General features: G+C 56.6%; 50 protein-coding genes (2 of these 50 running past the window's edge). 46 read left to right on the forward strand and 4 right to left on the reverse strand.

Annotation, left to right across the window (positions count from 1 at the left end; all coding sequences use genetic code 11):
* The 3 genes from C4S74_RS00820 to C4S74_RS00830 all read left to right on the forward strand — a co-directional run.
* On the forward strand, window positions 1-111 hold the 3' end of the coding sequence (locus C4S74_RS00820) for a carbohydrate ABC transporter permease (protein WP_103993481.1). 795 nt of this gene lie to the left of the window's left edge; 111 of the gene's 906 nt are visible here — the last part of the coding sequence; its start codon lies beyond the left edge, outside the window; it ends in the stop codon at window positions 109-111.
* 180 nt (window positions 112-291) lie between these two features.
* Entirely contained in the window at window positions 292-582 is a 291-nt protein-coding gene (locus C4S74_RS00825) for a hypothetical protein (protein ID WP_103993482.1), read from the forward strand.
* Between the two features lie 201 nt (window positions 583-783).
* Window positions 784-1,770, forward strand: coding sequence for a cation diffusion facilitator family transporter (locus tag C4S74_RS00830; protein WP_103993483.1), 987 nt, complete (start codon window positions 784-786; stop codon window positions 1,768-1,770).
* Between the two features lie 82 nt (window positions 1,771-1,852).
* On the opposite strand, the gene C4S74_RS00835 is transcribed toward C4S74_RS00830, so the two are convergent.
* Window positions 1,853-7,564: a carboxypeptidase regulatory-like domain-containing protein gene (locus tag C4S74_RS00835; RefSeq protein WP_103993484.1), complete on the reverse strand. Its 5,712-nt coding sequence runs from the start codon at window positions 7,562-7,564 to the stop codon at window positions 1,853-1,855.
* A 413-nt stretch (window positions 7,565-7,977) separates the two neighbouring features.
* On the opposite strand from C4S74_RS00835, the gene C4S74_RS00840 reads away from it, so the two are divergent.
* The 4 genes from C4S74_RS00840 to spoVAE are packed head-to-tail and all read left to right on the forward strand — an operon-like array spanning window position 7,978 to window position 10,716.
* Window positions 7,978-8,853 (forward strand): DUF421 domain-containing protein, encoded by an 876-nt coding sequence (locus C4S74_RS00840; RefSeq protein ID WP_103993485.1) that lies wholly within the window; start codon window positions 7,978-7,980, stop codon window positions 8,851-8,853.
* 17 nt (window positions 8,854-8,870) lie between these two features.
* Window positions 8,871-9,347, forward strand: a complete 477-nt coding sequence (gene spoVAC, locus C4S74_RS00845) for a stage V sporulation protein AC (RefSeq protein ID WP_103993486.1) — start codon at window positions 8,871-8,873, stop codon at window positions 9,345-9,347.
* Window positions 9,347-10,363: a stage V sporulation protein AD gene (gene spoVAD, locus C4S74_RS00850; RefSeq protein WP_181024303.1), complete on the forward strand. Its 1,017-nt coding sequence runs from the start codon at window positions 9,347-9,349 to the stop codon at window positions 10,361-10,363. The genes spoVAC and spoVAD overlap by 1 nt, the downstream gene beginning before the upstream one ends.
* Before the next feature lie 2 nt (window positions 10,364-10,365).
* On the forward strand, window positions 10,366-10,716 hold the full coding sequence (spoVAE, locus tag C4S74_RS00855; RefSeq protein ID WP_103993488.1) for a stage V sporulation protein AE: 351 nt from the start codon (window positions 10,366-10,368) through the stop codon (window positions 10,714-10,716).
* Between the two features lie 80 nt (window positions 10,717-10,796).
* Here the strand turns inward: spoVAE and C4S74_RS26190 are convergent, their stop codons facing one another.
* The gene (locus tag C4S74_RS26190) at window positions 10,797-11,033 is read right to left on the reverse strand and encodes a hypothetical protein (RefSeq protein ID WP_146065470.1); all 237 of its coding nucleotides are present in this window, start codon (window positions 11,031-11,033) and stop codon (window positions 10,797-10,799) included.
* Window positions 11,034-11,065: 32 nt separating this feature from the next.
* Here C4S74_RS26190 and C4S74_RS00860 point away from each other — a divergent pair, with 32 nt between their 5' ends.
* From C4S74_RS00860 to leuS, 13 genes are all read left to right on the forward strand, one after another.
* Window positions 11,066-12,031 carry a MoxR family ATPase gene (locus C4S74_RS00860; RefSeq protein ID WP_103993489.1) on the forward strand — a complete coding sequence of 322 codons (966 nt, stop codon included), beginning with the start codon at window positions 11,066-11,068 and terminating at the stop codon, window positions 12,029-12,031.
* Window positions 12,028-13,275 carry a DUF58 domain-containing protein gene (locus C4S74_RS00865; RefSeq protein ID WP_103993490.1) on the forward strand — a complete coding sequence of 416 codons (1,248 nt, stop codon included), beginning with the start codon at window positions 12,028-12,030 and terminating at the stop codon, window positions 13,273-13,275. Before C4S74_RS00860 ends, C4S74_RS00865 begins: the two co-directional genes overlap by 4 nt.
* Window positions 13,268-15,535, forward strand: a complete 2,268-nt coding sequence (locus C4S74_RS00870) for a transglutaminase domain-containing protein (protein ID WP_103993491.1) — start codon at window positions 13,268-13,270, stop codon at window positions 15,533-15,535. Before C4S74_RS00865 ends, C4S74_RS00870 begins: the two co-directional genes overlap by 8 nt.
* Before the next feature lie 265 nt (window positions 15,536-15,800).
* On the forward strand, window positions 15,801-16,301 hold the full coding sequence (locus C4S74_RS00875) for a YqeG family HAD IIIA-type phosphatase (protein WP_103994247.1): 501 nt from the start codon (window positions 15,801-15,803) through the stop codon (window positions 16,299-16,301).
* Between the two features lie 88 nt (window positions 16,302-16,389).
* Window positions 16,390-17,505: a ribosome biogenesis GTPase YqeH gene (gene yqeH / locus C4S74_RS00880; protein ID WP_103993492.1), complete on the forward strand. Its 1,116-nt coding sequence runs from the start codon at window positions 16,390-16,392 to the stop codon at window positions 17,503-17,505.
* A gap of 77 nt (window positions 17,506-17,582) precedes the next feature.
* A complete protein-coding gene (gene aroE, locus C4S74_RS00885; protein WP_103993493.1) occupies window positions 17,583-18,452 on the forward strand; it encodes a shikimate dehydrogenase in 870 nt (289 codons plus the stop codon).
* A 14-nt stretch (window positions 18,453-18,466) separates the two neighbouring features.
* Window positions 18,467-18,763, forward strand: a complete 297-nt coding sequence (gene yhbY, locus C4S74_RS00890; RefSeq protein ID WP_103993494.1) for a ribosome assembly RNA-binding protein YhbY — start codon at window positions 18,467-18,469, stop codon at window positions 18,761-18,763.
* A gap of 125 nt (window positions 18,764-18,888) precedes the next feature.
* Window positions 18,889-19,476, forward strand: a complete 588-nt coding sequence (gene nadD / locus C4S74_RS00895; RefSeq protein WP_103993495.1) for a nicotinate-nucleotide adenylyltransferase — start codon at window positions 18,889-18,891, stop codon at window positions 19,474-19,476.
* Complete coding sequence (gene yqeK / locus C4S74_RS00900; protein WP_103993496.1) at window positions 19,466-20,032, forward strand: bis(5'-nucleosyl)-tetraphosphatase (symmetrical) YqeK; 567 nt, start codon at window positions 19,466-19,468, stop codon at window positions 20,030-20,032. Before nadD ends, yqeK begins: the two co-directional genes overlap by 11 nt.
* Before the next feature lie 134 nt (window positions 20,033-20,166).
* Window positions 20,167-20,514, forward strand: coding sequence for a ribosome silencing factor (rsfS, locus tag C4S74_RS00905; RefSeq protein WP_103993497.1), 348 nt, complete (start codon window positions 20,167-20,169; stop codon window positions 20,512-20,514).
* On the forward strand, window positions 20,511-21,395 hold the full coding sequence (locus C4S74_RS00910; RefSeq protein WP_103993498.1) for a S1 RNA-binding domain-containing protein: 885 nt from the start codon (window positions 20,511-20,513) through the stop codon (window positions 21,393-21,395). The genes rsfS and C4S74_RS00910 overlap by 4 nt, the downstream gene beginning before the upstream one ends.
* A gap of 1 nt (window position 21,396) precedes the next feature.
* On the forward strand, window positions 21,397-22,185 hold the full coding sequence (locus C4S74_RS00915) for a class I SAM-dependent methyltransferase (protein ID WP_103993499.1): 789 nt from the start codon (window positions 21,397-21,399) through the stop codon (window positions 22,183-22,185).
* A 425-nt stretch (window positions 22,186-22,610) separates the two neighbouring features.
* Window positions 22,611-25,058, forward strand: a complete 2,448-nt coding sequence (leuS, locus tag C4S74_RS00920; protein ID WP_103993500.1) for a leucine--tRNA ligase — start codon at window positions 22,611-22,613, stop codon at window positions 25,056-25,058.
* A gap of 335 nt (window positions 25,059-25,393) precedes the next feature.
* Here leuS and comER read toward each other — a convergent pair whose 3' ends face one another.
* Window positions 25,394-26,224, reverse strand: a complete 831-nt coding sequence (comER, locus tag C4S74_RS00925) for a late competence protein ComER (protein ID WP_103993501.1) — start codon at window positions 26,222-26,224, stop codon at window positions 25,394-25,396.
* A 240-nt stretch (window positions 26,225-26,464) separates the two neighbouring features.
* On the opposite strand from comER, the gene C4S74_RS00930 reads away from it, so the two are divergent.
* The 7 genes from C4S74_RS00930 to holA all read left to right on the forward strand — a co-directional run bounded on the left by C4S74_RS00930 (window position 26,465) and on the right by holA (window position 35,680).
* On the forward strand, window positions 26,465-27,175 hold the full coding sequence (locus tag C4S74_RS00930; RefSeq protein ID WP_103993502.1) for a helix-hairpin-helix domain-containing protein: 711 nt from the start codon (window positions 26,465-26,467) through the stop codon (window positions 27,173-27,175).
* 164 nt (window positions 27,176-27,339) lie between these two features.
* Window positions 27,340-28,632 carry a homocysteine synthase gene (locus C4S74_RS00935; protein WP_103993503.1) on the forward strand — a complete coding sequence of 431 codons (1,293 nt, stop codon included), beginning with the start codon at window positions 27,340-27,342 and terminating at the stop codon, window positions 28,630-28,632.
* A gap of 8 nt (window positions 28,633-28,640) precedes the next feature.
* Window positions 28,641-29,153, forward strand: coding sequence for a deaminase (locus C4S74_RS00940; protein ID WP_103993504.1), 513 nt, complete (start codon window positions 28,641-28,643; stop codon window positions 29,151-29,153).
* A 197-nt stretch (window positions 29,154-29,350) separates the two neighbouring features.
* A complete protein-coding gene (locus C4S74_RS00945) occupies window positions 29,351-32,221 on the forward strand; it encodes a ComEC/Rec2 family competence protein (protein WP_103993505.1) in 2,871 nt (956 codons plus the stop codon).
* Between the two features lie 382 nt (window positions 32,222-32,603).
* The gene (locus C4S74_RS00950; protein WP_254634720.1) at window positions 32,604-33,137 is read left to right on the forward strand and encodes an RNA polymerase sigma factor; all 534 of its coding nucleotides are present in this window, start codon (window positions 32,604-32,606) and stop codon (window positions 33,135-33,137) included.
* A complete protein-coding gene (locus C4S74_RS00955; RefSeq protein ID WP_103993506.1) occupies window positions 33,134-34,336 on the forward strand; it encodes an anti-sigma factor in 1,203 nt (400 codons plus the stop codon). Before C4S74_RS00950 ends, C4S74_RS00955 begins: the two co-directional genes overlap by 4 nt.
* Before the next feature lie 324 nt (window positions 34,337-34,660).
* Window positions 34,661-35,680 carry a DNA polymerase III subunit delta gene (gene holA / locus C4S74_RS00960; protein WP_103993507.1) on the forward strand — a complete coding sequence of 340 codons (1,020 nt, stop codon included), beginning with the start codon at window positions 34,661-34,663 and terminating at the stop codon, window positions 35,678-35,680.
* Between the two features lie 385 nt (window positions 35,681-36,065).
* Here the strand turns inward: holA and rpsT are convergent, their stop codons facing one another.
* On the reverse strand, window positions 36,066-36,338 hold the full coding sequence (gene rpsT, locus C4S74_RS00965; RefSeq protein ID WP_009675361.1) for a 30S ribosomal protein S20: 273 nt from the start codon (window positions 36,336-36,338) through the stop codon (window positions 36,066-36,068).
* A 214-nt stretch (window positions 36,339-36,552) separates the two neighbouring features.
* Between rpsT and gpr the strand changes: the two genes are divergently transcribed.
* From gpr to C4S74_RS01060, 19 genes are all read left to right on the forward strand, one after another.
* Window positions 36,553-37,554, forward strand: coding sequence for a GPR endopeptidase (gene gpr, locus C4S74_RS00970; protein WP_103993508.1), 1,002 nt, complete (start codon window positions 36,553-36,555; stop codon window positions 37,552-37,554).
* A 258-nt stretch (window positions 37,555-37,812) separates the two neighbouring features.
* Complete coding sequence (gene spoIIP / locus C4S74_RS00975) at window positions 37,813-39,024, forward strand: stage II sporulation protein P (RefSeq protein ID WP_103993509.1); 1,212 nt, start codon at window positions 37,813-37,815, stop codon at window positions 39,022-39,024.
* Window positions 39,025-39,103: 79 nt separating this feature from the next.
* Window positions 39,104-39,604 (forward strand): hypothetical protein, encoded by a 501-nt coding sequence (locus tag C4S74_RS00980; protein WP_103993510.1) that lies wholly within the window; start codon window positions 39,104-39,106, stop codon window positions 39,602-39,604.
* A gap of 91 nt (window positions 39,605-39,695) precedes the next feature.
* Complete coding sequence (lepA, locus tag C4S74_RS00985; RefSeq protein WP_103993511.1) at window positions 39,696-41,513, forward strand: translation elongation factor 4; 1,818 nt, start codon at window positions 39,696-39,698, stop codon at window positions 41,511-41,513.
* Between the two features lie 130 nt (window positions 41,514-41,643).
* The gene (hemW, locus tag C4S74_RS00990) at window positions 41,644-42,795 is read left to right on the forward strand and encodes a radical SAM family heme chaperone HemW (RefSeq protein ID WP_103993512.1); all 1,152 of its coding nucleotides are present in this window, start codon (window positions 41,644-41,646) and stop codon (window positions 42,793-42,795) included.
* Window positions 42,796-43,069: 274 nt separating this feature from the next.
* Window positions 43,070-43,531: an N-acetyltransferase gene (locus tag C4S74_RS00995; RefSeq protein WP_103993513.1), complete on the forward strand. Its 462-nt coding sequence runs from the start codon at window positions 43,070-43,072 to the stop codon at window positions 43,529-43,531.
* Between the two features lie 136 nt (window positions 43,532-43,667).
* Window positions 43,668-44,693, forward strand: coding sequence for a heat-inducible transcriptional repressor HrcA (gene hrcA / locus C4S74_RS01000; RefSeq protein WP_103993514.1), 1,026 nt, complete (start codon window positions 43,668-43,670; stop codon window positions 44,691-44,693).
* A gap of 117 nt (window positions 44,694-44,810) precedes the next feature.
* The gene (grpE, locus tag C4S74_RS01005) at window positions 44,811-45,395 is read left to right on the forward strand and encodes a nucleotide exchange factor GrpE (protein WP_103993515.1); all 585 of its coding nucleotides are present in this window, start codon (window positions 44,811-44,813) and stop codon (window positions 45,393-45,395) included.
* Window positions 45,396-45,463: 68 nt separating this feature from the next.
* Entirely contained in the window at window positions 45,464-47,308 is a 1,845-nt protein-coding gene (dnaK, locus tag C4S74_RS01010) for a molecular chaperone DnaK (protein WP_103993516.1), read from the forward strand.
* 128 nt (window positions 47,309-47,436) lie between these two features.
* Complete coding sequence (gene dnaJ / locus C4S74_RS01015; RefSeq protein WP_009675385.1) at window positions 47,437-48,561, forward strand: molecular chaperone DnaJ; 1,125 nt, start codon at window positions 47,437-47,439, stop codon at window positions 48,559-48,561.
* Window positions 48,562-48,764: 203 nt separating this feature from the next.
* A complete protein-coding gene (locus tag C4S74_RS01020; RefSeq protein WP_103993517.1) occupies window positions 48,765-50,108 on the forward strand; it encodes an APC family permease in 1,344 nt (447 codons plus the stop codon).
* A 298-nt stretch (window positions 50,109-50,406) separates the two neighbouring features.
* The gene (locus C4S74_RS01025; RefSeq protein WP_103993518.1) at window positions 50,407-50,580 is read left to right on the forward strand and encodes a YfhD family protein; all 174 of its coding nucleotides are present in this window, start codon (window positions 50,407-50,409) and stop codon (window positions 50,578-50,580) included.
* A complete protein-coding gene (locus C4S74_RS01030) occupies window positions 50,577-50,948 on the forward strand; it encodes a hypothetical protein (protein ID WP_103993519.1) in 372 nt (123 codons plus the stop codon). The genes C4S74_RS01025 and C4S74_RS01030 overlap by 4 nt, the downstream gene beginning before the upstream one ends.
* Before the next feature lie 447 nt (window positions 50,949-51,395).
* The gene (prmA, locus tag C4S74_RS01035; protein ID WP_103993520.1) at window positions 51,396-52,370 is read left to right on the forward strand and encodes a 50S ribosomal protein L11 methyltransferase; all 975 of its coding nucleotides are present in this window, start codon (window positions 51,396-51,398) and stop codon (window positions 52,368-52,370) included.
* 8 nt (window positions 52,371-52,378) lie between these two features.
* Complete coding sequence (locus C4S74_RS01040; protein WP_103993521.1) at window positions 52,379-53,083, forward strand: site-2 protease family protein; 705 nt, start codon at window positions 52,379-52,381, stop codon at window positions 53,081-53,083.
* 179 nt (window positions 53,084-53,262) lie between these two features.
* The gene (locus C4S74_RS01045; RefSeq protein ID WP_103993522.1) at window positions 53,263-54,081 is read left to right on the forward strand and encodes a 16S rRNA (uracil(1498)-N(3))-methyltransferase; all 819 of its coding nucleotides are present in this window, start codon (window positions 53,263-53,265) and stop codon (window positions 54,079-54,081) included.
* A gap of 5 nt (window positions 54,082-54,086) precedes the next feature.
* The gene (mtaB, locus tag C4S74_RS01050) at window positions 54,087-55,448 is read left to right on the forward strand and encodes a tRNA (N(6)-L-threonylcarbamoyladenosine(37)-C(2))-methylthiotransferase MtaB (protein ID WP_103993523.1); all 1,362 of its coding nucleotides are present in this window, start codon (window positions 54,087-54,089) and stop codon (window positions 55,446-55,448) included.
* A 287-nt stretch (window positions 55,449-55,735) separates the two neighbouring features.
* Window positions 55,736-56,953 (forward strand): LLM class flavin-dependent oxidoreductase, encoded by a 1,218-nt coding sequence (locus C4S74_RS01055; RefSeq protein WP_103993524.1) that lies wholly within the window; start codon window positions 55,736-55,738, stop codon window positions 56,951-56,953.
* 49 nt (window positions 56,954-57,002) lie between these two features.
* A protein-coding gene (locus tag C4S74_RS01060; protein WP_103993525.1) for an aliphatic sulfonate ABC transporter substrate-binding protein crosses the window boundary here: on the forward strand, window positions 57,003-57,671 show its 5' portion. The gene runs 402 nt beyond the window's last position; only the first 669 of its 1,071 coding nucleotides appear in the window; its start codon is at window positions 57,003-57,005; its stop codon lies beyond the right edge, outside the window.

Consider the following 57,671-nt stretch of genomic DNA (forward strand, 5'->3'; position numbering starts at 1 on the left):
TGGACGCTAATCATGGCCGGAGCGGCTGTTTCGATTCTGCCTCTCCTTGCGGTATTTCTGCTGTTTCAGAAGCAGATTATCCGCGGCATCGCCATGACCGGTTTCAAATAAGCCGGGTAAGGGAAAGGGCGTGCGAAGCGGGCAGCCGGCGGCGTATGACCGCCGTCGTATGAAGCCGGGAACACACGCCGGGAGCTTCGACCGGGAGTAGCATTTTCCGCAGCCGGGAACCCTATCTCCGGGAACCTTTTCCGCGGGGACAGCGACGACGATGACAAGGAGGAATGCGCATTGAACAGGCAGACCGAAAGTAACGGGCAGGCGGACACGGCGGCAAAATCCGGGCCGGGAGCCGAAGGCTTGACGGACACCCGGGGCGGCGAAATCCGGCAGTCCGCTTTTGAAGATGTGACGACAGGCGGCAAGTCCGCCGACGACACGATACCGCTGAAAATTTTCGAGGATGTCAGCGCCCACGACCGGTTCGGGCTGCGGGCCGACGATTCGGCGGCCGACGACGAAGTGGATCTGGACCCGTCGGGAGCGATCCAGTCCAAGGAAAGACAGAACGTCTGGAGCTGACCGGCCGGACGCAGGTTATCCCCTTTCTGCTGCACGGCTGCCGGCAAGGTCCACTTGCCCGCAGCCTGCCAAACGAAAGGGGATTTTTTTCGTTTGGCAATGAAACCGCTATTAGCCGTCCCGCGTAAGGGTGATTTGGCGGAATGGTTTCGTGGTAACCTATCCCTAACTATCTTTTTACTTAGGAGGATTCATTTTCTTATGAGCCCGGATGCTGAACGCACGAATTGGTTGGACCTGATCAAGAAAGGAAATATGTCTTCGGCTACGGCGGCCCTCGGGAATACGATTATTGCGATCGTAAAAGGAGTTGCGGCCTCGCTGACGGGGAGCGGCGCTATGTTCGCGTCTACGATGCACTCCATTGCGGACGCCGTTAACCAGATGTTCGTGTTTACGGGCAGCGTGCTAGCGGAGAAAAAGGCGACCCGTCGCTTTCCGACGGGCTTCGGCCGCGTCATCAACATCTTCTGCATGATCGCGGTACTCGTCGTCACTTTCATGGCCTATGAAACGATAAGAGAAGGGCTGCACCTGCTGCAGCATCCGGCCGAATCCCACGGATTTTGGCTGAATGTTTCGGTTCTCGTCCTGTCCATCGTGATTGACGGCTACGTGCTGTACAAAGCAATGAAGGAAGTTATCAAAGAATCCAGGGCGGAAGCGTCCGGCTTCGGAATCGTCAAAGCCTCCTTCAAGCACGTGAAACGTGCGGCGCCTCCAACGCGGCTCGTCTTCTACGAAGATCTCGTTGCGACAACGGGAGCTCTGCTCGCCCTCATTGCGGTGGTCGTTACCTCGCTTACGAATTTCAGCGCCCTTGACGGGTTGATGACGATTTTGATCGGTTTGCTGATGATATTCGTCGCGTTCCGCGTCGGTTACGACAATATGGTCGGCCTCATCGGCGTATCCGCGCCTCCGGACGTGGAGGACAAGGTATCCGGAATTATTTTTTCCGAGACGCTTGTGACGGACATTTATCAGCTGCGTGTTCTTCAGGAAGGCCGCTACTACCATGTGGAAGGCTTGATCGAGCTGAAACCGGGTCTCACGCTCGCCGAAGCGGATGATGTCAAATTCCGCGTGCGGGACAAGCTGCTTGGAGATCCCGATATCGCGGACGTGACGCTCGGGATTCTCGAAGACAACGGGGTGAAGGACTGGGTGCCCGCGGCCAACAGATAACGCCTTCCAACTCCTTAACTTTTTATGCCGTGAAAAAGAACGCAAAAAATCCCGCCGGATCAACCGGCGGGATTTTTTGCGTTTATTCTTCCGAATCGTCGTCCAGGACGAGCTTGAGAAAGGTCGTTTCATTTGCGGCAATGATTAACGTGCGCACGGCCGGCTGTTTATCTTCAAGCGTGAAGCGGGCGGTGTAGAAGCCGGGAGCCAGGTTGGTGACCGTATAGACGCCGCGGCTGCTTGTCGTCACGCTTCTCAGGAAGAGTCCGGAAGGATCGAAGATCTGGACGAACACGCCGGATAAGAGCCGTCCGTTCCGGTCCGTCACGGTGCCCGTCAAGGTGCCGAATACCGGGTTCAGCGCCACGGTTACCGGGGAAGCCGGGGTCCCGGCAGCCAGGGAAGCCGCGGCCGATTTTGAGCCGAAGAGCTCACTGGACACCGTAATCGTGTAGCTTCCGGGGCGCAGGCTGTTCAGCAGGAACACGCCTGTTCCGTCGGTAAGCGTCCGCTTAACGGGCGTCAAGTTCTCGTTGAGGATCTGGACCGAAGCGCCGGGAACCGGATTGCCGGTCGATTCGTCCGTCACGGTGCCCGTAACGGTCAGTGCGGGGATTCCCGGAGTGAGGACGATATTCGGCGTGAAGCCGGGAACCACCGTTACAACCTGCTGACTGTATGAGAGGCCGGGCTTCTGCACGACAACCGTATAGTCGCCGGCCGCTATCCCGTCAGCCGTGAATTGCCCGGACGGGTCCGTCGGAACCGTCACGACCGGCGTGTTCCGGTCGTCGTATACGTCCGCCACCGGGGGAGGCGGAAACACGGGGACGGTTGGCGGAGTCACGACCGTCCCGTTCAAATCGTTTGACGTCGGGGACAACTCGGCATCCACTACCGTATTTTGCCCCGGTGCGGCGCTAAAGGCGTCCGTCTGCTGGCCGAAGCCGGAGAGGCTGAACACGGCCGTGTAATTGCCCGCCGGGAGGCCGGTCAGCGTATAACGGCCGGCCGTATCGGTCGTCGTGTCCGTCAGGACGGTGCCGTACGTGTTGAGCTGCCGGACCTCGACGAGCACACCGGCAAGCGGCCTGGCCCCGGCGGCGCTGGTTACCGTGCCGGACAGAGAAGCGGACAACGGGCTCAAGGCGAAGCTGTAGTCGGTATTCCGGCCGGGCGCTACGGGAGCTCCACCGTTTTGCGAACTGAAACCGGCCGCTTCGGCGGTCACTTTATAATCTCCGGAACTGAGATTATTGAAGAGATAGAAGCCGCTGCTGTCGGTTTGAACCGTATTGACCGGCACCCCGGCCGCATCTTCGATCCGGATGTCCGCTCCGGCCAGGGGCGCCGAAGTGGTGCGGTCGATGACGAAGCCGCTGACGCTGCCGGGTGACGGATCCAGCGGAACGGTAACGGCAGTCGTTTGCCCCGGCTGGAGTGTGACACCGAGGGACGTGCTGCCGAAACCGTCGCTGGTGACAGTCAGCGTATAGACTCCTGCGGTTACGTTCTCGATCGCAAAATTCCCGCTTAAATCGGTAACCGATTGATCCACGGTTTGACCGGCCGCGTTAAGAAGCGTGACAATGCTTCCGGGCACCGGAGCAGAGCCGCTCCGGCTGATGACATTGCCGGTCAGGAGCGCATTTTGCGGGATCAATACGAGTGTGACCGTGCCTGCCGTACCGGCCGCAACCGTAACGAGCTCGGAAGCGGAAGCGAAGCCGGGGGCGGATGCCGTAAGGACGTACCTGCCGGGAGGCAGCTCGGGCGTTGTGAAACGTCCGTCCGCATCGGCCAGGTAAGCGAACAGGAGCAATCCCGCTTCGTTGAAGATTTTGATCTGGGTTTCCGAGCCGGGCAGGATTGCGCCCGAGCGGTCCGTGATCGTACCCGTCACAGTGCCGCTCAGCGGCCGTAGAGCGAGACTGGCGGCGGTCTCCTGGTCGCTGATTACGATGGCACCGGAAGTTCCCGCAGCGTACCCTTCCGCTTCGGCCACTACCGTATAAGCGCCGGGAGCCAGCCCGCTTACAAAGAAGTTGCCGAACAGGGAAGTAGTGGCCGTCGCGATCAGTACATTGCTGACGTCCGCGCTGCGGATCAGGACGGTGGCGGAAGGCAGGGGACTTCCGTCCGAAGCGTTCGTTATTTGCCCGCTGACGGCGCCGGGATTGGGAACGAGGCGGATATCGATTCCCGCCGAATCTTCACCCGGAAGCGTTGCGACACCGACAATAACGGTCGAGAAGCCGGGCGCCGTTACAACCAGAAAATGATTGCCTGCGGGAATGTTATCGACGACATATACGCCGTTTGCGTCGGAATGACCGGTTCCCAGCAAGGTTTCATTGCCGTCCAGGACCCGGATAACGGCCGTGTTTACCGGGCTGCCCGCAGTATCCGTGACACGGCCCGAGAGGACCGACAACAGCGGGGAGAGAGTGAGCGTCACGCTCGATTCCAGGCCGGCTTCCACGACAGTTCCCGCTTTCGCAACGGCGTAACCCGGCGGCGTTGCCGTCACGATATAGGCGCCGGGCGCGAGCGAATCGAACCGGAAGGTCCCGTTCCCCGTATTGACCAGCTCTTCGTTGATCAGGAGGTTGTTCCGGTCGTAAATCTGGATAACGGTCCCGTCCACGAGGGGGGAGATCACGCCGCTTACCGAGCCGGGAAGCGGAAGGAGGCTGAGGGCGGTCGTCGCCGTTTGACCGGCGCTTACGATCGCCCCGACGCTGCCCTGCTGGAAGCCCGTCTGGGAAGCCGTAACGATGTACGTGTCGGGAGCGAGACCTTCCGCCCGGAAATAACCGCTGCTGTCGGCAAGCACGGTAGCGATCAGCGTTCCCGTATAGTTGCTGATACGGATGGAAGCGCCGGAAATTCCCGTGCCCGAGTCGGCTGCGGTTACCGTCCCGCTGATTTGTCCGGGGTTCGGAATCAGGCTGGCGCTGACGGATGTCGTCTGCCCCGCCGTAATCAGGAAGCTGACGAGGTCCGTCTGAAAGCCGGTGGAGGACAGTATCGCCGTATAGCTGCCCGGTGCCAGGTTTGGCGCCGTAAATGCGCCGAACTGGTCCGTAAACAAACTCTGGATTACCAGTCCGTTCGTGTCCACAATGCGTACCGCGACGGGAATGTCCGCGAGGATCAGTCCGGTGGAGGCGTTGAGCACAACTCCCGACAGAATTCCGGGCAAGGGCACCAGGTTGTAGGAGACGGTTGTCGTCTGGCCGGGGGTAATGCTGAATCCTTTGATCTGCGTCTGCAGCCCGTCGGCAAAAACGGCGGCCGTATAAGTTCCCGGCGCAAGCTCCTCCAATACGAAGGTGCCGTCGGAGGAAGTAATCGTCCGTCCGATCACGCTGTTGTCCGTCTGGCGCACCACGAGGACCGCCCCCTGTACGGGTGCCCCTCCGGCTGTAACGGTTCCCGTTAGAGCGCCGGGCAGAGGAGCCAGGGCGAAACCGACTTCGACAGTTTTCCCGGGCTCGATGAAGGCGCCGATCAGCTGGCGCTGGTAACCCGGTGTTTCGGCACGGACCATATAGGAACCGGGAGCAAGCCCGTGGATGTCAAAGCGTCCGTTCTGATCGGCATTCAGTGTGGCGACGACAAAACTGTTCATGAAAATGCGTACGACCGCATTTTCCAGAGGATTCCCGTTCAGGTCCGTCACAAGGCCCGTAATGGAACCCGCTAACTGGTTCAGCGCGATATTCAGCACGCTTTGGGTGCCGGGCGCAATCGAGACGCCGGTCGTCTGGCTGGCATACGCCGTTTCGCTGAACGTGACTGTATAATTGACCGGCTGCAAGCTGTTGATGACATAAGCTCCGGAAGCATCGGTAACCGCGGTTGCCGCGGTGATCCCTTCAACCGTCACGACACGGACGACGGTGCCGCCCAGCGGTTGACCCGAGGAGGCGTCCGTCACCTGGCCGGTGAGCGTGCCCGGAGCGGGATTCAGGCCGATGTTGACGGTCGTCGTCTGCCCCGCAAGAACCGATGCACCGGCTATTTCCGTCGTGAATGCGGCTTCGCTGGCGCGGATACGGTAATTCCCCGGCGCAAGACTGTTTATCGTGTACGAACCGTCATTGGCGCTGACGGCGGTAGCGATCTGCTGGCCCCGTTCGTTCAAGGCTTCCACGAGAGCTCCCGGAAGCGGTGTCCCGGTGCCGGCGACGGTGATCACGCCGCTTACGGTTCCGGGCAGAGCCGCGAGACTAAACGACGCGGACACACTCTGGGCCGGCTGAAGCTGCAAGGTGCGGACTTCGGACTGGAAGCCGTTCGCGGCCGCGATCACCGTATACGTTCCCGCGGGAACCGAAAGCTGGTATTGGCCCGCCGCGTTTGCAGTCGTTTCGGCGATGATGGCGCCGAATGGGGATTTCACGCGGACGACGGCTCCGGGAAGAACGTTTCCCGCCTGATCGGCGACAGTGCCGCTGAGTGAAGCGGGCTGTGGCCGCAGGGTAACGTCCAGCGGAGTAACGGTTCCGGCGCTAATCGTAACCGGTACGGTTTGGGACACGAAGCTGTCAAAAGAAACCGTAAGATTGTATGTTCCCGGCACCAGATTGGAGAAACCGTACGCCCCGCCGGTTCCGCTTGTTTGGGTGACCGGAACCTGAGTCTGGGCGTTTGTAAGCTGCACGGCGGCGCCGGCAAGTGGCAGTCCGGTCATCCCGTTGAAGATGGTGCCTGTTACGCCGCCGGCCGTAACGACGGCTATAGAAGCCGTTGCCGGTCCGGCTGTAATGACCTGCCCGGTCAGACTGTCGAATCCGGTTCCCGTAGCCGTATTCAGGACGCGGCTGCCGCTTCCGGCAGTCAGGAAAGCACCCTGCACGGTAAAGGTAAGCGTCACGGTCTGGCCGGGCGCAAGATTCCCCGCGTTCCAGCTGATGGATCTGCCCAGCAGATTAACCGTCGAAAGCCCCTGGGTTACGGCGGAGACGGTCAGCGAGGACACCGTATCGAGTCCGAACGCATCCGTGACCAGCACGGCGTTGGCCTGGCTTTTTCCCGTATTCGATATGGACAGGGTTCCCGTATAGGAGGCCACCTGCCCGGCCAGGACGCTTGCTCCCGGGGCAGAGGTCAAGGCTTTCACCAGAACAAGTTTTGCCTGGGCATTAAAGTCCTGCGGCGGATCGGGATCGCTGAAACCTCCCGTGAATGTGCTGCCTGCCGTAATCAGAATGTCTTTATTGAAGTTATTGCTGTTCGTAGAGGTGAAAAAAATAAACTGCAAGGGCGTCTGATTCGTGATCCCGAGCGTTCCGAACAGAACGGAAGCCGGAATGAAAAAATCAAGGAAATAATCTTCATTTCCGCCAAAACGGGAACCGTCACCGGTCGGTTTAACTCGCGCGATGTCAAAGTTAATGATGGGCCGCGTATAATTAGGGGCTCCTTTTCCGTCGATGCCTTCGGCGGGATCGTTGAACGTGTTCGGCACTTTTATTCTGTTTTCGATAAGCTCCAGGGTGGAGTTCAGGCCGTTGACGGCAAGCACCCATTCGTAGGTGGACGGGTTACCGTCCGTGTTAAAAAGAACCCCCCAGGCAAAATTGTCAAACCCGGTTTTAGCCCGGGGATCTCCGTTCAGTCTCAGACGGAAATAGACAAAATTCGTATCGTACGATACAAAGGCGGCCGGGAACTGGGCGCTTCCGACGATGTCCGTGCTGGCGGGATTCTCATCCCCGGCCGGATCTCCAACGGGAACGCCGTTTATAGTGACGGGAAAAAACTGACTGTCGCTGGGAAAAGACAAGAGGAGCCTCCTCCTTCTGATTTTGGATATTCGCCCTTTATCCTATGTGCGTTTGTGTGTTTGTGCCGGGGCCAATATTCCATTTTTATAAAATAGGCGGAACGGCCATCACCTTACGAACAATCATCTGCCGCGCTGGACGCATATAATGGGGTATTCCTGGATGTTCCATGTTTCAATTCCCGCTTAAGGAGAAACGGCTGTGAACCTGAATATACTGATTATACTCGTCTTGTTTCTGCTGCTCGTGGCGATCTTGTACCTTTTCTGATAACCGGCACAACGGAAAACAGCTTCCGGCGAAGCTGTTTTTTTGTTTTTCCATCGTCTTCCTTTCATACCTGTTCCCGCTGCGGACATGCTATGGAGAATCATGCAATTCAACTGCTCTGGTTAAGTGAGGAGGTTAAGCCATGGAAGGTATTGGAGTCATCATGCTGCGGTCGCTCGGCGCGGTCGCCATTCTTTTCGCCATCACCCGTTTTTTGGGAAAAAAACAAATTTCCCAGCTTTCTTTTTTCGAATACGTAACAGGCATTACGCTGGGAGAACTCGCGGGTTTTCTGTCAACCGATATCGAAGCCCACTATCTGCACGGCATCGCGGCTTTGGCGGTCTGGTTTCTCGTGCCGTTTTTTCTGGAGATCACGACGCTGAAAAGCAAATGGCTCCGCCATTTTTTTGAAGGAAAAGGAACGGTCGTTATCCGTAACGGGCGCATACTCGAAAATGAGCTGAAGAGGGAGCGGTACACCGCAGACGAACTTATGGAACAGCTCCGCACGAAGAGCGTTTTTCAGGTGGCGGACGTCGAATTCGCCATGCTGGAGGCCAGCGGAGACCTCAGCGTTCTCCTCAAGAAAGAGAAGCAGCCGCTTACGCCCGGAGATCTTGGACTCAAAATGGGCCCCGACAAGCTTCCGCACACGGTTATCGTGGACGGGGTCGTCGATGATGACGAGCTGGCCGCCTCCTCGCTTACAAGGGAATGGCTGACTAAACAATTGGCTAAAATAAACGCGACCGCGGACAATGTTTTTCTCGCTCAGATAGGCGATCAAAATAAGCTTTACGTCGATTTGTACGACGATTCAAGAGGAATCAGTCAGGAGAAGCCCCAGGTGGAGCTGATCTCCACACTTCGCCAATGCACGGCTGATTTGGATTCGTTTGCGAATTCCGCGACCGATCTCAATGCCCGCATCAAGTACGAGCAGACGGCATCGTCCTTGCGGGGGGTGCTCAAGCAGCTTTCGGGCGGCGGAAAAAGCACGAACGGGACGGAATAAGAAGAGGAGGATAGGCAGTGGCCAATCAGAAAAAGAAAAACGCGACATTGACCCAGCAGCAGTACCAGGCTATAGCGAAAAAAAACGAACCGAAAAGGCCGGTCGTCGCCAACTGTATCCGCGCCTTCATTGTGGGCGGTTTTATATGCATCATCGGACAGGCGCTCATGATGCTGTTTGAGAAAGTGTTCGGCTTCAGCAAGGAAGCCGCTTCGAATCCGACGGTGGCGGTCCTGATCCTCCTTTCCGTCATCCTGACCTCCCTCGGCGTGTACGACAAAATCGCCCAGTGGGCCGGGGCGGGAACGGCCGTGCCGGTCACGGGCTTCGCCAACTCGATGTGCTCCGCCGCCATTGAACACCGCAGTGAGGGGCTTATTCTCGGCACTGCCAGCAACATGTTCAAGCTGGCCGGTTCCGTCATCGTGTTCGGCGTCGTGGCGGCCTTCTTCGTCGGCATCTTTATTCTGATATTCGGAGGCGGTGCACATTGATTATTCGCAAAGGACAATCCTGGGAATTCCGCAAGCCTCCCGTCCTGATCTCTACCGCCACGGTTGTCGGTCCGGATGAGGGCAAAGGGCCGCTCGCCAACGACTTCGACCTGATCCATCAGGATAATACCCTGAAGCAGAAGAGCTGGGAAAAGGCGGAGAAGGCGCTGATGGAAGACGCGGCCAACCTCGCGATCAAGAAAGCGGGACTCCAGAAGGATCAGATCCAGTTCTACGTCGGCGGCGATCTCATGAATCAGATTATTTCCAGCAGCTTCGCCGCCCGGACGCTGGCGATTCCTTACCTGGGCGTGTTCGGCGCCTGCTCCACCTCGATGGAAAGCCTCGCCGTATCCTCGCTGATCGTCGCGTCGGGAGGCGGGGACTACGTCCTGAGCGGCACGTGCAGCCACAACTGCACCGTGGAGAAGCAGTTCCGCTACCCGACGGAATACGGCTCCCAAAAGCCCCCTACGGCGCAGTATACCGTCACCGGTGCCGGAGCCTCCGTCGTGGCCGCGAAAGGTGCGGGGCCCGTCGTTACGTCCGCCACGATCGGCAAGGTAATCGACATGGGCATCACGGATCCGTTCAACATGGGGGCCGCGATGGCGCCGGCTGCGGCCGACACGATCACCGCTCACTTCCGGGATATGAAACGCTCCCCCGACTACTACGATATGATCGTCACGGGAGACCTCGCCACCGTCGGCTTTCAGATCGTTAACGAGCTGCTGAAGGAGCAGCGGATTGCCATGAACAGCACCACGTTCAGCGACTGCGGCCTCATGATCTACGATATCGAAAAGCAGGGCGTGCAAGCCGGGGGCAGCGGCTGCGGCTGTTCGGCCGTCGTCACTTACGGCCACCTGCTGAAGAGAATGGAGCAGGGAGAAATCCGCCGCCTGCTTGTCGTCGCCACCGGGGCCCTGCTGTCCCCGCTGTCGTATCAGCAGGGGGAATCCATTCCGTGCATTGCCCATGCGGTCGCGATAGAAAGACAGGAGGGACTTTAATCATGCAGTTTTTATGGGCATTTCTCGTCGGCGGGGCGATTTGCGTCATCGGCCAGCTCCTGCTGGACCTCGGCAAATTGACGCCGGCTCATACGATGACGACGCTCGTCGTGGCCGGAGCGATTCTGGACGGCTTCGGGCTGTACGAGCCCCTCGTCCGTTTTGCGGGCGCCGGCGCCAGCGTGCCGATCACAAGCTTCGGCAACGCGCTGGTCCACGGCGCCATCAGTGAAATCCAGACAAGCGGCTGGATCGGCATCGTGACGGGGATATTCAAAGTGACGAGCGCCGGTATTTCGGCGGCGATCATCTTCTCGTTCCTCGCCGCATTGTTCGTCCGACCCAAAGGCTGAAGCGCAGCCGTAAAACAAGCACTCCGTTTTCTCGGGAAACGGGGTGCTTTTCGCGTTGTTCGGGATTTATCCTTCCTCTTTCATTTTTCATTAGCTTCTTTCCTTGCTCTTTCAATATTCATTCCTTCCTCTGTCATTCCTTCGTCACCCGTTCGTAATCCAGCTGTTACCTTACGGTCACCCTCCCGTAACAAAACCCGCGGGCGTTTGCTCCTTTTAGCTTCTTTTCCACCAACTGTCGGTTTTTTAATAAATTTAGAAGGGGTTTTGTTGTACTCGCTTTCTACTTTCCTGTAATATAAAAAATAGGACTTCAAACCCTGTTTATCCGAAGGAGGATTCGTACCGAATGGCTGCCGTGTCCCAACCTCATATGACTGAGATTTCCAGAATCAGATCCAATTTGGATTCATGTATATTAGGCAAAAGCGAAGAAATCATGCTGCTGTTAACCGCACTTCTTGCCGGCGGTCACGTGCTTCTCGAAGATGTGCCCGGGACGGGGAAGACGGTGCTCGTCAAATCCCTCGCCCGCTCCATACAAGGCCAATTCCGCAGAATCCAGTGCAACCCGGATCTTCTGCCGACCGATATTACCGGCGTTTCGATCTATCATCCGAAGAACGAAGCCTTCTTTTTCCGCCCCGGTCCCGTTATGGCCAACATTCTGCTTGTCGACGAAATCAACCGCGCCACTACCAAAACCCAGTCGGCTCTCCTGGAAGCGATGGAAGAGCATCACGTGACGGTAGACGGCGAAATGTACCCGCTTCCGCGTCCGTTTATGCTTCTCGCGACCCAGAATCCCATTGATTTCGAAGGCACGTATCTGCTCCCGGAAGCCCAGCTTGACCGCTTTATGATCAAATTCAGCCTCGGGTACCCCGACAGCGCGACGGAGCTTCAGATGATCGCGTCGCAAAGCAAAGAGCACCCGATGGAGCAGCTTCACGAGGTTGTCGATACGGAGCAGATTCTCAGCATGCAGGAAGAGGTGCGGTCGGTCTACCTCGACGACGGCATCGCGAAGTATCTGGTGGACATTACACGCGGCACCCGGGAGCATCCGGCCGTCGAGCTGGGAGCCAGCCCGCGCGCTACGCTGGCGCTCGTTCAGGCGTCGAAAGCATACGCCTACTTGAACGGCCGCGACTATGTCCTGCCCGACGATGTAAAATATTTGGCCCCTTACGTTCTGGGGCACAGAATTATTTTATCTTCTGAAGCCCGGATGGAAGGAGAAACCTCCCGTTCCGTCTTCGCTTCGATACTGGCGCTTACGAAAGTGCCCGTCAGGCTGGAGAAGGCGAAATGAAGCTTTTCAAACCTACCGCCGCTCAGAAGGGAAGACAGGCTACCCTGATATTATCCTTTCTGTTCTTCGCCAGTCTGATGTTTCTGCTGTTTCAGGGCGGTAAGCTCGCTTCCACACTGTTTGCCGTCGTGTGCCTGCTCTCCGCGTATCTCGTGCTCGGAAAATGGAGCGGTATCCGCCAGACGCAGGCGGTGCGCGAAATATCGGCTGCGGACGGAACCGGCAAGGTCCAGGCGGGTCAGTCTCTCCAGATCAAGCTTAAAATTCAGGTTCCCGGCGTCTGGCCTATCCCGTACCTTCTTATCGAAGACGAACTGGTGCGAAGCAGCGGGGAGCGGACCGTAATGAAGGGCTCCGTAGTCTTGAACTGGATGCGCAAAGGGGAGTTCGTTTACAAAACGCCGCCCCTGCGCCGGGGTCATTATTCCCTGGAGCGCGCGGAATTCGCGACGGAAGATGTCTTCGGGCTTTATGAGCACAAAGGCAGCGTCCAGCTTCCGTACGGCTTTGTCGTGATGCCCCAGATGATCGAGATCCGCCACTGGGCGCAGTTCTCCCAGTCCCCGCGCGGGGCGAGGCATCACTCCGTAACCGCCCGGATGCAGCGGGAAACGACGCAGATCAACGGCGTGAGAGAGTATATTCACGGGGACAGGCTTTCACGTGTCCACTGGAACGCCACGGCGCGTACGGGCACGTGGAAGTCGAAGGAATTCGAGCGGGAAACCCTCCCGAAGATGGTCATCGTGCTCGACCGGAGCAAGCAGAATTACGGCAGTGCCGCCGAGTTCGAGCTGGCGGTTTCCGCCGCCGCTTCCCTGCTGCATTTCGGCACGCAGAGAAACATCGCGGTGGGGCTCGTTTCTTCCGGCCGCGAATCCCTGATGGCCGTGCCCAAGACCGGCGCCCGTCATGAGGACGTCCTGATGGATCACCTGGTGGAAGTGGAGCCGGACGGCTTCCGTCCCCTGCAGCAGGTGGTCAACAATGCGGACGGCATGTTCTCGCCGGGAGCGCTGGTCGTTTATATTACGCCGGCCAAAAACCCCGATCTCCTGTCGTTGCTCCACTGGACCGACAAACAGCGCATGCTCGCCTGTCACCTGTGCGTCTGCGGCGCCAAGGGAAGCTCTACGGACATGTGGGTCCGCCGCCTGCACAGCCTCGGTTTTATGGGCTACGGCGTGCACACGCTGACGGAGCTGCCGGCTGTGCTGGGAGGAGGGACGAAGATTTATGCGTAGCATCTGGAACGTTTTCCGGTTTATGGCCGGCGAAGACGGAACGAAGAAGTGGATGGCCCTCTTCGTCCTGCTGTTTTTATTCCAGTTCACCGGATGGATTTCCCGCGAGGACGGATTATGGCTGCCCGAAACGCTGAAAGCCGTAAACTGGACACTGATTGCGGTCTGCGCGACGTTCTTCATCCCGCGGATTCATCATCTGGTCCGTGAGCTTCTGCAGATCGTCCTGGTGCTGGTCGTTCACGCGGTTGTGCTTCAATACCGGTTTGTCCCGTTGTCCCAGATGGACGGTCCGGTAGAGTGGTTTCAAGCCAACGTTTCGCAATTATTCCCTTATTTATGGTTCGGGCTTGCCGCCTGGTGGGTGTTCTTGATGGCCATGTGGGCGTCCCGGTCCAAACTGTGGATTTCTTTTATCGTCATTTTGGCCATTCTGTTTTTCGGCGTCCGCGATTCGTTCAGCACCCTGCAGTTATGGCCGCAGGTTGCGGCGGTCATTTTCAGCGGATTGTGCATGCTTGTCGTCCGGCATTTATCCCAGCTTAAAAATAAAGCGCCCGAAAGCTGGAAACGGCTTTCGGACAATCCGGGCCCTCTGATCGTACCGGTCGTGCTGATTATCGCTCTGACGCTCACCTTGGGAGCGCTCGTGCCGGCGGTCGATCCGGTTCTCACCGATCCGTATACGGCCTGGCGGCAGTACAACGGCGAAGCCGTAACATTCCTGCCAAGCAGCGACGATTCCGGCCGGACGATGGTCCAGGACCCGAACGATCCGCTGCTGAAATCGTCGGGCTACAGCCGCAGCGACGCCCAGCTTGGCGGGCAGTTCCAGTACGATTACACGCCGGTTTTCACCGTTGACACGACGAGCCGCACATATTACCGCGGAGAGACACGGGCTTTGTACACCGGCAGCGGCTGGGAAGCCAGCCCGGCGGACAGACGGGCCCGCCAGAGCTCCGTGGACTCCAGCGGCAAGCTTCCCGCGGATACCGGCATCGACACGTCCAAGCTGAAGACCGAAGAAGTGAAGCAGACGGTCAAAATGCGCAATGGCGAAGTCTACCCGGTGCTGTTCGGGGCTTATCCGATGTCGAAGGTGGACATTCGGGAGGAGGGTCCCGACGGAACACGTTCCGATCCCGATCGGCTCGGGTCGCTCCGGTGGTCCGCGCGCCAGGCGGAGCTGCGGTTTAACGCGAAATCGAACTACCCGAAGCAGTACGAGCTCGTGTCCAATATCCCGCTGCTCGATTTAAGCGGGCTCAAGAAAGTCGATATGAGCAAGCTGAACCGGTCCGAATGGAATGATTATCTCCAGCTTCCCGACCGGCTGCCCGAGAGGGTGACGGAGCTTGCCAGAGACGTGACGAAGGAAGCCCCGACCGCCTACGAGAAGGTGCATGAGCTGGAGCTTTACTTGTCCAGCAAGTACCCGTATACGAATACTCCCGACGTATCCAAGGGGAAAAGCAAAGATTTCGTCGACCGCTTCCTGTTCGAAATCCAGGAAGGCTACTGCGACTACTATTCGTCGGCGATGGTCGTGATGACCCGGTCGCTCGGCATTCCGGCCCGCTGGGTCAAAGGCTACGCGTCCGGTTCTTCCGATAACGGCCGTCCCGCCGGTCTCGGGAACTTCACGGGCGGCATGTCCGACCCGGACGCGGAGGGCACCTACACCGTCCGAAATTCCGACGCCCACTCCTGGGTCGAGGTTTATTTCGAGGGCTACGGCTGGCTGCCGTTCGAGCCGACCGCCGGCTTTTCTCTGCCGCAGTCGTATGCGCCCGAATCGTCGGCGGCGACCGAGATGCCGACTCCGGCACCGGCCGAAGCGAAGACGGAACAGACGCAAACCGGCGCGGCTCCTTGGGTCCGTTATGTGCTGTACACGCTCAGCGGTCTCGTTCTGCTTACGGCCGCCGTCGTATCGGCCATCCGGCTGAGCGGCGGCAAGAAGCTGCTTCCTCCGTTCGGCCGGGACCCCAAAGCGGCCAATTACGCACAGGGAGTCATCCAGGAGGTCAACCGGCTTCTGCGGTACGGAAGGCGCAAAGGATACGAACGTTTCGAGCATGAAACGTTCCGCGAAGCCGCTTCCCGCTGGATGGCCCAGAGCAACTGGCTGTCAGGCGAGCTTTCGCCGGTTCTCGCCATGTTCGAGAAGGCCAAGTACAGCCGGGCATCCGTAACCGAGCAGGATTTGGAGGCTGTTCAGGGCCATGTGAAACGACTGCGCGACCAGATGAAATAGGACCGGCACGCAACTGCCGGCCGGCTTGTGAAGCGCAAGAGAAAGGCCGTTTTCCGTTAACCGGAAGACGGCTTTTTTAGTTCCGGCAGGAAGAATCCGGGGCATGCACCGGCCCGTGAATGGAACGGGCGGCGGCAAGGGAATGCTGAGAATACGGGAATTTCCCGTCCGGCCACGGCCTGAAACGCTTCCTTTTTCTTTTTGCAAGGAATTGGACATGTATGGTATAGTTCCTATAGATTCGAAAGAGGTTGGGGTGACGCTGTTGTTTAAAAAACTGGTGCCGAAACAATTCGTGCAGACGATTTACGATATCAATCTGGAGGAGCTTTGGCAGAGCGGAATCCGCGGGATCATCACGGACCTCGACAACACGCTTGTCGGTGCCAAGGTGGCCGATGCGACACCGGAGCTCGTGAATTGGCTCGGGCATGTGAAGCAGCTCGGTTTCAAGGTCGTCATCGTATCGAACAACCAGGAAACAAGGGTATCCGCATTTGCCCTGCCGCTGTCTATCCCGTTCATTCATGCCGCGCGCAAACCGACGAACACGGCCTTTCGCAAAGCATTGGCACTGATGGATACAACTGCAGAGCAGACGGTTGTGATCGGTGATCAGATGCTGACAGACGTGCTGGGAGGGAACCGGCTCGGTTTATATACCATTCTTGTTGCGCCTATCTCCATCCATGATGAAGGTTTCTTTACACGAATCAACCGGCGCATCGAGAAGCTGGCCAACAATTACATCTCGAAGAATAAATAAAGCTTTCCTTCACGGGAAAGCTTCACTTTGCTTGCGGGGGAACAACGCTTGACGGGAAGCTCCCGCCGTTCAATTTTAAGGAGGATTCATGACCCAGGAAGAAGTTATCCATTGCGGAGGCTGCGGTGTCAAGCTTCAGCTCGAAGATCCTCAGGCGCTCGGATACATCCCCGCGCAGGCTCTCGAGAAAGAACCGGTTATTTGCCAGCGCTGTTTCCGCATCAAGAACTATAATGAAGCGTCGAGCATTACGCTCAACCAGGACGATTTTCTGAAGCTGCTCGGGCACGTGGGGCACAAAGAAGCGCTCGTCATCAATATCGTCGATATTTTCGACTTCGAAGGCAGCTTGATCAGCGGTCTGGCCCGTTTCGTCGGAGGCAATCCGATCGTGCTGGTCGTCAACAAAATCGACCTGCTTCCGAAAGTGACCAACTGGAACCGGATCGTGAACTGGGTCCGCAAGCAGGCCAAGGAACAAGGCTTGAAGGTTGTGGAGGTTGTCCTTTGCAGCGCCAAGAAGAACATGGGATTCGACCGGGTTCTTCAGGCGGTGGACGAACACCGTAACGGCAAAGATGTCTACGTCGTCGGAGCGACCAACGTGGGCAAGTCCACGCTCATCAACCGGCTTATTTCCGATTACAGCGATTTGGACTCGGAGCTGACCACTTCCCAATATCCGGGCACGACACTCGATATGGTCGAGATTCCGCTCGATGACGGACATTTTATTATCGATACGCCGGGAATCGTGTACAAGCACCGGCTGACGGAGCTTGTCTCCAAGAAAGATCTGGGCAAGCTGATGCCGAACAAGCCGCTTAAGCCCATGGTGTATCAATTGAACGAAGGACAAACCCTGTTCTTCGGATCGTTAGCCCGGTTTGATTTTGTCCGCGGCGAACGTCAGTCCTTTACGATCTACTCTTCGGGAGCCGTTCCCATCCATCGCACCAAACTGGAAAAAGCGGACGAGCTGTACGCGAACCACAAGGGGACTTTGCTTGTCCCGCCTGCGGCGAAGGATCTGGAAGAGCTTCCTCCGCTCGTCAAACAGACGATTCACATTTCGAAAGGCAAAAAGCTCGATGTGCTGATCTCCGGCCTCGGCTGGATCAAAATTAACAGCGAAGCGGGCGCGGAACTGGCCGTTCATGTGCCGAAAGGCGTCAAAATCGTCCAGCGCGAGTCGCTTATTTAAACGGACGCTAGAAAGGTCAGGGACTTTTCGTCTGTAAAAGTCCGGCATATAAACATTGTACGGGGGAGAGACCGACCATGGGTAACAAGCCGTCTTTGGACAGCGGTACGATTCTGTACGGAGTTTTCGGAGATCCGGTGAGGCACTCCCGCTCTCCGATTATGATGAACCGGGCCTTCGGTGAAACGGGCATCAACGGGGCTTATGCCGCGTTTCACGTGCTGCCGGGGCAGCTGGAAGAGGCCGTTGCCGGTATCCGAGCGCTCGGTTTCGGCGGAGTCAACGTAACGATTCCGCATAAAGTCAACGTGATGCAGTATCTTGATGAGATTGACGCGGACGCACAAGCGCTCGGCGCCGTCAACACCGTCGTTAACCGCGGCGGCAAACTGATCGGCTACAACACGGACGGGATCGGGTATGTCCGTTCGCTTAAAGAAGAAACGGGCCTGGATCTCCGCGGCAAAAAAGTACTGCTGATCGGAGCGGGAGGAGCGGCCCGGGGGATTTCATATGCGCTGGCGAAGGAAGGCACGTCGTTTATCGCGATCGCCAACCGGACGGCGGAGAAAGCCGGGGAGCTCGCCGCTGCCGTCCGCTCCGAAACGAGCGCCGTCGGCATGGGGCTCCACGAATTAGGAAACATTATCAGTGACGCGGATCTGATCATCAACTCGACTTCGTCGGGCATGTACCCGAATATCGAAGAGATGCCTCTGGATCTGGACGGTCACCGTCTCCGGGAAGGCGCGATTGTCAGCGATCTCGTTTACAACCCGCTGGAAACCCGGTTTTTAAAAGAAGCCAAAGCGAGAGGGGCCGTCACTCACGGCGGACTCGGCATGTTTATTTATCAGGGGGCCTACGCGTTCGAATACTGGACCGGCGTCCCTGCGCCTGCAGCGGCGATGCGGCAGGCCGTAGAGCAATCATTTATCGGGAATTGAGGGAATCAGAAGTTATGCTAACAGGAAAACAAAAGAGACATCTGCGCTCACTGGCGCACCATTTGAATCCGGTCTTTCAAGTAGGCAAAGGCGGAGTGAACGAGCATTTGATCCAGCATATCGTGGAAGCGATCGAGGTTCGCGAGTTAATGAAAATCTCGGTACTCAACAACTACGAGGCGGACTGCAAGGAAGTGGCCAGAGAACTGGCGGAAGGCGCGGGCGCCGAGCTGGTTCAAGTTATCGGCCGTACGATTGTCCTTTATAAAGAATCGCGCGACAACAAACAGATCGAGCTGCCGAAGTCCTGAACGGACGGGTGCTTACTCGGTAAAATATCGGACCGGATGCCGGCTTTTATAGAAGTCTGCGTACATGCAGCTCACGGCACCGGACCGGTGCAAAATCACGGCGGACCGCCGGAGGAGGTGGCGACATGCGGATAGGAATCATGGGCGGGACCTTCGATCCGGTGCATACCGGCCACCTGGTTGCGGGAGAATGCGCCCGTACCGCCTGCGGGCTGGACGAAGTGTGGTATATGCCCGCCAACGTGCCGCCGCATAAACCGAATGCCCCCAAGGCTTCGGCCGGGCAGCGCTGGGAGATGGTATGCCGCGCCGTGTCGGACAATCCCGCTTTCCGTCCGTTCGATCATGAACTCCGGAAAGGCGGGGTTTCGTACTCCGTCGATACGATCCGGGAGCTGAAAGTCCTCTACCCGGAGCACGAATTTTACTACATCATCGGAGCCGATATGGTCGAGTATCTGCCCAAGTGGCGTGACATCGGAGAGATCATGAAGATGATCGGATTTATCGGTCTGCGAAGACCGGGCTTCGAGCTTCATCCGGATGCGCTGCCGGCGTTCATCCGGCAGGGTGTCCGTCTCGCTCCGATGCCGCTGCTGGACATTTCCTCCACGGATATTCGGACCCGGAGGCGGGAAGGCCGGTCCGTCCGCTATCTCGTCACGGCACCCGTACACGATTATATCGAAGGGATGGGTTTGTATGAATCGTGAAGAGATGATGAAAACTGTAAGAGAGGAAATGCCCGAAAAACGGTGGCGGCATACTCTCGGTGTCATGGAAACGTCCGTTATCCTGGCCCGCCGGTTCGGCGCGGATGAGGAGAAAGCGGACACGGCCGCGATTTTGCACGATGTGTGCAAATACTGGCCCGTAGAGAAGCAGGCCGATGCGATTCGCGAAAGCGGGTTTCAGACGGACGTCTTGTCCTTCGACAAAGAGATGTGGCATGCTCATGCCGGAGCTTGGATCGCTTCTACCCGCTTTGGTGTGGAGGACGAAGATGTGCTGAATGCCATCCGCTACCATACTTCCGGCAGGGAAAACATGTCCGTCCTGGAGAAGGTCGTCTGTCTGGCCGATTATATGGAGCCCGGAAGGGATTTTCCCGGCGTGGATAAGATTCGTGAGCTGGCGGAGACGAGTCTGGAACGGGCTCTGCTGGCCGGTTTCGATTCTACGCTTTCGTTCCTTCTCCAGAAGGGCAGACGCATTTACCCGCTCACGGTGCTGACACGCAACCGTTTAATCCTCGAATTAGACGTGTAATACTGGGTAATAAGCCATTTGGCATTTGATTGGATTAACGGAATTCAAGAACACATATCGAACGGAATTTAATAGAGGGTGTACATGCTGGTGATCGGTTTCAAAAACCGTCCGGCAAGAAGGAGGATGATGGGATGAAAGTAAATCCGGAACAATTGATGCGTCTGGTTGTGGATGCGGCGGAAGACAAGAAAGCCATTAACGTGGTGGCACTGGACCTTCAGGAAATTTCCCTGGTGGCCGATTATTTCGTGATTTGCAACGGGAACTCGGAGACGCAGGTGCAGGCCATCGCTACGGAAATCCGCAAAAAAGCGGACGAGCACGGCGTCACCGTACGTGGTATTGAAGGCTACAATACCGCACGCTGGATACTTGTGGATCTGGGGGATGTCGTTGTCCACGTGTTCCACAGGGACGACCGGGAATATTACAATATCGAGCGTCTCTGGTCGGACGCAAGGGTTGTGGAACGCGTATGAGTCTGGAAGCGGGAACTCTCGTCACGCTTGATGTAACGAGAGAAGTATCGCCGTACGGTTATTTTGTAACCGACGGAGAACGGGAAGTACTGCTCCCGTACGCGGAAACGAACCGGAAACTGAAAGCCGGGCAGCAGGCCGAGGTTTTCATTTATTACGATACGGAAGACCGCATGGCGGCCACGATGAACCGGCCGATGCTGCTTCTGGGAGAGCTGGCTCTGCTTGAGGTTGTGGATCTTCATCCGCGCTTCGGGGCCTTTCTGGAAATGGGAATCGGGCGGAATCTTCTTCTGCCGTTCAAGGAAATGCCGGAGCTTGACGAGCTTCGCCCTCAAGTGGGGGACAAGGTCTTCGTGACGATGGACCACGACCGTCAGGGAAGACTGGTTGCGCGGCTTGCGGGAGAAGACGTTCTCGCTGAAAAATGTTTTCCGGCCCCGCAGGCATGGAGAAACCAGTGGCTGGACGCGCGCGTGTACAAACCGCTGCAAATGGGAACGTTCGTCGTCTGCGACGGAGGAGTCGTCGGCTTCGGCGTCATCGGTCTGATCCCCTCTACGGAGCGTTCACGCCTGCTCAGAGTCGGCGAGGAAGTCAGCGTTCGCGTCACGTATATCCGTGAAGACGGACGCGTGAATTTGTCGATGCGGCAGCCAAAGGAAAAAGGACGGGACGAAGACGCCGAGAAAGTTCTGGCGGTTCTGCGCGAACGTCCGGGAGGCGCTATGCCTTATTCGGACCAGACCGAGGCGGATTTGATCAAATCCAAGTTCGGTATCAGCAAGTCCGCCTTCAAACGCGCGCTCGGCAAGCTGATGAAGGATGGCCTTGTGTACCAGGAGGAAAACTGGACGTATCTCAAGCAAGAGGAGAACTGACATGTCGTACCGTGATTTTGCTTATACGTACGACCGGCTGATGGAAGACATGCCGTACGAGGCATGGATCTCCTACGCCCGGCAGGCTTGGGAGGCTTACGGCCTCCGTCCGGAAACCGTTGTGGATCTCGGCTGCGGCACGGGTAACATTGCCGTGCCGCTCGCGAAGCTCGGCTGCAAAGTCGTCGGAATCGACTTGTCCGACGATATGCTGGCCGTCGCCCGGCACAAAGCCGAAGAAGAGGCCGCGGGGGGAGCGAAGCCGGACATCCTTTGGCTGCAGCAGGACATGCGCGACTGGGAGCTGCCCGAGCAGGCGGATGCCGTCATCTCCTTCTGCGACTGCTTCAATTATCTCCTCGAGGAAGAGGAGATAATTGAAGCCCTGGAGCGGGCTTACCGGGGGCTGCGGGACGGCGGCGTGCTGCTGTTCGATGTCCACAGCCCGGCCCAGTTCGAGGAGTACGCTTCCCTGCAGCCTTTCGTCTTCGACGAGGAGGATGTGGCGTACTTGTGGACCTGCGAGCTCGACGAGGAACGTACGGAAATCGAGCACGCGCTGACGATTTTCGTACGCGAGGACGCTTCGTCCGCACGGGGCGGGGAGCCGCTTTTCCGGCGCATCGAAGAAACCCACCGACAGCGTGCGTACGATCCGCGCTGGCTGAGGGAAAGGCTGGAGGCGGCAGGCTTTGCGGACATCCGGATTTCCGCCGATTTTGACTGGAATGCGGAGATGTCGCCGGATTCCCGCCGACTTTTTTACGCGGCCCGCAAGCCTCTTCTCTAAAAACAGCGCTTTACTTGACAAAGAGCTTCAATATTGCCTATAATCATTACAAATTTGTGTAATCGCACCAGCTATGAAGAGGATCATCCCTTTGCACGCATGTTTCCAGAGAACCGGCGGTCGGTGGAAGCCGGTACATGATGAAGGCGAGCTCACCTCCGAGCCGGAAGGCGAACCGCAGTACGGCCGTTTCCTTGCAGCTGTGCCTGCCATCCGGCAGGAAGCCGGACGGAAGCGAAGATGTACTGCCCAGTAACCGGACCGTTTAGCCCGCGTTAAGGGACTTGAGTGAACAACCGGCAAAGCATGCCGCTTGTTAACTAGGGTGGTACCACGGGGAATATACAACCTCTCGTCCCTAGCCGTAAGAGCTAGAGACGGGAGGTTTTTTGGTTGCGATGATAACGTCAGGAGGACCTACACACATGGCACATGAAAAAGAACAGCAGGGTTATAACCCGCAGGTAATCGAGCCTAAATGGCAAAAATACTGGGACGACAACCAAACCTTCCGGACATCGGACGAAGCGGGTAAACCGAAATTTTACGCGCTGGATATGTTTCCGTATCCGTCCGGCGCAGGTCTTCACGTAGGCCACCCGGAAGGGTACACGGCTACCGATATCGTTTCCCGCTTTAAGCGCATGCGCGGCTTTAACGTACTCCATCCGATGGGCTGGGATGCTTTCGGTCTGCCGGCCGAGCAGTACGCCCTCGATACGGGCAACGATCCCCGCGAATTTACGAAGCAGAATATCGAGAATTTCCGCCGCCAGATCAAGTCGCTGGGCTTCTCGTACGATTGGGAGCGTGAAATTTCCACGACGGATCCCGAGTATTACAAGTGGACCCAATGGATTTTTATCCAGCTGTATAAAAAGGGCCTCGCTTACGTGGACGAAGTTCCCGTGAACTGGTGTCCCGCGCTCGGAACCGTTCTGGCTAACGAAGAAGTGATCGACGGCAAGAGCGAACGCGGTAACCATCCCGTCATCCGGAAACCGATGCGCCAATGGGTGCTGCGGATTACCGAGTATGCCGAGCGCCTTCTGGAAGATCTGGAGGAGCTGGACTGGTCCGAAAGCATCAAGGATATGCAGCGCAACTGGATCGGCAAATCCAAAGGGGCGGAAGTCACTTTCGCTATCGACGGGCATGAAGGTGACAGCCTGACGGTCTTTACGACCCGTCCGGATACGCTTTTCGGAGCGACTTACTGCGTACTGGCGCCGGAGCATGATCTGGTTACCAAGATTACGACGTCCGGTCAGGACGCCGACGTGAAAGCGTACCAGGAGAAAGCCGCACGCAAAAGCGACCTGGAGCGTACGGATCTGGCCAAGGAAAAGTCGGGCGTGTTTACCGGCGCTTATGCCGTTAACCCCGTGAACGGCGCCAAGCTGCCGATCTGGATCGCGGACTACGTGCTTGCCGGTTACGGCACAGGGGCTATCATGGCTGTACCGGGACACGACGAACGTGACTGGGAGTTCGCCAAGCAGTACGACCTGCCGATCGTTGAAGTCGTACAGGGCGGCAGCGTGCAGGAAGCGGCTTATGACGGAGACGGACCGCACGTGAATTCGGGCTTTATCGACGGAATGGGCAAGGAAGAGGCTATCGCGGCCATGATCACCTGGCTGGAAGAGAACGGCAAAGGCAAAGGCAAAGTCACGTACCGCCTGCGCGACTGGCTGTTCAGCCGTCAGCGCTATTGGGGCGAACCGATTCCGATCCTCCACCTCGAAGACGGAACGATGAAAACCGTGCCGGAAGACCAGCTGCCGCTTCTGCTTCCGCAGGTCGAGCACATCAAGCCTTCCGGAACCGGCGAATCTCCGCTTGCCAACGTGGAAGACTGGGTAAACACGATCGATCCCGAAACGGGCATGAAAGCCCGCCGCGAGACGAATACGATGCCGCAGTGGGCGGGAAGCTGCTGGTATTACCTGCGCTTTATCGATCCGCGCAACAACGATGAAATCTGCTCTCCCGAGAAGCAGAAGGAATGGCTGCCGGTCGATCTTTATATCGGCGGTGCGGAGCATGCGGTTCTTCATCTGCTCTACGCGCGCTTCTGGCACAAAGTGCTGTACGATCTCGGAGTGGTCGAGACGAAGGAGCCGTTCCACAAGCTCGTCAACCAAGGGATGATTCTCGGCGAGAATATGGAGAAAATGTCCAAATCCCGCGGGAACGTGGTGAATCCCGACGATATCGTCAATGAATTCGGTGCGGATACTCTGCGTATGTATGAAATGTTCATGGGGCCGCTTGAAGCGACGAAGCCTTGGAATACCAACGGCGTGGAAGGCTCTTACCGTTTCCTTAACCGCGTGTGGCGTCTGTTCGTGGACGAGAACGGGGCACTCAGCGGCAAAATTTCCGATGACGAGAATGCCGGCGGAGACGCGTTTAAACGCACGTGGCACCGTACCGTCAAGAAAATTACGGAAGATTTCGAAGCCCTCCGTTTTAATACCGCTATCAGCCAGCTGATGATTTTCGTCAACGAAGCTTATAAGACAGAAGCGCTGCCGAAAACGGCCGTGAAGCATTTTGTCCAAATGCTTTCTCCGCTCGCTCCGCACATTTCGGAAGAACTGTGGCAGAAGCTCGGCGGAACCGGCTCTATCACGTATGAAGCGTGGCCGGTATACGAGGAGGCTTGGACGGTGGACGACGAGGTGGAAATTGTCGTTCAAGTGAACGGCAAGATCGCCGACCGCGTTAAAGTCGCCAAAGACCTTGACGAAGCGGGCATGCAGGAGCTTGCTCTTGGTCTCGACAAAGTAAAAGAGCTGAGCGCCGGCAAAACCGTCCGCAAAATCATCGCCGTAAAAGGCAAGCTCGTCAACATCGTAGTCGGATAAACAGCCTGGTATTCAGGGATTCCTTCAGGTTCATTCTTCCACAGGAATGCTGAATCTGAGGAGGTCTCCGGACAGCCCGAAACGGCGGTACCGCTTTTCTTTTTTTCAGAAAAGCGGCTTCCGCCGTCGGACGGCTCCGGACAAAAAGCTGTCTTACAAACTTACTTCGCATTTTCCCTGAAGCATTTCCGCATCAGAAATTACCCCGATCCGCCAAAGCTCCTTATCTTTCTCCAAACTTATGAAGTCCGATAACTAACGAATAAAGCCCGACTTTCCTTCTTTCCGAAATTACACTTTCCACCCTCTTCTATTTTACCGCTTTTTTCCACCTTCTATTGTTTTTTTGTCGTAAATACGACTTCCACTTTTTCCAGATCCTCTTCGTATTTCGCATGCGTAATCCCGATTAACCGGTTAAACATCCCGTCCAGATCCTGCTCCATCAACCGCAATCCCTCCGCCGTAATTCCTCCCGGAACACGTACCCTTTTTTGAAGCGAAACCGGATCGAAACCGCCCGTTGTCAAGAGCTTGCCCGTGCCCAGCGTCATTTCCGAAGCGAGTATGGTTGCTTCTTCGGCAGATATTCCCGTCTCCGCCACTGCGGCTTCGATATACTTTTCGAGAAAAAAGGCCAGGAACGCGGGAGCGCAGCTCGACAGATCGGAACTGATCCGGGTATATGCCTCGGAGACTCTGACAGGTGTGGAGATGTGAGTCAGAAGATTTTCAATCCATTCTTTATCCTCGGGATGCATGCGCTCTCCGTGAATGCACAAGGTTGATCCGCTGAGCACGTAATTGGTGATACTCGGGATAATCTTCGTTACCTTGCAGGGAAGCTGGTTTTCCAGATGCTTCAGCAGGACCGGACTCGTGATGGATACGACGATTTGGGCCGGCTCCAGAACCGGCCGGATTTCGTCAATGACTTTCTTATAATCAAGGGGCTTCACGCATAGAAAAACGACATCACGGCCTGCTGCGGCTTCCGCATTGCCGGAGGCCGCGGTCAGTCCGGCGTAGGTTTCCGCCAACCGTTGTACTTTGCCGGGAGTGCGGTTTGCGGCCCAGATTTGCTCAGGATTGAGCGCTCCCGAATGGATGAGCGCTTCGATCAGAATACTTCCCATGCTGCCTGTACCGATAAAACCCGCTTTCATCGACAACCCTCCTCATGAAATAGTCGGACAGGTCTCCTTCCGGCGGCACGACCGGTGCTTTATACCGGAACGGATTCATTACACCCGACCCATAACAGAAGCGGGCGCCGACAAGTTTACCTCGTTGTGCATGGACTCAAAAAATCAGGAACGTTTTCTTAACGGTATGAACATTCTCACACATTTATGCCGGTTTCCGTGCTGTAAAATCACTTATTCAAAAATTCAAAGGAGTGTTGTATGTTGAACTGGAATTTTCAGAGCTGGAAGAGCCGGGGCGTTCTTGCTGTTTTCGCTGGGGTAATCGCGGCAGGAGTAACAATCTGGCTGCTTGTCAGCCCGCGAGGCACCGTGCCGCAGGGCTTTACGGCGTTGAATGCCTCCATGGCCCAAACGATAGAAGGAACCAAGCCGGTATCGTCTGCGGAGAAGCCATCCTCATCGTCACCGTCATTGAAAACGGAGGCGAAGGAAGAAGCCGGCGTCGGGAGTAAGCAGGCGGTGGCGGAGGAATCCGCGGGTGCTAACGGAAGCGGCCGGGAGCAGGCACCGGCTGCAGCCGGGAAAGAGGCGGGAGCCGATGACAAACCCGCGCAGGCGGATCAACGGCAGCCAGCAGGCGGAGGGACCGGCTCGGTCCGGGGGGCGCAGGAATCCGGGAAACCCGGGAGCGGGGCGTCCGCGCCGGTCCCGGAAACGGGTACGGGAGGAGGGACAAAAGCGTCGGCAGCAGACAAGAAAATTCCGTCCGGTCCCCTAGTCGATATTAATACAGCGAATTTACAGCAATTGATGGAACTGCCCGGAATCGGCGAAAGCAAAGGGAAAGCGATTCTTGCTTACCGGGAACAGCACGGTAAGTTCAAACGGGCCGAGCAGCTTCTGGATATAAAGGGAATCGGCGAAAAAATGCTCGCGAAAATGAAGCCTTACCTGCAAATCAGCCCATGACGGGATTAAAGAAGGGAGTAAGAAGGAAAGAAGAGAATGCGCAAATGTCGGAATTGAGAAAATCTACTAAACTTTCTTTCATTTTACGAGGAAATATGAGAAAATAGGCGCAATCAAACAGATTTACTCATTGCCACGTAAATGCGATAAAGGAGGAAAGAACCATGTCCGAACAACGTCCTTATTCTTTGGAAACTTTGGCCGTCCACGCCGGCCAGCAAATCGATCCGACCACGCTTTCCCGCGCGGTGCCTATTTATCAGACGACCTCTTACGGGTTCCGTGACGCGGATCATGCCGCAGATCTGTTCGCCCTGAAAGAGTTCGGCAACATTTATACCCGTATCATGAACCCGACGAGCGATGTTTTCGAGCAGCGGATAGCCGCGCTTGAAGGGGGAGCGGGAGCGCTCGCTACCGCATCCGGGCAGGCAGCCATTACATACTCGATCCTCAACATAGCCGGAGCCGGCGACGAGATCGTGTCCGCGTCCAGCTTGTACGGGGGAACCTACAATTTGTTCTCGACGACGCTGGCGAAACTGGGTATCCAGGTGAAATTCGTCGATCCTTCGGATCCGGAAAATTTCCGCAAAGCGATTACGGATAAAACAAAAGCTCTGTACGCCGAAACGGTAGGCAACCCGCGGGGAGACCTGCTCGATATCGAAGCCGTAGCCGCGATTGCGCATGAGAACGGACTGCCGCTCATCGTCGACAATACGTTCCCGACGCCTTACCTGCTCCGTCCTATCGAGCATGGTGCCGACATCGTAGTGCACTCCGCAACGAAGTTTATCGGCGGACACGGAACTTCTATCGGCGGCGTGATCGTTGACGGCGGCAAGTTCGACTGGAAGGCCAGCGGCAAGTTCCCCGGGCTTACGGAGCCGGACCCGAGCTACCACGGCGTCGTATACGCCGATGCCGTAGGGCCGATCGCCTATATCATCAAGGCGCGCGTCCAGCTTCTCCGCGACATGGGGGCTTCCATTTCGCCGTTTAACTCCTTCCTGCTTCTGCAGGGCCTGGAGACGCTTCACCTGCGCATGGAGCGCCACAGCTCGAACGCGCTTGCGGTGGCGCGTTATCTCGAAGCCCATGAAGCGGTTGAATGGGTCAGCTACGCCGGTCTGGAAAGCCACGGCTCCTACCAGTTGGCGCAAAAATATTTGCCTAAGGGCCAAGGCGCGATCCTTACCTTCGGCATTAAAGGCGGCCTTGAAGCAGGCCGTAAAGTGATCGAAGAGGTTAAGCTGTTCTCTCATCTTGCCAACGTGGGCGATTCGAAATCCCTGATCATTCATCCGGCAAGCACGACTCATCAGCAGCTCAGCGAGGAAGAGCAACTGAGCGCGGGCGTTACGCCGGGTATGATCCGTCTGTCGATCGGTACGGAAGCGATCGACGATATCTTGCATGATCTGGAGCAGGCCATCCGGGCCAGCCAGCAGTAGGTGCCGGCATGACGGGGCGCAAAGACTGGGATACTTACTTCATGGATATCGCCTACATGGCCTCAACGCGCTCGCAGTGCAGCCGTCGGCATGTCGGGGCTGTGCTCGTGCAGGGTAAGAAGCTTCTCGGCACGGCTTACAACGGGGCCCCGATGGGCGTCCCGGACTGCTCCGAAGAAGGATGCATGCTTGTCGAAGAGTATGAACTGCACGTTGTGAACGGTAAGGAAGAAATGATCCGCAAGCAGCGCTGTATCCGTACGATTCATGCGGAACAGAACCTGCTCCTGTTCACCGACCGTGAAGACCGCGAAGGCTCCAGCGTCTACGTGACGGACCAGCCGTGCTGGACCTGCTCGAATATGCTGGCCAACAGCGGTGTAAGGGAGATCGTGTTTCACCGTCCTTATCCCAAAGACAGCGACAAGGTGAATGCCTTGATGGCTGCGAGAGGGATCGCTTTCCGCCAAATACAAGGATACGAGCCGCCCGAAGGAACGGACCACCGGATTGTAAACTGAATGAAGTTCGGCGGAAGGCCCGTTGTCTGAGAGAACACACTCCGGACAAGACAAGCCGTTTCACTGAACGGACCATAAATAGCGTGAGGAAGAACCTCCGCTGCTCCAGATGAGCAGCGGAGGTTCTTTTTGTTGTCCGGCGGTGAAATCGGCTGTGGGGTATGGCAAACGAATAACAAATTCAGGGGGACACGAAAATGCGTCTAAACCGCAATGATATAACAGGTCTGTCGGTTTTGTGGGTTATCGGCTATGCGGCGGCCATCTACGCGTCCAAACCGTGGATGACGCTCTGGAGCGGCGCGGCTTTCGCCGCCGCGGCCGCCGGCGTCATGGCGCTTCGTCTGCCGAAGCGCCGGTGGATCGCTGCGGCGCTCGTCGTCGCCGCAGCCTGCTGCTATTACGCCGATACGGACCGGCGTAACAGCACCGCTCTGCCCGCCGCATCCGCGGCTGCCGCTGGCGGCAGCCAGGTGAGCGTGGCGGGCACGCTGGCCTCTCCTGTCGCCGTCGACGGCGACAGAGCCTCATTCGAGCTGCGCGTCTCGCAGCTCGGGGAAAGCGGCGGCAGCGGAACTTCCGCTGCCGGAGGGGCTCCGCCGGAGGAGCGGGTGCAGGTGTCCCTGCGCCTGCTGAGTCCGGCGGAGCAGACCGCCGCGGCATCCTGGCGGCGGGGGGACCGGCTCGCCGTGCGGGGCGAGCTGCAGGAGCCCGCTGCCGCGCGGAACTTCGGCGGATTCGACTATCGCCGCTATTTGCGCCAGCAGGGCAAACACTGGCTGCTGGTCGTCAAAGGCGCCCAGCAGGTGCAGCACGGCCCGCCGGCGTCCTTATCCGCCGTTTTCAAGAGTCCGCGGCTGGCGGCTGACCGCCTTCTGCGGACGACGGATGCCCTCCGCGGCTATCTGGGAAGCCGCATCGACCGGATTTTTACGCCCGGGCAGGCGGGCTTTATGAAAAGCATGCTTATCGGATTAACCGATGATATGGACCCGGACCGATACGGTCAATTTTCCAATCTCGGACTGACTCATATTCTCGCGATTTCGGGACTGAACGTAGCCGTTTTTCTGGGCGTTCTGATCTGGGTGCTGAAAAGGCTCGGTCTGCCCAAGGAGACGTATCTGCTTGTTGCCGTCTTTCTCCTGCCCCTCTACATTCTTCTGACCGGAGCTTCCCCGTCTATCGTAAGGGCGGGTCTCATGACGATGATCGGCCTGCTTGCGGTCCGTAAAAACCGGATCAAAGATATTTTGCAGATCGCTTGTCTGGTCGGGCTTGGGCTTCTGATTTGGAATCCCTATTATTTGCTGGATGTCAGCTTTCAGCTTTCTTTTCTGGTGACGATCGGATTGATCGTCGGCGTTCCCCGCGTTACCGCCCTTCTGCCCCTCAAAAACGGGATACTCCGGAATACCGCCGCCATCACCCTCGTGTCCCAGCTTGTCTCATTTCCCGTCTCCATTTATTATTTCAATCAATTTTCGCTGCTTTCTTGGCTGGCAAACGCTGCACTCGTGCCGGTCTTCAGCCTGCTTATTTTCCCCGCGGGTTTAATCGCCACTTTTCTCGGACTTTTGTATGTTCCGATCGGCCGTTTGGGGGCTTGGGTCACCGAAACCGGGACAGGATTCGTTTTCAGCATCGTAGAGTGGCTGGACCGGTGGGAGGGATTCCGGACAATCTGGCCGTCCCCCTCGTTTTTCTGGATTGCGGCCTATTATATCCTGCTTGCCGGCATTTGCCTCGTACTCGAACGTCTCGTCCTAAACCGCCGTGTCCAAGAAGCGGAGGAGGGGCCCCGGCTCGATGTGCCCGCTTCGGGTCAAGGGGGGTTATACAAGTTCAGTAAATCTCCCGCCGCCGTTATTACGCTCGGTTTTTGCTGGATCGGACTCCTTTTCTACGGCTACACGCCCGACCGCTGGAGCACGGAGGCTTACGTGGACATGATCGACGTGGGGCAGGGAGACAGCATCCTCATCCGGACCCCGGCCCGTAGATACATACTGGTAGACGGAGGCGGGACCGTCACTTTCCGCAAGCCCGGAGAGGAATGGAAGCTGCGCAGAGACCCTTATGAGGTAGGAAGAAAAACGCTGGTTCCCCTGCTGAAAAAAAGAGGGGTCCACAAGCTGGATGCCGTTATCCTGACCCATGAAGACGCCGACCACAGCGGAGGGCTCCAGGCTGTTCTGGAGGACTTTCCGGTGGAGACGTTTATTTTCAACGGCACTTACAAGTCGGGCCCTCAAGTGGAAAAACTGTTCCGTACGGTTGTGGATAAGAAAATCCCGCTTATTTCCGCCGCTTACGGAAAAACACTCCGGATGGACAGCCGGACACGGCTCGATTTTCTCGCCCCACAGCTTCCGGCCGGTACGCACTCGCCCCCGGACGAATACAAGCCTGGAGAAGCGGCGTTTCCCGCCGGTAAAAGCTCGTCCCCGGACACATCCGGCTCTGGAAAAGCCGCATTTCCCGTTCAGCCGACGGAAGGAAAAGCGGAAGCCGCGCCCGCACCCCCGCCCGCAAGGGATGCTTCCGGCTCCACCGGCAGCCCCATTGTGATGGAAAACGAGCAGAACGGCGTTTCCGTCGTTTTTCTGCTGGAAATGGACGGGACCAGGTGGCTTTTTACCGGGGATATGGATGTTAAAGCGGAGCGCCGCGTCCTGGAGCTTTTGCAGACCGGAAATTCCGCGGGAGAAGCGCACGAAACGAAGCCTCCGCAGTCTGACACCGGCACACACGAACGAGACCGCACGGAAAACGGATCCCCGGCGCCTGCAGGGATCGACGTTCTCAAAGTGGCCCACCACGGCAGCAAAACGTCTACCGGCAGCGACTGGCTCGGCTACTGGAAGCCCCGCACCGCTCTTATTTCCGCGGGGGTTAAAAATATGTATCGGCATCCTTCGCCGGACGTTGTCGCAAGACTGGAAAGAAACGATATCCGGGTTCTCCGGACGGATTTATTGGGAGAGATTCAGCTCCTTGTAAAAAGAGGGAAGATTTACGTACGTTCGATGCTGTCCGCCAATTCTTCCGTTCCCGTGGACAACTGACCGTCCCGACGGAAAGCTTTAAGCTCTCGTGTGCCGTTAGCGCTGGAGGCAGAACGATTTTGTGCACAGGATATTTCATCCGGACTGAAGCTGATTTTCAGGTAGTTTTCAGCCGAAAGAAACATTTTGGCAACATTCTTGTGCTATTGTTAAGGGACGAGGTTTTAAACCCGGACCACTCCTTCTGTGCTGGGAATTGTTCGCTTATTACGCGTACTTTCCCCATTTTGTTAATTATCTCCGCCAAAAGTGTACCTCCGGAAAAATTTTTGATATTCTAGTAGAATGAAAGTCCTAAATTTGATGATAAGTTGCAACATTCGTGAACATAGATGCGTCTGTATAGTTGCAAGAGAGGGGGATTCTTGTGGTAGCGCCCGAAATGGTAAAAGCGGCACAATCGGGTGACCGGGAAGCGCTAGTTACCTTATTAAGACAAATTGAAACCCATGTCTACCGCACGGCTTATTACCTGCTGGGTAATGAGCAGGATGCCCTCGATGCCTCGCAAGAAGCGCTTATTCGTATTTATACGAAAATCCAGTCTTATGAAGAGAAGGCTCTTTTTAAAACGTGGGTTCAGCGCATTGTGACCAATATCTGCATCGACAAATTCCGCAAGACGAAGCCGACCGTATCCATCGAAGAACACGAACTTACGTTCACCACCCCCAAGGACGTTGAGGACGAAGTGATGATCGGTTACTTGGCGCAGGATATTCAAGAAGCTATCGAGAAACTGCCCGAGCATCACCGATCGGTCGTTGTTTTGCGGTATTTGCAGGATTTCTCCTATCACGAGATTGCGGATTGCCTGGGGCTTCCGCTGAACACGGTTAAATCCTATCTTTTTCGGGCGAGACAGCAGTTGCAAGGGTTACTTCATGAATATCAGAAAGGAGGTGTTCGGGGATGAATTGCAAAGAGGTGAAAGAGCTGATGCAGAGAGATCTCGACGGAGATTTGAACGATCTGGAGCGGCAGCGTCTCAACCAGCATGTTCAGCAATGTTCGGAATGCGGCACGATGCTGCAGCGGCTGCGCATGCTGTCCAAGGAATTGGAAAACCTTCCGAAAATCATGCCGCCGTTCAGTATCGTCGATTCGATTCTTCCGCAGCTTGAGCGGCTGGATGAAGAAAAGTCCAACCATCGCGAAGAAGCTGCAGGTCTGTCTCGCGCAGTCGGCCGTTCCCCGCGTTCCCCGGAACAGCTTCCTTGGACTCGCCGCATCGCTGCGCATGTCTCATGGAAAACAGTCAGCGGCGTAGTGGCTGCCGGCTTTGTACTCGGATTTTTCGCGTTCAACATGGACCGTCCGGCTCAATCGGGACCGGCGGGCATGTTCTCGGCCTTGACCGGAACAAAGACGGAGAATACGGAGCCGGTGGCAAAATCGGTACAGCCGACAACCACAGCGGATGCGAATGGATCGCTCCAGCAGGGCGGCGGTACACCGACGCAGCCGCCCGCGTCCCAGTCACCGGGAGATTCCAAAAGCGCCGCCAAACCGCAGGCGGATTCGAACGGCGAAGGGAATCAGACGGACCGTTCCGCATCGGCCGGAGATACAGGCAAGGGAACCGACTCAGGGCAGCAGCAGAAACCGGGTTCGGATTCTCCGAAAGAGGAAGGTTCCCGCAAGGAACAGCCGGGAACGACTTCTCCTCCGCAGCAGGATAAACAGTCCGATGCTTCTTCGAACGAAAGCAAGGGAGCCGGCGGTGCCGGCAATCCTCCCGCAGACGGCGGAGTATCTCCGGGATCGGGCGATACAAGCGGCGGTACTTCGGGATCGGGAGACGGAGAGACGGGCGGCAAGATCGCCACGACCGATCCGGAGAAGAAAGATACCCACAGCACGTTCACTGCCGCAGGAACCGACGGAGCTTCTCCCGACGGCAAGCTGAACGCGAAGATCGAAGACCGCAAGCTTACGATTGTCAAAACGGACGGCAGTTCCGTATACGTATCCGCCAAGCAGTGGAAAGAAACCGATACGCTGCGGCTTGTCGGCTGGAACGGCAACGACGAGTTTATCTACGAAGTAAGCAGCGGCAGTACGAAGCAGGAATATGTCGTCTCCTTGAAAACGAAGCAGGAGCGTGCCAAATAAGGCATGCTTCTTTTTGTGTCTGACACGCACATTTGGCGGGTTGGCGCGTATGCTGTATTAACAATCGGTTCTTGAAAAGTCACCGCAAAACTGAGGAGAACGACAGGAGAAAACGCGGGTTTACTGTCACTCGGTCAAGAGTTTCTAGAGCTCTTTTCCGGTGTTTAAATAGATGCTGCTCGCATGGGCAACGTGCGGTGGCAGCGTATTCTCTTTCTGCTCGGGCAAAGGGATTACGGCAAGACGGTGAGATTCCGTTTTGACGTAATCCCTTTGTCATTGGTAAGATAGGGAACAGGGATTTAACCGGAGGGGAACGAACGAATGGATTACAAACAAGCGATGAAAAGCATAGAGGAAGAACGATTCGCTCCGGTCTATGTCAGCTACGGAAGCGAGTCTTATCTGATTGAACAGTTTATCCGGAAACTTACCGATAAAATGATTGAACCCGAACATCTGGATTTTGCCGTAAGCAAATACGATTTGAATGAAGTACCGGTGCAGAACGTCATTGCCGACGCCGAGACACTGCCGTTTATGGTGCCACGCAAACTGATTATAGCCGGGAATGCCCAGTTCCTTACAGGCAGCCGGGACAACGGCAAGGTCGACCACCAGTTGGATCGTTTAACCGAGTATTTAGGGGCTCCCGTCGATTTTACCGTACTTGTCTTTACGGTTTCCGTGGACAAGCTGGATGAGCGGAAAAAGCTGGTGAAGCAGCTCAAAGAAAAAAATGCGCTCGTGCCCTGCCTGCCGCTGACGGCCGAAGAGCTGCAAAGCTGGGTGCGGCGCCAGGCGAAAAAGGAATCTTTCGAGCTGGCGGACGGAGTTGCGGACCAGCTCGTGCTGTACACGGGCGGGCATCTTCAGTCGCTGGCCGCGGAGCTTGAGAAGCTCTCTCTCAACGTCGGACGTGGAGGGACGGCGACCCCCGAGCTGGTCGATTCTCTCGTCGTCCGCAGTACGGAGCAGAATGTGTTCATACTGATCGAGCAGGTGGTCCAGCTTCGCCTGGACCGGGCGTTTGCGCTTCTGGAGGAACTTCTCAAACAGAAAGAGGAGCCGATCAAGATCGTAATGCTGATGGCCCGCCAGTTCCGGATCATGCTCCAGGTCAAGGAGCTGTCCAAGCAGAGCTATTCGCACCAGCAGATCGCGGGCCAGCTCGGTCTGCATCCGTACGCCGTCAAGGTGGCGGAGGGACAAGCCCGGGCTTACGATATCGCGAAGCTGAGCCGGATCGTGTCGCAGCTGGCCGATCTCGATTTTAAAATGAAAAGCGGGGGCATCGACAAGGTGCTCGGCCTTGAGCTTTTTCTTCTCGGACTGGCGGCTTAAAAGTCCGGCCGTGAAACCGGTCTGAAAGGGAACTCTCCGCTCGAAGAAGGAGTTTGAGTGTATCCTGCTCGGCGGGGCCAAAATCTTGGATCCGCTGCCCCGGGTCCGGGCGTTCAGGCCGCTTCTTTTGTACGGCCGGTCAGGCAAATAACGCCGGACCTTGCGAGCAGCCGGACCTGCAAGGCGAGGCGGATCCCTTGTATGCAGTTAGCCGGCATAGTATATGCCGGTTTCCGTACCGTGCGAAGATCCCAGCGCGCGGTGCTCGGCGTCACATGACGGTGGTCAGCCACTTTGCCGGCCCGACCGCTTGGCGATATGTACAAAAAAAGACCGGAGCCAGGGGCTCCGGTCTTTTTTATCACCTATGTGTAGGTCCTGCTTATTAGCCTTGTGCGGAAAGAGCGTTAAGCTTCTTCGCTAAACGGGACTTCTTGCGGCTAGCTGCATTTTTATGGATTAATCCTTTAGAAGCTGCTTTGTCCAATTTTTTGGTAGCGTTGATCAGAGCTTCTTTAGCGGAATCTACGTTATTGCTGGCAACCGTTGTTTCGAAAGCTTTAACAGCTGTACGAAGAGCGGACTTCTCGGAAGCGTTGCGCAGGCGACGTTTTTCACTTACTTTCACTCTTTTGATCGCGGATTTGATGTTTGGCATTGACATTCACCTCCTACTTCAGGTACACAATCGAACGTTTTCCATGATTGTTGACAACTCTAAGTATTCTACCACGCTGACTTTTAAAAATCAATACCTGCCGGGGAGCTTTCCGAACCCGTTTTCCGGGAGCGTTTATCGGTATAAATTCGGTATAAATTACGGTGGCTGTCCGCAAACTAGGATCATTCATAATGGACAGGAGGAGATCTTAATGGCAGATCTTAGCGCGTATACGGTCCGGACCGATCTTGCGCTTGAGGCGAGAGAACTGGCGGCGGAAGCAAGAAAAAGCCCCGAAATTCCGGGGGTGGTTTCGGATATATGGGAAGAGAACGGCATGCGCATTACCCAGATTCAGGTGCTGAACGATGAAGGGGCGCAGGCTATCGGCAAAATGCCGGGGCAGTATATGACGATCGAAGTGCCCGATTTGAGAAAAAAAGATACGCAGCTCCAGGACCGCGTAGCTACAAAGTTCGCCCAGGTGTTTGAGCAGTATTTGCATAAAGCGGGAATCGGGAAAGACTCCAAGGTGCTCATCGTCGGGCTCGGCAACTGGAATGTGACGCCCGATGCGCTCGGTCCGCTCGTAGTCGAAAATATCCTCGTGACGCGGCACTATTTCGAATTAATGCCGGGTCAGGTCAGCCCCGGCTACCGTCCCGTCAGCGCGGTTGCTCCGGGCGTGCTGGGCACGACGGGCATTGAAAGCAGCGAAATCGTCGAGGGGATTGTCGAGAAGTCGAAACCGGATCTCGTAATCGCCGTGGATGCTCTTGCTTCGCGCGCGCTGGAGAGGGTGAATACGACGATTCAGATCGCCGACACGGGCATCAACCCCGGTTCGGGCATCGGCAACAAGCGGCGCGGCCTGACGCTGGAGACACTCGGCGTGCCGGTTATCGCAATCGGCGTGCCGACGGTCGTGTACGCATCCACGATCGTAAATTCGTGCATCGACATGATGCAGCACCATTTCCGCACCCAGACGTCCAATACGCACGAAATACTCGGGATGCTGGACGATCTGCCGGAGCAGGAACGTTTGTCGCTTGTCCGCGAGGTGCTGAATCCCCTAGGGCACGATCTTCTCGTCACCCCGAAGGAAATTGACGAATTTATCGAAGATATCGCGAATATCATCGCTTCGGGGCTGAATGCGGCCCTGCACGAGGCGGTAGATTCGGCTAACGTGGCCGCCTATACGCATTAAACGGCGCGGCTGAGCAGGCCGGTTCCTCAAGGAACCGGTTTTTTTGCGCGGTGCCGGGCGGCTCCCAGGCGACTCCCAGGCGACTTCAAGCGGCCGCCCGCTTGATCGACCCGGGAGGCCGGCTGCCGGAGATTTTTTTGATGAGAGTTCTATCGATAGAGCGGTGTTCATAGATTGGGAGTAGATAGATTCGCCGCCGTGAGGCGCGAGCCGCCTGAATCCGGACATGTTCAAGCCCATTCGCTAGGAGGAACTCTCATGAAAAGGAATGCCGTCACCTTCAATCTCAGCAAAATCCGCCACACGTTCCAGACCGCCGGAGTCATCGGAAAGACCACGATATCGCTCAGTTTGTTTACTCTCTGCCTGTTTATTCTGCTTGGGGTCGGCAGCATTCTGCAATCCCGGTTGTCCACTTCTCCCGTATCGTCCATGAAAGGGCTGGCGGCTTCGGTCTCCAATCAGTTTTTTCTCGACATGCTCGGTTTGGAAGTTCCCCATTTGAGAAACGATACCCGTAAATTTACTTTTTCCCAGCAAAATATGATGAGCTTCGCCGTCCGGTTTCTGACCGATGTGAACCCCGGCGATCCGAAAAGCCTCATTGCCCAAGAGGTGCCCGGTCTGAAAGCGGACAAAAGCACGGTGCTGCGCGGGGGCAAAGACGGCGATGCAAGCGGCCCGGTCGAATACACACCCGCGGAAGGAGCGGTGAACGGGACAACGGGCGGCACAGTCACGGGAGCGACTCCCGCCCCGACTCCGGCGCCAAGCCAGGCGCCTGCGGACCAGAAGCCCAAAGGGCCGGGCCGGAACATTGCCTTCATTTATCAGTCCCACAGCAATGAATCGTTTCTGCCGGAACTCAAAGGCGTGACCGATCCGGATAAGGCCTACGATGCCAAAACGAATATCATCATGGTCGGCAAGAAGCTGGCGGAAGCGCTGGAGAAAGAAGGGGTCGGGGCCGTCCATTCCGATGCCATTTACCCGAACACCATTAAAGATTTCAAATATTCCTACTCCTATAAATATTCACTCCAAACGCTCGAAGCCGCCGCGAACTCGCATCCGGACCTGAAGTTTTTCTTTGACATCCACCGGGATTCCCAGGAACGCAAACGGACGACGGTTACGCTGAACGGCAAGGATTATGCTCAGGTGTATTTTATCCTGGGGGGAGACAACCCGAAGTGGAAAGAAAACGAAGCTTTCGCGGGTAAAATCCACGATGCGCTGGAAGCGAAGGCGCCGGGCGTTTCCAAAGGGATTCACGCGAAAACGGGGCACGAAGTAAACGGCGTCTATAACCAGAACTTCTCGCCGAACAGCGTGCTGATAGAAGTGGGCGGCCCTTACAACTCTTTGGAGGAGTGCTACCGGACGGTGGAGCTGCTGGCAAAAGCGGTGTCGGAAGTGATTCTCGATGCGGAGAAAGTGACGGCGCCCGCGGAAGGCAAAAAGTCGTAAGCCGCATGCGGGATAAAGCTGAACGGACTACGGAAGACTCGAGCGAGCGAATTCAAATAACGAACCGGAGGGATCCTAAATGCCGCGCTGGTACTGGAAGCTGTTCGTATACGGAATTATCCTCTGCTTCTGCACGATGTTCGGGGTGGACCTTGCCTCGCGCGGCATGAACCGCATCGAAGGTCCGGGAAGCGTCTCCGGTGGAGCGGCGCAAACGGGCGGAAGCAGTCCCGCCGCGTCCGGCTCCCTGCCGGAGGAGACCTCCATCCGGACCGGAGGGGGCCGGAGCGGAGAGCGGCAGCCTGCCGCGCCAAGCGGGGCGCCGGGATCCGGGGCCGGTACGCAGGCCCCGGCGGCAGGCCCCGATGCGGCGGCCGGTAACGCCCGGGCAGCGGAAGGCGCGGACCGGGCTGCCGCAACGCCGCCGCCGAAACCGTCGCCCCGTCCGCTCGGGACGGGAGATCCGCTTGAAGCCGGGTCGATGAACCATCTCGGCAACAAGCTGGGAGATTTGCTGCAAATGACCGCTCAAAGCGGAATGGACGGCGTGGTTTCGATGTTCGAATGGGTCGTCAAATAAGGTAAAACGACCCATAACGGTTTAGCATTGCCGCAGCCCCGCCGGACTGATATAATAAAAGGTACTGTATGTAACTGTGTGGGGGTTAGGCATGACTGACATTCGGCAAAGACAAAAGCAAATTCGAAACTTTTCGATTATCGCACATATTGATCACGGTAAATCTACGCTCGCGGACCGCATTCTTGAATTCACAGGAGCGCTTTCGTCCCGTGAAATGCAGGAACAGGTTCTCGACCAGATGGACCTTGAGCGGGAACGCGGTATCACCATCAAGCTTCAGGCCGTGCGCCTGAACTACAAGGCCGATGACGGTCAGGAATATATCCTGAACCTGATCGACACTCCCGGACACGTCGACTTTACGTACGAGGTATCGCGGAGTATGGCGGCCTGCGAAGGCGCGCTGCTCGTTGTGGACGCGGCCCAGGGGATTGAAGCCCAGACGCTGGCCAACGTATATCTGGCCCTGGACAACAATCTGGAAATTCTCCCGGTCATCAACAAGATCGACCTGCCGAGTGCCGATCCGGAACGCGTCAAGCAGGAAGTGGAAGACGTGATCGGACTGGATGCGAGCGAAGCGGTTCTGGCCTCGGCCAAAGCCGGCATCGGCATCAAGGAAATTTTGGAGCAGGTGTGCCAGAAGGTACCCGCACCGCAGGGCGATCCCGACGAGCCGCTGAAAGCGCTCATCTTCGATTCGCATTACGATCCGTACAAAGGCGTTATCGTGTACGTGCGTGTCGTGGACGGTGCGATCAAAGCCGGCACGAAAATCAAGTTCATGGCGACGGGCAAAGTGTTCGACGTGATCGAAGTCGGCGCCTTCAAGCCGCGCATGTCCATCGTGGACGAGCTGAACGTCGGCGATGTCGGCTTTATCGTGGCCGGAATCAAGAACGTCGGCGATACCCGCGTCGGGGATACAGTCACGAACGCCGTTAAACCGGCTGTGGAACCGCTGCCCGGCTACCGCAAAATCAATCCGATGGTATTCTGCGGGCTTTACCCGATCGAAACATCGGATTACAACGATCTGCGCGAAGCGCTCGAGAAGCTGGAGCTTAACGACGCGTCGCTGACGTACGAGCCGGAGACTTCCTCCGCGCTCGGCTTCGGTTTCCGCTGCGGGTTCCTGGGCCTTCTCCATATGGAGATTATTCAGGAACGCATCGAGCGCGAATTCAACATTCCGCTTATTACGACGGCGCCAAGCGTTATTTACCGCATCACGATGACGAACGGCGAGATCATCGAAATCGACAACCCGTCGAACTATCCGGATCCGCAGCGGATCGACTTCGTTGAGGAGCCTTACGTGAAGGCGTCGGTTATCGTGCCGAACGACTTTGTCGGCGCGATTATGGAGCTCTGCCAAGGCAAGCGCGGCGAGTTCATCAACATGGAGTACCTGGACACGAACCGGGTGACGCTGTCATACGACATTCCGCTTGCGGAAATCGTGTATGACTTCTTCGATCTTCTGAAATCCCGGACAAAGGGCTACGCCTCGTTCGATTATGAAATTTCCGGGTACAAGAAATCCAACCTGGTTAAAATGGACATTATGCTGAACGGCGAGCAGGTGGATGCTTTGTCATTCATCGTTCACCGGGACGGCGCCTACAACCGGGGCCGCATTATTTGCGAGAAGCTCAAAGAGCTTATCCCGCGGCAAATGTTCGAAGTGCCGATTCAAGCCGCAATCGGACAGAAAATCATTTCGCGCGAAACCGTCAAGGCGATGCGGAAGAACGTTCTGGCCAAATGTTACGGCGGCGACATCTCGCGGAAACGGAAACTGCTCGAGAAGCAGAAGGAAGGCAAGAAGCGGATGAAGCAGGTCGGCAGCGTGGAAGTGCCGCAGGAAGCGTTCATGGCGGTACTCCGTATCGACGACAACTAATTACAAGGAATGACCGAGAAATAGGAGCCGCGTGCTCCTATTTTTATTGCCTTCGATCTTTTCCGCTTTTCATAGTACAATGAAGGAACGGCCGTGAGGCCGGACCCTTTCTGGAAAGGAACTACCCGCAATGAATACACGTTATACCGCCCCCGAGGCGGTTTATATCCATATTCCTTTTTGCACGAACAAATGCTTTTACTGCGATTTCAATTCCTATGTCCTTAAAGGACAGCCCGTCATGGACTATCTGGATGCTCTCGAGCGTGAGATGGAACGTACGGTGCAGGCGCAGCCGCCGGGCAAGATCGCGACGATTTTCGTGGGCGGGGGCACGCCGACGGTGCTGCTGCCCGATCAGATGGCGCATTTTCTGAAACTGGTGAAAACTTATTTCCCGGATCAGCACGAGAATCTTGAATTTTCAATGGAAGCCAACCCCGGAACGACGGACCTCGAAAAGCTGGCGGCGATGAAAGAAGGCGGCGTCAACCGGATTTCGTTCGGCGTCCAGTCGTTCGACAACGGCCTGCTGGAGACGATCGGCCGTATTCATAACACGGACGACGTTTACCGGAGCCTGGAAAATGCGGCGAAGGTGGGCTTCAGCAACATGTCGATCGACCTGATGTTCGGGCTGCCCAACCAGACGCCGGAGATTATGGAGAAAACGCTGAACGAAGCGCTTGCTCTCGATCTCAAGCATTATTCGATTTACAGCCTGAAGGTGGAAGAGAATACTCTCTTCCATACGATGTATCACAAAAACCAGCTTCCGCTCCCGAGCGAGGACGACGAGCTGGATATGTATCTGCTCATTATGCGCCGGTTGAAGGAAGCGGGCTACGCCCAGTACGAAATCAGCAATTTCGCGCGTCCGGGTTACGAAAGCCGGCATAACACGACGTACTGGCGCAACCGGCCTTATTACGGTCTTGGCGCGGGGGCTCACGGCTACGCCGAAGAACATCGTCACGTCAATGTCAAAGGGGTACAGCCGTATATTGACCGGACAAAGGAAGGCCTTCCGCATCTGGAAAGATTCCCTGTCACGCAGCAGGAGGCGATGGAGGACTTTATGATGGTCGGCCTGCGCCTCCTGGAAGGAATCAGCGGAGACGATTTTGCCGCTCAATTCGGCGTTCCGGTGGAAGAGAAGTTCGGCGGGATTCTGGACAGCCTGATTAAACGCGGGCTGCTCGAACGCGCCGGAAACAAGATCCGTTTGTCGGAGCAGGGCATTTTGTTCGGCAACGACGTGTTCGCTTCGTTCCTCGAATAGCGGCAGGCGCGAGGAGTCGGACCGGATATGCCACCGCTACCTTCCAATGTGGAGCACGGAGACTACCTTGACCGAGGGCGTCCCGGGCAGGAGAACACCCGTCATTGAGGCTTCAAGCCCCATTCAAAATTTTACAAAAAGCCACTTGTGCGATTATGCACGCTGATGTATATTTATTCAATATACGATTGCGTGTAAAAATCGCACAAAACGGCTTTTTTGTTTTTTTTCGGATTTATCATACATTTTCAGCAGGCGAATGGTGGGATGCGAGATGACAGTGGCTTGCCGCAGAGCAACGGAAGACGATATAGAAGAACTCGTACATATTATACAAGGATATGCACGCCAGGGGATTATGCTTCCCCGGGACCGCGAGATGGTCCGGCGGCATTTGGATACCTTTGTCGTGGCGGTGGACGAAGACGCGCTGATCGGCTGCGGGTCGCTCACGAGACTGGGGGAGAATCTGGTGGAAATCCGCTCGCTGGGCGTTTCCGAGGATTACAAAGGCCAGGGAGTCGGAACCAGACTGGTGGATTTCCTGCTGGAGGAGGCGCGCCGTCTGAATATTACGAAGGTGATGGCCCTCACATACGAAGTAAAATTTTTTCAGAAAAACGGCTTCAGAATTGTGCCGAAACATATCTTTCCGGAAAAAGTGTGGACGGACTGCATCCACTGCAAAAAACAGTACTGCTGCGACGAGATTGCGGTACTCCGGGAGTTGGATTGAACTTGACAACAGGCCGAAAGGTCTGTTATTTTTGTAATAGGAATTAGCACTCGTTAAGGTTGAGTGCTAACGAAGCGGATTGTGCACGAGCGGCGCATTCATGCGGCGGTTACCTGTATGTAAAGGAGGAGTTAGTATGTTGACGGAGCGTCAGCGGATGATTTTGAATGCCATTGTAGATGATTATATTCGTTCCGCGGAGCCGATCGGTTCCAGAAGCATTTCCAAACGGGGCGATGTCGGGTTCAGCCCGGCCACGATCCGCAACGAAATGTCGGATCTCGAAGAATTGGGCTTTCTGGAGCAGCCGCACACGTCAGCAGGCCGTATTCCTTCTCATAAAGGGTACCGTTATTATGTAGATCACCTGGTGCGGCACGGTACGCTGGATGCTCACGAGCTGGAGACAGTCAAACTGTTCTTCGCGGAGAAAGTCCAGGAGATGGAAGAGGTCATTCAGCACACGGCGAATATGCTGTCGGGTCTGACCAATTACACTTCGATTGTACTCGGGCCTGAGGTTTTTACCAATACGCTGAAGCACCTGCAGATTATTCCGCTGAACGACAAGACCGCCGTTGCGATTATCGTGACGAATACGGGACATGTCGAGAATAAAACCGTTGCGATCCCGCCGGGATTGCCGATGAACGAAATCGAGAAGGTCGTCAACCTGCTGAACGCACGCCTTCAGGGTGTGCCGCTGCTGCAGTTCAAGTCGAAGCTCTATACGGAAGTGGCCGGTGAGCTGAATAAGTACGCCGAGGGCTACCACGAGCTTTTCACCATGGTCGAAAGTGTGCTTGAGAATGACGAGAAAGACCGCATTTTCCTGGGCGGCACGACCAATATGCTGACACAGCCCGAATTTAAAGATGTGGATAAAGTTAAAAATATTTTGGATCTGCTGGAGCAAACTCCGGTTTTATTCAAATTGGTGACTTCGTCGCCCACAGGTCTCCAAATCAAGATAGGTTCGGAGAACAGTCTGGCCGCCATGAACGATTGCAGCCTGATTACGGCGACCTATTCGTATGACGATCAGCCGCTTGGAACGATCGGTATACTCGGACCCACGCGGATGGAATATGCCAAAGTGATCCGGCTTCTCGAGCACTTGTCCGCCAATATGGAAGTTCTTCTGTCCAGGTGGTACAAATAACAAGATAGGCTTACAATGAGAGTTTGCACGAAGTTTAAGCGGGATTAGCTGGGGCAAACTTAAACGTGGCCGGCTGACGCCGGCCCGTCCACTCTTTCAAGGAGGTGAACACGACAAGTGAGTACCGAAGAAACGAAGAACATCAACCCGGATACGAACACCGCGGAAGCAGAAGAAGCTACATACGACGCGGAACAAGCAGAAGCTGCCGAAGCAGCGGCTCCTGAAGCGGAAGGCGCGGCCTCCGGCGGGAATACGGAGCTGGATGAGCTGCGTAAAGCGGCAGAGGAGAGCCAGCAGCGTTTGCTGCGCGCCCAGGCCGATTTCGACAATTTCCGCCGCCGTACGCGCCAGGAGAAAGAAGAGTTTGCGAAGTACGCTTCTCTTAAGCTGATCGAACAAATGCTGCCGGTCATCGACAATTTCGACCGTGCGCTGGTTTCCAGCCGCGAGACGCAGGATTTCGAAGCTCTCACCAAAGGGATCGAAATGGTGTACAGACAGCTCGAGCAGCTGATGACCCAGGAGGGTCTGACGCCGATCGAAGCGGTAGGCCAGCCCTTTAACCCTGAATTCCACCAGGCAATCATGCAGGTGGAATCGGATGAGCATGAAGAAGGCATCGTTGTGGAAGAAGTCCAGAAGGGCTATATGCTGAAGGATAAAGTCATCCGTCCTTCGATGGTTAAAGTCAGCATGTAAGCCCCAAGGGCATTCGGGCCCGGCGAATTCATATATACGCACCCCTAATAAGGAGGAAATAGATTATTATGAGCAAAGTAATCGGTATTGACTTAGGAACCACCAACTCCTGCGTAGCCGTAATGGAAGGCGGCGAAGCCGTCGTTATCCCTAACGCCGAAGGAAACCGCACCACTCCGTCCGTAGTGGGCTTCAAGAAAGACGGGGAGCGCGTTGTGGGCGAGACGGCAAAGCGCCAGTCCATCACGAACCCGGACCGCACGATTATCTCCATCAAGCGTCACATCGGTACGAACCACAAGGAATCCATTGACGGCAAAGACTACACGCCGCAAGAGATCTCCGCGATCATTCTGCAAAAGCTGAAAGCAGACGCCGAGGCTTACCTGGGCTCCCCGGTAACTCAGGCGGTTATCACGGTTCCGGCTTACTTCAACGACAGCCAGCGTCAAGCGACCAAAGACGCCGGTAAAATCGCGGGTCTTGAAGTACTCCGTATCGTCAACGAGCCAACGGCGGCCGCACTTGCATACGGTCTGGAGAAATCCGAAGATCAGACAATCCTCGTGTATGACCTTGGCGGCGGTACGTTCGACGTATCCATCCTTGAACTCGGCGACGGCTTCTTCGAAGTTAAAGCGACAAGCGGCGACAACAAGCTGGGCGGCGACGACTTCGACCAAGTGATCATCGATCACCTGACGGCTGAATTCAAGAAAGAGCACGGAATCGATCTGAGCAAGGACAAAGCGGCTGTGCAGCGTCTGAAAGATGCGGCCGAGAAAGCGAAGAAAGAGCTTTCCAGCGTCCTGACAACGACGGTTTCCCTGCCGTTCATCACTGTAGTTGACGGAGTGCCTCAGCACTTGGAGCTTAACCTGACCCGCGCCAAGTTCGAAGAGCTTTCCGCGAATCTGGTAGAAAGAACACTCGGCCCGACTCGCCAGGCTCTGAGCGATGCAGGCTTGTCCCCAAGCCAAATCGACAAAGTCGTACTGGTCGGCGGATCGACTCGTATCCCGGCTGTTGTCGAAGAAATCAAAAAGCTGATCGGCAAAGATCCGCACAAAGGCGTTAACCCGGATGAAGTGGTTGCTCTTGGCGCCGCCGTACAAGCGGGCGTGCTGACCGGCGACGTTAAAGATGTGGTCCTTCTGGACGTGACTCCGCTGTCCCTCGGTATCGAAACGGCCGGCGGCGTATTCACCAAAATGATCGACCGCAATACGACGATCCCTACAAGCAAATCCCAGGTGTACACGACTTACGCGGACAACCAGACGAGCGTGGAAATTCACGTTCTGCAAGGCGAGCGTGCGATGGCTAACGATAACAAAACACTCGGACGCTTCATGCTGGGAGACATTCCTCCGGCGCCGCGCGGTGTTCCGCAAGTCGAAGTTACTTTCGATATCGATGCGAACGGTATCGTAAACGTATCGGCTCTCGATAAAGGAACAGGCAAAAGCCAGAAGATCACGATCACTTCTTCCAGCGGTCTGAGCGATGAAGAAATCGATAAAATGATGAAGGATGCGGAGGCGCACGCCGAAGAAGACCGCAACCGCAAAGAACTCGTTGAAGTCCGCAACCAGGCTGACCAGCTTGTTTACAGCACGGACAAAACGATCAAGGATCTGGGCGACAAAGTAGACCAGGCCGAGATCGACAAAGCGAACGCCGCGAAGGAAAAAGTGAAGCAGGCGCTCGAAGGCAACGACCTGGCTGCAATCAAAGCGGCTACGGAAGAGCTGACCGAAGTGGTTCAGCAGCTTTCCGTGAAGCTCTATGAGCAGGCGGCCCAGCAGCAAGGCGCGGGCGAAGCGGCGGGAGAAGCATCCGACGCCGGCAAGAAAGATAACGTAGTCGATGCGGATTACGAAGTAGTTGACGAGGACAAAGACAAGAAATAAGGGAATTTCACACCGGGAATTGTCAGACACAAAGAGAAGTCAAAGCCGTCCGAAAACGGCTTTGACTTTCCCTATGTTGCGACATGAGTGTCCGGTTGAGGTTGCCGCAAAGCAGCGGGGGTGGAGCGATGAGTAAACGGGACTATTATGAAGTGCTGGGTGTCGGCAAAGACGCGTCCGCGGAGGATGTCAAAAAAGCGTACCGCAAACTGGCGCGCCAGTATCATCCGGATGTGAACAAGGCAGACGATGCCGAAACGAAGTTTAAAGAGGCTAAAGAAGCGTACGACGTACTCAGCGACGATCAGAAGCGCTCGACGTACGACCGTTTCGGGCATGTCGATCCGAATCAGGGAATGGGCGGCGGAGGCATGGGCGGCGCCGATTTCGGAGGATTCGGGGATATTTTCGACATGTTCTTCGGGGGCGGAGGCGGCGGCCGCCGCAATCCGAACGCGCCTCAGCGCGGCAGCGATCTGCAGTATAACTTGCAAATCGAATTCAAGGAAGCGGTATTCGGCAAGGAGCTGGACCTGCAGATTCCGCGCACGGAAAACTGCGACAAGTGCTCGGGTTCGGGCGCCAAACCGGGAACACACCCGGAGACCTGTACTACCTGTCAAGGTTCGGGACAGCAGGAAGTGGTTCAGAATACGCCGTTCGGCCGTATCGTGAACCGACGTCCGTGCTCGACCTGTAACGGCCAAGGCAAAATTATCCGTCACAAGTGCGGAGAATGCGGCGGGTCCGGCAAGGTCAAGAAGCAGCGCAAGATACACATCAAAATCCCGGCCGGCGTAGACGACGGCGCTCAGCTCCGCGTCAGCGGAGAGGGCGAAAGCGGTACGCGCGGAGGCCCGGCGGGTGACCTGTACGTCGTTATTCACGTGAAGGCGCACGAGTATTTCGAGCGCAGAGACGACGATATTTATCTGGATATGCCGCTGACCTTCGTGCAGGCGGCGCTCGGCGCGGAAGTGGAAGTGCCGACTCTGACGGAGAAAGTGAAGCTGAAAATTCCGGCAGGCACGGATACGGGAACGTATTTCCGTCTGCGCGGCAAAGGCGTACCGAAGCTTCGCGGCTACGGACAGGGCGACCAGCATGTGCGCGTCGTGATTGTGACGCCGAAAAACATGACCGACGAGCAGAAGGATCTGCTTCGCGAGTTCGCGAAAGTAAGCGGAGAAGATACGAAAGAGCACGAGGAGTCTTTCTTCGACCGGATGCGCAAGGCATTCCGCGGAGACTGATTCCTGTAAGATAACCGCATGGCGCATGTCTGCGGAGCGAGCACCTTTCCCTGGCGGAAAGGTGCTTTTTCTTTTGCGGATGGGTAAAATTTCGGGCTGGAACATCATACAATTTGCTGTATAATAATTCGTTGTGCCCTTACAGGGACGCTCCGGCATACAGGAGCGCGGACGGCAATTTTTAACGCAAAGGAGAGTCTTACTTGAAACCCAACATGGAATTGCGGCGGACGCTGAAGCTCTGGCATATCGTGGTTATCGGCCTCGGCTATATGGCTCCCATGGCCGTGTTCGACACATACGGTATCGTCTCGGAGGAAACGGGAGGGCACGTCCCGGCCGCTTACGCGCTGACTCTGCTGGCGATCCTTTTCACGGCGTCCAGCTACGGCAAAATGGTAAAAGTATACCCGACGGCGGGCTCGGCTTACGCGTACGCACGGAACACGATTCACCCGTATGCGGGCTTTCTGGTCGGTTGGGCGGCGCTGCTGGACTACTTGTTCCTGCCCATGATCAACGCTCTGCTGACGGGCATTTATTTATCCGCGGTTTTCCCGGAAATTCCGGCCTGGATCTGGATCGTCGGGTTTGTCCTCTTTATTACGGCGCTGAACCTGCTGAAGGTGAAAATAACGGCTTCGGTCAACACGTTCCTCGTGCTTTTCCAGATCGTCGTTGTGGTCCTGTTCGCCGCACTGGCCGTAAAAGGCCTTATGAACGGGCAAGGAGTCGGAGAGGTGTTTACCGCCCAGCCTTTCTACGCTCCGGACATGTCCATCCCGGCGCTGCTCGTAGGCGCCTCGATCCTGTGCTTCGCTTTCCTCGGATTCGATGCGGTATCGACTTTGACCGAAGAGACGGTGAACCCGGAAAAGAACACGCCGCGGGCCATCATTCTCGTCGCGATGATCGGGGGGCTCCTGTTTATGACGGCTTCCTACTTTACCCAGTCGCTGTTCCCGGACGTTTCCGTGTTTGAGGACCCGGAAGGAGCCTCGCCGGAAATCGCCTTGTTTATCGGGGGCAAGGTGTTTCAGCTCGTGTTCCTGGCCGCGGCGCTTTCGTCCACACTGGCCTCGGGCCTCGTTTCGCTGACGAGCGTTACCCGCCTTTTGTACGCCATGGGCCGCGACAGCTATCTGCCGAAAAGGTTTTTCGGATATGTGCATCCGAAATCGGGGACGCCGGTTTATAACGTCCTGTTTATCGGCTGTATTTCGCTGATCGCGTTGAAGCTCGACCTCGTTACGGCCACTTCGTTTATTAACTTCGGGGCGCTTATCGCATTCACGTTTGTAAACCTTTCGGTCATTATTCATTATATTTTTAAAAAGAAGCAGAGAAGCTTCGGCGATTATATGCGCTATCTCGTCGCACCGCTAATCGGAGCGGCGTTTGTGGCTTATATCTGGACGCATCTCGACCGCCACTCGATGACACTGGGTTTGATCTGGACGTCAGTCGGAGTCCTTTATTTGATCTACCTGGTCGGGGTCGCGAAAAGAGACGTGAAAAAAATCCGGATGGACGATTCCGGAAGTTAACAGGAGTCCCGGGACAAACTCGATAGACTTACTGGCCGGGCAGCGGGTTGCGCCGTAAGTCCGCCGCCGTCTTTGCCGGTGGTAAACATGCACTCGCTCCAATCCGCGATCCCGGCCGTATCCGGACGGATTCGGGTGCATGCGGACGAGCGGCTTGTCGCCGGCCTCCATCGCGGGGGTCAAGAACTGCGCAGGGAGCCTCACGGGGTAGTCGGACCGGAGGAGCACGCCCCCTGCTGCATAAAAAAAGCTTCTGCAAAGCATGCTAATTTTTAGCTTGCATAAGGAGGCGTATACGATGAGTGAAAACCGGAACGAACAGGCAGAAATCTCCGAAGAGATCTCCCAGCTGATTCCGATCGGCAAAAACGAGGATGTGGAATTCAGTTCGGAAGCGGCCGACGCGGAGGATCTGGAAGCCCTGCAGCGCGCGAATGCCGCGGACAGCCGTCAGGAGCGGCAGGGTCCATGAGCGAGAAGAGCATACTCGCGACCTTCCGCTCCCCCGAAGAAGCCGAGGGGGCGGCAGCCAAGCTGAAAGCGCTGCGGGTGATCGATATGCAGATCGCCCGCTTCGACCGCTTTCAGGGAGAAGACGTTCAGCAGCAGATGAATCCGCTGACCGGGGATTTCGCCAGCCTCGGCAACTTGACGCAGAGTGCCGAGTGGTATTCGCGCGACGCGGGAATTCTCGCGGCAGCGGACCCTACCGCCAGCGGAATGAGCGACGGCGGGTCGGGGATGCCGACCGGCCGCGATATTTTGCTGACGGTCGTGGTGGACGAGAGCTCGCATCATCAGGCGATGCGTGTGATCCGCGAATGCGGGGGCGAGATCTGACGGCCTGCCTGAGGTAACGAGCCGGACGAAGCGTTTGCCGCCCCGCATAGCGGCAGACAGCCGTGGATGCACACGGCGTATAGCGGCAAGCCCCCCGCGCCGCGGCCGGCTGCAAGCATGCGGCCCGCCGTTTCCGGCGCGCGCGAATCTCCGGCCCGCGTTGCGGCGCTGCGCGGTGGTCGGTCCCGGCCGCAGATCGCCTCAGCCGCACGATGCCGTAAGCTGCTCGGCCCAGGCCGCCTGACGGAGGCTAAGCCCGCAATTGCAGCGCAAAAGCTCTCACCTCCGGGTTTCCCAGCGGAGAGTGAGGGCTTTTTTGCATACTCCGCATGGGAGGGTAGCGCGGCGGGCGCTGACGGTTTTACCGGGCTTGTAAAGTATAGTACAATAACAAGATATGTGAGCGGATAAGCAAGGCCAAAAATCCGCAAGGGGGAACAAGTCGCGATGCGTTGGCATGAAATTACGGTAAACACGACGGAACAAGCCGTCGAAATGATCTCCAATTTTCTCCATGAATTTGGAGCCGGAGGGGTTTCTATCGAAGAATCCGGCACTTTGAATAAGAAGCGGGATACTTCGCTCGGACAATGGTATGAGCTGCCTTTTAACGATATTCCGGAAGGCCGTGCCGTGATCAAAGGATATTTTTCCGAAGGAACCGAGCTGGATTCCATCATGAGCACGTTGAAGCAATCGGTTGACGGACTGGCCGAATTCGGCATCGATACGGGCAATCCGTCTTACGAGCTGCGCGAGGTGGACGACGAAGACTGGGCGAACGCCTGGAAGCAGTATTTTAAACCCGTCCGCATTACCGAGCGTCTGACGATCAAACCGACATGGGAAGAATATGCGGCATCGGAAGGCGAGATCATTCTGGAGCTCGATCCGGGTATGGCCTTCGGTACGGGAACCCATGCTACCACATCGCTTTGCCTCAAGACGCTGGAAGAGGTCATAAAGGGCGGCGAAGATGTGATCGACGTCGGTACCGGTTCCGGCATCCTGTCGATTGCGGCGGCCAAACTCGGAGCGCGCGGCGTTCTTGCGGTTGATCTTGACCCGGTGGCGGTTTCGAGCGCAACCGATAACGTCAAGCTTAACGGACTGGAGAACAAGATCAGCGTGAAGCTGAGCGATCTCCTGGGCGTTTTCAAAGAAAGTGAAGCGGGCGGAGGCACGGATCTCGGCGTAAAGCTCCCCGTCCAGGTGGTCGTCGCGAACATTTTGGCGGAAATTATTCTGCTCTTCGTTGACGATGTGTACAAAGTGCTGGCACCGGGCGGCTGTTACGTCGTTTCGGGCGTCATCCTAAGCAAGCAGAAAGATGTGGAAAACGGTCTTCTCGCAGCGGGCTTTGAAGTCGAGGACGTGCGCCGCGACGGAGAGTGGGTCGTGCTGATCGCGCGGAAACGGTAGGGGGCGGCATGGGGGATTTTAATGCCATTTTGCAGCTGCTGCCGTTCACGCTGCTCGTGCTCATCATCGCCTTTACGGTGCATGAGTTCGCGCACGCCTACTCGGCTTACAAATTCGGAGACCCTACCGCTTACAAGGAGGGCAGGGTGACGCTGAATCCCCGCGTCCATCTCGATGTCCTGGGGACGCTGCTCTTCGTCATCGCCGGGTTCGGCTGGGCGAAGCCCGTTCCCGTCCGGCGGTCGAATTTCAAAAAGCCCCGCCTCATGGGCGTGATCGTCAGCTTCGCCGGGCCTTTCAGCAATCTGGTGCTCGGTTTCCTCGGCATTATCGTATTCTATGTGCTGCTGAATTACACCGGAATCGTGGGCTGGTCCGCGGGCATTCAGAAAGCCGTGCTCATTTTTATGATCCTGTTCGTGAAAATGAACGTGCTGCTGTTCATCCTGAACCTCCTTCCGGTTCCTCCTCTCGACGGATACCGGATTCTGGAGGATGTGCTCCCGGCCGCCGGGCGCGAAAAGCTCAGGCAATACGAGCAGTGGGGGATGCTTGTGCTGCTGCTGGTCGCGTTTATCCCGCCTTTGTACCGGGTAACGCTGGGGCCGATTTTTTCGCTGCAGTACGATATCATTTATGCGTTTAACGATCTGATCGGTTCGCTGTTCGGCCAGCGCTTGCCCATCGACCAGTTTTTCCGGCTGATCGGGTAAAAAGGGCGCTGCGGTACTCCCGCAGACGGGCCGGGCTCCTCACATAAATGGCGGAGAAGGCCGGGCAGCCCCGGCCGGCTTTATGAAAATTTGTGCCAGCGGTAGCTTTTGGCACGAGAACATTGTAAGATGAAATGTACGCGATTTTACGCATTTTCGACAAAGAAAGAGTGGCCGCAATGCAAAGATATTTCATTCCAGCCGGAGATTTCGGTGCGGATTCCGTCGTGATTACAGGCGACGATGCCCATCATCTCGCGCGTGTCATGCGTGCCGAAGAGGGCGACCGCTGCATCTGCAGCGACGGCGCAAGCCGTGAAGCGATCGTCGAAATTACGGCGGTCGACAAAAACCGCGTCGAAGCGAAAATCGTCGAGACGCTGGAAATGAGCGCGGAGCCTGCCGTCGAGGTATGGATCGCGCAAAGTCTGCCGAAGGGCGACAAGATGGAGACGGTCATCCAGAAGGGGACCGAAATCGGCGCCGCGCGTTTTCTGCCGTTCGTGTCCGAACGGACCGTCGTCCAGTATGATTCGAAGAAAGAAGCCAAGCGCACCGAGCGCTGGAATAAAATAGCCAAGGAAGCGGCGGAGCAGGCGCACCGGAACCGGATTCCGGTCATCGAGCCCGTGCTTTCGTGGAAGGCTCTTTTGAAGCTGGTGTCCGAAGCCGCTGACGGCGCCTGGATCTGTTACGAGAAAGAAGACGGATTCGGCATCGGAACGGCGATCCGCCGTTATTTCGGATCCCGGGACGGCCGTACGGACGATACCGGTGCTCCGCGGATAGCGGCGGAGGGAGCCGGTGCGGACGCTAGGCCGGCCAGGCTGCTGCTGCTCGTAGGCCCCGAAGGCGGATTCACCGAGCGGGAGGTCCGCGAGGCCGAGGCTGCGGGCTGCGTGTCCGTGTCGCTCGGACGGAGAATTTTACGCACGGAGACGGCCGCTATGGTCGGACTTGCGTGCATCCTATATGAATCCGGAGAGATGGGAGGATAAACATCATGTCAACTGTGGCATTTCACACCTTGGGGTGTAAAGTTAATTTTTACGACACGGAAGCGATCTGGCAGATGTTCAAAGGCGAAGGGTATGAACAGGTCGATTTTGAACAGACGGCGGACGTTTACGTGATTAATACGTGTACCGTTACAAATACCGGCGACAAGAAAAGCCGCCAGATGATCCGTCGTGCCGTGCGGCGCAATCCGGAGGCCATCGTGGCCGTTACGGGCTGCTACGCGCAGACTTCGCCTGCGGAAATCATGGCGATTCCGGGCGTCGATCTCGTCATCGGAACGCAGGACCGCGACAAAATCATTTCCCTGGTGAAGCAGTTCCAGCAGGAGCGCCAGCCGATCAACGCCGTGCGCAACATTATGAAAACGCGCCAGTTCGAGGAACTCGACGTGCCGGACTTTGCCGACCGCACCCGCGCGTTTCTGAAAATTCAGGAAGGCTGCAACAATTTCTGCACCTTCTGCATCATCCCTTGGTCGCGCGGCCTTATGCGCAGCCGGGAACCGGAGAGCGTAGTCAAGCAGGCGCATATGCTCGTTGACGCGGGCTACAAAGAAATCGTGCTGACGGGTATTCATACCGGCGGCTACGGCGAAGATATGGAAAATTACAGCCTGGCCCGCCTGCTGTGGGACCTGGACAAGGTGGACGGCTTGAACCGGATCCGGATCTCCTCGATCGAAGCGAGCCAGATTACGAACGAAGTCCTGGAAGTGCTGGGCACCTCCGATAAAATGTGCCGTCATCTGCACATTCCGCTCCAGGCCGGCAACGACCAGGTTCTGGCACGGATGCGCCGCAAATATACGACCGCCGAATACGGCCGTAAAATCGAGCTGATCCATAAAGCGCTGCCGGGCGCGGCCATCACGACGGACATTATTGTCGGCTTCCCGGGCGAAACGGACGAAATGTTCCGGGAAGGTTATGCTTTTATGGAACAAATGAAGTTTGCGGAAATGCACGTGTTCCCGTATTCCAAACGGACCGGAACGCCTGCGGCGCGTATGCTGGACCAGATCGACGAAGAGATCAAGAACGCACGCGTTCACGAGCTGATCGACTTGTCGGAGAAAATGCAGCTGGATTACGCCAAGCAATACGTAGGCAAACAGCTGGAAGTTATTCCGGAGCGCGCCTACAAAGGTGCGGCCGAAGACAGCGGCCTGCTGATGGGCTACAGCGACAACTATATGCAGATGGTATTCGAAGCGCCGGAAGAGATGATCGGCCGGGTATGTACGGTGGAAGTGCAGGAAGCCGGCGTGAACGAATCCAAAGGCAAGCTGATCCGCGTGGCGGAAGAGCAGTCCGCGTCCGCGAACCGGATCAAAGCTATTGTCTGAGAAACGTGGTTAGCGGGTTGACAGACCTTGGGCACGGTGTTAAGATGGGGTACAATTCCATTGATTTCCATCTACCGGACAGCCGGAGACATAAGCGAGAGCTTAATGTTTCCGGCTTTTTTTGCGTAGCGGAGAGGGGTGAAGCGGGCGGACCTCAGAAGAGGCGGCACTTTGCGGGAAAGGGGGTTTGAATAAATAAAAGTATCTCACACGCTTTAAATCCGACTAAATATATGTGAAAAGTATTATATGATATGTGGAAGATTGAACATAAAGGAGCGGGGAACATGGGAAACGCGGTTCGGGAAGTGGAATTCGGCTGGTTTATTCCAACCACCGGGGACGGCAAGTACATTGGAGTCGAGCCGGAAAGAGAATCATCCGCCGGCTATATGATCCAAGTTGCGCAAGCGGCGGAAGAAGCGGGCTTTACGTTCGCCCTCATCCCCACAGGGGGATCGTGCCTGGATGCCTGGATTGTCGGCTCCATCGTCGCGTCGCATACGAAGACGCTCAAGCCCTTGGTGGCGATGAGGCCGGGGCTGATCGCGCCCGTGCTTGCCGCCAGAATGGCCGCCACGCTCGACGTCCTGTCCGGCGGCCGGGCGCTGATCAACGTCGTGACGGGCGGCTCTCCGTCTGACTTGGCGGCAACGGGCGATCCGCTCGCGAACGATCATGACGAGCGGTACGTGCGCACCCGCGAATTTCTGCATATCGTCCGGAGCGTGTGGACGCGCTCAAACGACGGCGGCGAGAAATTTCTGGCCGGCGGCGGGTACAAGTACGGCGATTCGGAGAAGGTCGAGTTCAGCGGGAAGTACTACCGCCTCGAAGGCGGAGCGGGACTGCCCCTGCCCGTGCAAAAGCCCTATCCGCCCCTCTATTTCGGAGGAAGCTCCGAAGCGGGCAAGCGGACGGCCGTCGAAACCTCCGATGTCTACCTGATGTGGGCGGAGCCTATTGACTGGATACGGGAGCAGATCCGGCAAGTGGAGGAGATCCGGGCCGAAGTGAAGGCGTCCACCGGGAATGAGCGGGAGCTTCGTTACGGGCTGCGCGCGCAGGTGGTCGTCCGGGAAACGGAGGAAGAAGCCTGGAAAGACGCGTGGGACATTATTTCCAAAGTCGACGACAGCGTGATCGAATGGTCCAGCCACCGTTTTAAGGAAACGGATGCGACGAATCAGCAGCGGCAAAACTCGCTCCGGGAAAGCTCACGTGCCAACGGATATCTCATCGGGCCGAATTTGTGGGCGGGCATTTCCATTGTACGCGGCGGCGGAGCCATGACGTTCGTCGGCAGCGCCGAGCAGGTGGCGGACCGTCTGCTGGAATTTACGGATATCGGCATCTCTTCGTTTATTCTTTCGGGATATCCGAATCTGGAAGAAGCCCGTATTACGGGGGATTTGCTGCTGCCGGTTTTTAAAAGAAAACTGGCGGAGCGCGGAGCCACGGCAGACATCGCTTTTTCCGGGCGGAAGGAGAAGATTGAGGCATAGGTTCCAGGCGGCCTTACGGGGGACCGATCCGGAGGAAAGGGGGGAAAGGATGAAAGCTGCAGGCAAAAGGCACTCGGCGGCGGATGGCAGGGGCGCATACCGGTGGGCCTTGCCTATTGCGTTTCTGATGATTCTGCTGCTGCCGGGCTGCATCGGCAGGGGGGAACAAGCTTTAACGGAAGGCGCGGCCCCGGCGGGAAAAAGTGGGAAGGACAAAGTGACGGTCAGCATCGGAATCCAGCAGAGCCTGGGGCCGCTGCTTATCGCCCGGGAGAAGAAATGGTTCGAGGAAGCATTCGCCGAAGCGGGGGCGGAGGTCAAGTGGCAGGAGTTTCAAAGCGGCCCTCCCCACTTCGAGTCCATTACGGCCGGGCGGCTCGATTTCGGGATCGTCGGGAACGGACCTGTCATCGCCGCCCAGGCAGGCAAGGTTGAATTTAAAGAAATCGCCGTAAGCGGCGACGGCAAGAAGGGGAACGCGATTCTCGTTCCGAAAGGCAGTCCGCTCAAAACGGTGAAAGACCTGAAAGGCAAAAGGATTGCCGTGGCCAAAGGGAGCAGCGGCTGGATTTTTCTGTACAGAGCGATCGTCCAAGCCGGTTTGAAGCCCGATGACATTAAAATTGTCCAGCTTCAGCCGGATGAGGCGAGGCCCGCGTTTCAGACGGGGGCGGTGGACGCCTGGGCGGTCTGGGAACCGTTTATAACGAATGAGGTC

The organism is Paenibacillus sp. UNC499MF, from assembly GCF_900107975.1.
Classification (GTDB): domain Bacteria; phylum Bacillota; class Bacilli; order Paenibacillales; family NBRC-103111; genus Paenibacillus_F.

Coding starts and splice junctions, on each gene's coding strand:
- C4S74_RS00865 (WP_103993490.1), top strand. CDS start 12,028: ATGAAGCTTTTCAAACCTACCGCCGCTCAGAAGGGAAGACAGGCTACC.
- gpr (WP_103993508.1), top strand. CDS start 36,553: ATGGCAGATCTTAGCGCGTATACGGTCCGGACCGATCTTGCGCTTGAG.
- C4S74_RS00870 (WP_103993491.1), top strand. CDS start 13,268: ATGCGTAGCATCTGGAACGTTTTCCGGTTTATGGCCGGCGAAGACGGA.
- C4S74_RS00980 (WP_103993510.1), top strand. CDS start 39,104: ATGCCGCGCTGGTACTGGAAGCTGTTCGTATACGGAATTATCCTCTGC.
- yhbY (WP_103993494.1), top strand. CDS start 18,467: ATGCTAACAGGAAAACAAAAGAGACATCTGCGCTCACTGGCGCACCAT.
- yqeK (WP_103993496.1), top strand. CDS start 19,466: ATGAATCGTGAAGAGATGATGAAAACTGTAAGAGAGGAAATGCCCGAA.
- C4S74_RS00945 (WP_103993505.1), top strand. CDS start 29,351: ATGCGTCTAAACCGCAATGATATAACAGGTCTGTCGGTTTTGTGGGTT.
- C4S74_RS01030 (WP_103993519.1), top strand. CDS start 50,577: ATGAGCGAGAAGAGCATACTCGCGACCTTCCGCTCCCCCGAAGAAGCC.
- C4S74_RS00955 (WP_103993506.1), top strand. CDS start 33,134: ATGAATTGCAAAGAGGTGAAAGAGCTGATGCAGAGAGATCTCGACGGA.
- C4S74_RS01040 (WP_103993521.1), top strand. CDS start 52,379: ATGGGGGATTTTAATGCCATTTTGCAGCTGCTGCCGTTCACGCTGCTC.
- C4S74_RS00940 (WP_103993504.1), top strand. CDS start 28,641: ATGACGGGGCGCAAAGACTGGGATACTTACTTCATGGATATCGCCTAC.
- rpsT (WP_009675361.1), bottom strand. CDS start 36,338: ATGCCAAACATCAAATCCGCGATCAAAAGAGTGAAAGTAAGTGAAAAA.
- C4S74_RS00935 (WP_103993503.1), top strand. CDS start 27,340: ATGTCCGAACAACGTCCTTATTCTTTGGAAACTTTGGCCGTCCACGCC.
- lepA (WP_103993511.1), top strand. CDS start 39,696: ATGACTGACATTCGGCAAAGACAAAAGCAAATTCGAAACTTTTCGATT.
- C4S74_RS00915 (WP_103993499.1), top strand. CDS start 21,397: ATGTCGTACCGTGATTTTGCTTATACGTACGACCGGCTGATGGAAGAC.
- hrcA (WP_103993514.1), top strand. CDS start 43,668: ATGTTGACGGAGCGTCAGCGGATGATTTTGAATGCCATTGTAGATGAT.
- C4S74_RS00910 (WP_103993498.1), top strand. CDS start 20,511: ATGAGTCTGGAAGCGGGAACTCTCGTCACGCTTGATGTAACGAGAGAA.
- leuS (WP_103993500.1), top strand. CDS start 22,611: ATGGCACATGAAAAAGAACAGCAGGGTTATAACCCGCAGGTAATCGAG.
- comER (WP_103993501.1), bottom strand. CDS start 26,224: ATGAAAGCGGGTTTTATCGGTACAGGCAGCATGGGAAGTATTCTGATC.
- holA (WP_103993507.1), top strand. CDS start 34,661: ATGGATTACAAACAAGCGATGAAAAGCATAGAGGAAGAACGATTCGCT.
- C4S74_RS00840 (WP_103993485.1), top strand. CDS start 7,978: ATGGAAGGTATTGGAGTCATCATGCTGCGGTCGCTCGGCGCGGTCGCC.
- spoVAE (WP_103993488.1), top strand. CDS start 10,366: ATGCAGTTTTTATGGGCATTTCTCGTCGGCGGGGCGATTTGCGTCATC.
- prmA (WP_103993520.1), top strand. CDS start 51,396: ATGCGTTGGCATGAAATTACGGTAAACACGACGGAACAAGCCGTCGAA.
- spoIIP (WP_103993509.1), top strand. CDS start 37,813: ATGAAAAGGAATGCCGTCACCTTCAATCTCAGCAAAATCCGCCACACG.
- mtaB (WP_103993523.1), top strand. CDS start 54,087: ATGTCAACTGTGGCATTTCACACCTTGGGGTGTAAAGTTAATTTTTAC.
- dnaK (WP_103993516.1), top strand. CDS start 45,464: ATGAGCAAAGTAATCGGTATTGACTTAGGAACCACCAACTCCTGCGTA.
- C4S74_RS00830 (WP_103993483.1), top strand. CDS start 784: ATGAGCCCGGATGCTGAACGCACGAATTGGTTGGACCTGATCAAGAAA.
- rsfS (WP_103993497.1), top strand. CDS start 20,167: ATGAAAGTAAATCCGGAACAATTGATGCGTCTGGTTGTGGATGCGGCG.
- C4S74_RS01045 (WP_103993522.1), top strand. CDS start 53,263: ATGCAAAGATATTTCATTCCAGCCGGAGATTTCGGTGCGGATTCCGTC.
- C4S74_RS01055 (WP_103993524.1), top strand. CDS start 55,736: ATGGGAAACGCGGTTCGGGAAGTGGAATTCGGCTGGTTTATTCCAACC.
- C4S74_RS00995 (WP_103993513.1), top strand. CDS start 43,070: ATGACAGTGGCTTGCCGCAGAGCAACGGAAGACGATATAGAAGAACTC.
- C4S74_RS01025 (WP_103993518.1), top strand. CDS start 50,407: ATGAGTGAAAACCGGAACGAACAGGCAGAAATCTCCGAAGAGATCTCC.
- C4S74_RS00930 (WP_103993502.1), top strand. CDS start 26,465: ATGTTGAACTGGAATTTTCAGAGCTGGAAGAGCCGGGGCGTTCTTGCT.
- C4S74_RS00860 (WP_103993489.1), top strand. CDS start 11,066: ATGGCTGCCGTGTCCCAACCTCATATGACTGAGATTTCCAGAATCAGA.
- C4S74_RS00950 (WP_254634720.1), top strand. CDS start 32,604: ATGGTAAAAGCGGCACAATCGGGTGACCGGGAAGCGCTAGTTACCTTA.
- aroE (WP_103993493.1), top strand. CDS start 17,583: ATGGGTAACAAGCCGTCTTTGGACAGCGGTACGATTCTGTACGGAGTT.
- yqeH (WP_103993492.1), top strand. CDS start 16,390: ATGACCCAGGAAGAAGTTATCCATTGCGGAGGCTGCGGTGTCAAGCTT.
- hemW (WP_103993512.1), top strand. CDS start 41,644: ATGAATACACGTTATACCGCCCCCGAGGCGGTTTATATCCATATTCCT.
- nadD (WP_103993495.1), top strand. CDS start 18,889: ATGCGGATAGGAATCATGGGCGGGACCTTCGATCCGGTGCATACCGGC.
- dnaJ (WP_009675385.1), top strand. CDS start 47,437: ATGAGTAAACGGGACTATTATGAAGTGCTGGGTGTCGGCAAAGACGCG.